This is a genomic window from Streptomyces sp. NPDC025273, assembly GCF_040638585.1.
Lineage (GTDB): Bacteria > Actinomycetota > Actinomycetes > Streptomycetales > Streptomycetaceae > Streptomyces > Streptomyces cinereorectus.
This window is the reverse complement of the sequence record NZ_JBEZYP010000016.1, coordinates 55326-112996: the sequence shown is the minus strand read 5'-3', so window position 1 is coordinate 112996 and position 57671 is coordinate 55326. Positions and strand designations below refer to the sequence as shown.

The window sequence follows — 57671 nt, the reverse complement described above, 5'->3', positions numbered from 1 at the left end:
GATCGACACGGAGCTCGCGCAGGTCGCCTGGGCCCCGCGCGTCAACGTCTCGGCCGTCACCGGCCGGCACATGGAGAAGCTGGTCCCGGCGATCGAGACCGCGATCGAGGGCTGGGAGACCCGCGTCCCGACCGGCCGGCTGAACGCCTTCCTCGGCGAGATCGTCGCCTCCCACCCGCACCCCGTGCGTGGCGGCAAGCAGCCCCGCATCCTCTTCGGTACGCAGGCCGGCATCAAGCCGCCGCGGTTCGTGCTCTTCGCCTCCGGCTTCCTGGAGCACGGCTACCGCCGCTTCGTCGAGCGCCGTCTGCGCGAGGAGTTCGGCTTCGAGGGCACGCCGCTGCACATCTCGGTCCGGGTGCGCGAGAAGCGCGGCCGCAAGAAGTAGGCACACGGCGAAGCCCCGGACTCCCCGCGCCGAGCGAGGGGTCCGGGGCTTCGCCGTGCCGTCAGCCGTCGGTGGACCCGGGCGGCAGAGCCGCGGGCCGGGCGCGCCCGGCATGCCGACCCACCCGCTGCCAGGAGCCGAGGTTCCCCGCGCGCCCGCTCTGGCTTCCCTGACTGTTCGCCGCCGTACGGCCGCTCAGCGGGGCACGGCTGCCGAGCATCCCGGTGCCGAACGTTCTGAAGCCGAGATTCTCCTCACCGCTGCGGTCCCCCGGAAGTGCCCTGAACGACCGCCGGTACTCGGAGTACAGCGCGTCGTAGATCGGGGTGGGGGACCTGCCGCCCGAGGGTTCCTGCGACGGCCGCATGGCCGGGATCGGGTTCTGCTGCTGGCGGGAAGGGTCGTATGAGTGCACGTAGGTGCCAACGACCTCACCGCCCGTCGGATGCGGGCCCGGCGGGGAAATCGCTGTTCGGCGGGTGGCACGATCAGGTCCCGGCCAGCGGCATCGACGCGGCGACCAGGAGACCGTTGACCGCGGCCTTGTCCAGCGCGTCGCGGAGCAGGTCCTCGCGCGGCTGCCGGCCGATCGAGCCCGCCGGAGCGGCGAAGACGAGCACGGTCTGCGACTTGTTCGCCGCCGCCCGCCAGCCCTCGGTGACCTGGAGCGGCTGATGGGCCTGCCACCAGGCGACCGGGTTGCCGCCGCCGGCGCCCGGCTGCAGCACGGCGTGCAGCTGGCCCATGGCGAGCAGGACCGACCAGCCGGGAAGCACGCCCGGCAGCCGGTTCAGATCGGGCGTGGGCAGGAAGCCCTGCTCCAGCAGCAGCTGGAGGAACTGGTCACCGGCGCTGCCGTCGGTGCCGGGCCGGGCGATCGGTCCGGTCGGCTCGACGACCAGGGCCGGGCGGAGGTCGTCCTCGATCAGGACGAGACCGCTGGTGATGCCGAGGACGGCCTGTTCGGGCATGAGCCCCTCCGGATTCTGTGGCTCGCTGCCGGTGATGGACCGCACGGCGCCCTGGAGCTGGTCCTCCGCGACCTGGACGACCTGCGAAGGGATGCAGCTGGCATGGGCGAAGGCGAGCACGGCGGTCTCGTCGCCCACGAACAGCACCGTGCTGGTGCGTTCCTGGCCGGAGTCGCCGGGTGTGCGGCAGGAGGTGCAGTCGTAACTGCCTGGTGCACTGTCGCCGACGAGCAGCCGGTCGGCTTCGGCATCGCCGATCTCGGCGCGTACGTCCTCGCTGACGTCGAGCATGCGCGGCACGGGTGGCTCCTCGGACTCGGTGCGTGGGCCGGGCGGTTCCCGGCTCATGAAGAGACAACGGACGATCCGGGGCCCGGGTCACGCGAGAAACGGGGGAGAAAGCGGGAGAGCCGGCGGGCCGGTACATCGGCAGAGGGTGAAGGCGATCCGGAGTCGCACACTCCGCCCATACGCCTTCCAGGTACGGGCGTTCGTTCGAATTGTCACGGCTCCGTACGACTCCTGTGCGACGTCCGTGCGCTCCCCTGACGGCGCGTAAGGTCCGTTGCTGACCAGTCGAACAGGGGAAACGACTACGTAATGCACATTTCATTCCTGCTCCACAACGCGTACGGCATCGGGGGAACGATCCGTACCACCTTCACGCTCGCCGGGACCTTGGCCGAGCAGCACGACGTCGAGATCGTCTCCGTCTTCCGGCACCGCGACACACCCGTGCTGGGCGCGCCCGGGGGCGTACGGATGAGCCATCTCGTCGACCTGCGCCGGTCGAGCGCGGACTACGACGGCGACGCGGCCGAACACGCCAGGCCCGCCGTGGTGTTCCCGCGCGGTGACACCAGGCACCGGCAGTACAGCAGACTCACCGACAGCCGGATCGCGACCCGTCTGGGCGCACTCGAGGCCGATGTCGTCGTCGGCACACGGCCGGGCCTCAACATCCACATCAGCCGGCAGGCCCGGCGGGGCCCGGTACGCATCGGCCAGGAGCACCTCACCCTGGACAGCCACAGCTACCGGCTCCGCCGGGAGATAAGGCACCGGTACGGGCTCCTCGACGCGGTCACGACCGTGACCGAGGCCGACGCGCGCGACTACCGGGCCAGGCTGCGGCTGCCCGGCGTGCGGGTGGAGGCCATCCCGAACAGTGTGCCGGAGCCCGCGGGCGAGCCCGCCGGAGGCGACGCCAAGTGGATCGTGGCCGCCGGCCGGCTGCACCGGGTCAAGCGGTACGACGTACTGGTCCGGGCCTTCGCCGAGGTCGCGGCCGCCCGGCCCGAGTGGCGGCTGCGGATCTACGGCGGCGGGGACGCGACCGGCAACGAGCGGCAGACGCTGCGCGGGCTCGTCGACACGCTCGGGCTGCGGGACCGGGTGCACCTCATGGGGTCGGTCCACCCGATGGAGGCGGAGTGGCCCAAGGGCTCCATCGCGGCCGTCACCTCCGAGCGGGAGTCGTTCGGCATGACCATCGTGGAGGCGATGCGCTGCGGGGTGCCGGTCGTGGCCACCGACTGCCCGCACGGTCCGGCCGAGATCATCGACGACGGCACGGACGGGCGGCTCGTGCCGCTGGGGGACACCCGGGCCTTCGCCGGTGCCCTGCTCGCACTGATCGACGACGACGAGCTGCGGCGCCGGATGGGGCAGGCCGCCCTGGCCTCCTCGGAGCGGTTCGACCCGGCGCCGATCGCGGAACGGCACGAGGCGCTCTTCTCGGAGCTGGCCGCCCGGGGCGGAGCCGGCCGCCGCTCGCAGAGCGCCCTGCGCACCACGCTGCACCGCTCCCGGGGCACCGTGCTGGACGGCGCGTACGCCCTGCGGTACCGGGCCGCCGACGCGATCCGGGGGAGGAGGGCGGGCTGACGGCACCGGCCTGTCAGCCGCCCGCCCGGTCCCTCCGGCGCCGCCGGACCCTCCGTGACCGGGAGGGTCCCGGATCGTTTCATTCCGGATGGTCCAGCGGTCCGGGGGCCCGGGGGCCCGTCGGCGAGGTGCGGGTGAAGGGCGCACGCGGCAGGGAGCCCGCCATAAGAAAAATAAGACCTGCATAAGGGCGCATGAATTCCGGATGAAGCGTCAGTCCGGGCGCTCTCCCGGGCGTCACGGAAAACATGTCTCACGCAATATCCCTTCCCCGGTCATTCGCCTCCGTACGGACACCTCGCGGTATTCGGTGAGCGGCCTGAAATTCCCTTTCCGTACACCCGGACCACGCGTCCGGGTGAACAGGCCCGGCGTAAACGCGTGTGGGGATGCTGTGACACAAGCGTGACCGCCGGGGTACATGGGGCTGCGCCACGGGGTGTGGTCACTCCGGCTTCCGTCACGGAGCGGGGGCGCCTAAGGGCTGTCCCGCAACTCCTGGCGGGCGCACGACGACAGCTACGGCACCTCGCCGCGTTGTCGGAACGCCCGAATACGTCCGGTAATTCGGGCGTCCCTCCGCCTTGCGATGCACCGCATCCGACGCCGCGCGCTGATCCACCAGGAATTGCGGGACAGCCCTTAGGGTGAGAGGTATGGCACCTGTACCGAGCCCTCCCGCCCAGCCGGACGACACCCCGGAGTCGTATGTCGGCCTCGACGCCGAGGCCGCCGAGAGGCAGGCCAGAGCGCGTGGCTGGAGCACGGTCCGGGCGCTCGCCCCGGGCACGGTCATCACCATGGAATTCCGTGGCGGACGGATCAACTTCGAGGTCGATGCCTCCACCGTGACCCGCTGCTGGGTCGGCTGAACCGGCCCCGACGCGGCGAAGGCCCCGACGTCCGTCGAGGCCTTCGCTGTGCCGGCTGAGCGGTCGTGCGTGCCGTCTCCGCAGGTCAGGGCGTGACCGAGCCGCCCGTTACCGGGCGGGCCGGGGTCGCGCTGCCCCTGGCGGCGCGGTCCGCGTGCGGCGGACGGCGCGAGCCCGCCGGGGTGAGCGGCGTCCGCTCCGAACGTACCGCGTGCGGGGGGTGGGCCCGTGTCCGGCCTCCCGCGTGGGCGACGGTTCCCGACGTCCCGGGTGCGGGGCTCCTGCTCCCGGCCTCCGCGGTGCCGGTGCCGCTCAGCGACTGCGGCAGCACCACCGGGGCGGGGTCGCAGGGAGCGTCGGGGACGGGCTCGCGGCGCCTGAGACGGACCCGCCAGCGCGCGCGCACCGACAGGATCCAGATCTCGGCGCGCGTGATCAGTGGCTCGAACCAGGGCAACGCCAGCATGATCAGCAGACCGGCCGCCCAGCCCAGCAGGACGTCGCTGAGCCAGTGCGTCCCGATGTAGACGGTCGTGAGCCCCACACCCAGGGAGACGAAAGCGGAAAGGGCCGACAGGTAGCGCCTGGCTCGCGGTGTGGTAGCCAGGTAGGCAAGGATTCCCCAGGTCACCACGGCATTGGCGGTGTGCCCCGAAGGAAATATATCGCCGCCGGCGAAGAGCTCCGCCGAGCCGATCTGGGTGGCGTAGTGCGGACCGAGACGCCCCAGGCCGAGCTTGACCGCACCGACCGTCACATTGAGCAGCAGCAGTGAGGTGCCCAGCGTGAGCAGGGGGCGCAGTGTGTGCTGCCGCCAGGAGCGCCAGCCGAGCCAGGAGGCGACCATCACGGCGGTGGGGCCGCGCTGGCCGAGCACGACGTAGTAGTCGAGGAAGGCGTGGAGTTCGGGCCACTGCTGGTAGGGCCGGAACAGCATGACCTTCCAGTCGAGAGCCACCAGCCAGGACGAGGCGAGCACGGCGATGACGATGGCGAGATAGAACGCCAAAGTCCCGCCGAAGAGAGCGATGCGGTGAGGACTCATCCGCGGGATCTCTATCTTCGGCGGTTCCGGCTCCCGGTCCAGACGGGCAAAGATGTCGGTACGCACGCAATGGACGTTACAGCGAGTGAGTGTGGGATCCGGCCGATCCCGCGTCTTTGTGATGACGATGTGATGTGGACTTCGTCTCAGGACGGTATCCATTCGATGCGCCACGAGAATCGGGCCGGCCTCGCCGGGCATTCGCCGGGACGGTAATTCGTAGAAATGTTTGAGCATCGATGAAATGGCCCAATGCGGTGCGGGAATGCATTCGACCGGTCATTCGGGGACGCGCGGGCCGCCTGCCGGGGGCGCGCTCCCGGGCCTGCGGGAGCAGCGGTCACCGCACTGTGCCCGACCCGTCACGGCGGGTCGGGAAGGGCCCCGCCGACGGGTCGGCAGTGGCGTACGACACACTCCAGGGCGGGCGGCCGTATGAGATGGACCACGTGTGACCACGGGGTACTCGCGTACGCTGACGGCTCACTCGCCCGTCGATGCCGGGCCTGAGGGGCCCGATCAGACGCCCCCGTAGGTCTGCCGAGCGCGAGGGACTCATTGTGGGAGGTACGTATATGACCGGGACGTCCACGGCCGTGACCCGGCTGCGCGCAGCAGCCGGTGGTGCCAACCGATGGGTCGTCCTGGTCGTCCTCTGCCTCAGCCTTCTGCTGGTCGCCCTCGACGCGACCGTGCTGCACGTGGCCGTCCCCGCCGTCACCGAGGACCTGAGGCCGAGCGCCGTCGGCTTGCTGTGGATCGTGGACGCCTACCCCCTCGTCTGTGCCTCCCTGCTGATCCTCTTCGGCACGCTCGGTGACCGGATCGGCAGACGCCGTGTCCTGCTGTTCGGCTACGCGCTCTTCGGGGTGGCCTCGGCCGTCGCGGCGACGGCCGACACCTCCGCCGTGCTGATCGCGGCCCGGGCCCTGCTCGGCGTCGGTGGCGCGATGATCATGCCGGCGACGCTCTCGATACTCCGCCAGGTCTTCCCGGACCGCCGCGAGCGCGCCCTGGCCATCGGGATATGGACCGCGGTCGCCGCCGTGGGGGCCGCCACCGGACCGGTGATCGGCGGATTCCTCGTCGAGCACTACTGGTGGGGCTCGGTCTTCCTGATCAACATCCCGCTCATGGCCGTGATCCTGCCGATCGGGCGCTGGCTGCTGCCAGAGTCCCGCGGATCCGACGACGGCCCCTGGGACGTGATCGGTGCCCTGATGGCCGCGGCCGGCGTGCTCGGTGTCGTCCTGGGGATCAAGCGCGCGGGCAGCGGGGAGGGCGTCCTGGACCTCGCCACCCTCGGCCCGCTGCTGGCCGGTGCCGCGCTGCTCGTCCTCTTCGCCCGCAGGCAGAAGCGCCGTACGCATCCGCTGATCGACATCGCGATGTTCTCGCGGCCCGCCTTCACCACCGCCGTCGGCTGCATCGTCCTTGCCATGCTGGCCCTGGTCGGCCTGGAGCTGATCGCCGTCCAGTACCTCCAGCTGGTCCTGGACCTCAGCCCGCTGGAGACCGGTCTGCGCCTCCTGCCGCTGACCTTCGCGGCGATGGCCGCCGGCGCCACGGGCTCGTACACCCTGAGGCGCATCGGGCCGCGCCGCATGGTCGGATGGGGCTTCGTGCTCACGGCGGCCTCGGTGCTCCTGCTGACCCTGATGGGACAGCACGACCGGCCCGCGCTGCTCACCGCCGGCTTCGTGCTGCTGGGCTTCGGGCTGCAGTCCACGCTGTTCGGGGCGTACGAGTCGATGCTGAGCGAGGCCCCCGCGGAACGGGCCGGCGGAGCGGCCGCGATAGGCGAGACCTCCTACCAGCTGGGCGCCGGGATGGGGATCGCGTTGCTCGGCAGTGTCATGAACGCCGCCTATGCGCCCGGCCTCTCCCGGCTCCACGAGGAGGGTGTGCCGGCCGCGGCGGGTTCGGCCGCGTCGCATTCGCTCGGTGAGGCCTACCAGGTGGCGGGGCAGCTGGGCGGCCCCATGGGTGACCTGCTGCGGAACACCGCCCGGCACGCCTTCATCAACGGTCTGCACATCACGCTGCTGGTGAGCGCGGGCCTGCTGCTGCTCGGTGCGCTGGCGGCGCTGCGGCTGCCCCGCGTCATGGACTGCTCCTCGGCCGGGGAGGCCTGTGGGGCGAAGGTCCCGGAGGCCGTGGTTCCCCACATTCCGGTGCCGCAGCGGGTGGACGCCGGGTCCCGCCCCGGGCCCCGGACGCTTCCCGCACAGGACCGGCCGAGGCGGCGGCTCCCGCTGCCCGCCCGGCGCGAACCCGCCGAGGCCACCGGCTCTGGACGGGCGGCACACTGAGCCGTAACGTCAGCACGACGCCATGACTACCACTGCTAGTTTTAGTCCCGTGCGAGCCGCCGGAGGCACTCCCATGTCCGTGAAGCCGTCGAAACTCCCGCCGTTCGACCCGGCCGATCCGCTCGGCATCGACGATCTCCTCGACCCGGAGGACCTCGCGATCCGTGACACCGTGCGGAGCTGGGCCGCCGACCGGATCCTGCCGCACATCGCCGAGTGGTACGAGAACGGCGAGCTCCCCGGCATCCGTGAGCTGGCCCGCGAACTGGGCTCCCTCGGCGCACTGGGCATGTCCCTGCAGGGATACGGCTGCGCGGGCGCGACCGCGGTCCAGTACGGCCTGGCCTGCCTGGAGCTGGAGGCCGCCGACTCCGGGATCCGCTCGCTGGTCTCCGTCCAGGGCTCCCTCGCCATGTACGCGATCCACCGTTTCGGCTCCGAGGAGCAGAAGCAGCGGTGGCTGCCGGGCATGGCGGCCGGCGAGACCATCGGCTGTTTCGGACTCACCGAGCCGGACCACGGCTCGGACCCCGCCGGGATGCGTACGCACGCCCGGCGGGACGGCGGGGACTGGATCCTCACCGGCCGCAAGATGTGGATCACCAACGGATCGGTCGCCGGGGTCGCCGTCGTCTGGGCGCAGACCGACGAGGCCGGCGGCGGCTCCGGGATCCGCGGCTTCGTCGTGCCCACGGACAGCCCCGGCTTCTCCGCACCCGAGATCCGCCACAAGTGGTCCCTGCGTGCCTCGGTCACCAGCGAGCTGGTCCTGGACGGAGTACGGCTGCCCGCCGACGCCGTCCTGCCGGGTGTCACCGGGCTGCGCGGTCCGCTCAGCTGTCTCGGCCACGCCCGCTACGGCATCGTCTGGGGAGCCATGGGCGCGGCGCGCGCCAGCTTCGAGGCGGCGGTGGACTACGCGAGGACCCGTGAGCAGTTCGGCCGGCCGATCGGTGGTTTCCAGCTCACCCAGGCCAAGCTCGCGGACATGGCCCTGGAACTGCACAAGGGCATCCTGCTCGCCCACCATCTGGGCCGCCGGATGGACGCGGGCAGGCTCCGCCCGGAGCAGGTCAGTTTCGGAAAGCTCAACAACGTGCGGGAGGCGATCGAGATCTGCCGCACCTCGCGCACGATTCTCGGCGCCAACGGGATCTCGCTGGAGTACCCGGTGATGCGCCACGCGACGAATCTGGAGTCGGTGCTCACCTACGAGGGCACCGTGGAGATGCACCAGCTGGTGCTGGGCAAGGCGCTCACCGGTCTGGACGCCTTCCGGTAGACCGGAATCGCCGAAACCGGACCTGTCCGGCGAGCGCCCCGCTCAGCTCTGGTTGAAGAAGCGGTCGGCAGGCCTGCCGGCGGCTTCTCCGGTCACCACCTGGGTGTGGGCGGGGGTCAGCAGGAAGACCCTGGTGGCCACGCGCTCGATCGAGCCGCGCAGGCCGAAGGTCAGGCCCGCGGCGAAGTCCACGACGCGCTTGGCGTCGGTGGGGTCCATGGCCGTGAGATTGACGATCACCGGAACGCCGTCCCGGAAGAGCTCGCCGATGCCGCGCGCGTCCCGGAAGCTGTCCGGGGTGACGGTGGCGATCCGGCGGCCCGTGTCCTGGGCCTTCCCGGAGGCCACCTGTACGCGGGGGTCGGTCACCCACGGCTGGTTGTTCGTGCCGGTATCGGCTTCCTCGGAGTACTCGTCGTCGTAGTACCGCTCGTCGTTGTCCTCCACGAGGCCCAGCCAGGCACTTGCCTTGCGCACCGATCCCATGGACGCCTCCTCTCACCGCGGTTCGTTCGCGTTCCGTATCTCTTTCCTGTCCCTATCGTCGTCCATGATGCGGATAGTGCGCCAAGGGGATAGTCGGCGCGCACGGGATTCGTGACGCTACTGGTGCAGAACATGTGGCGGTTCGTCAGGGTTCCTGCCGTACCGGGAGCCTTGCGGAAGGAAAATATGAGACTCCCGTCCGTATGGGTGACCTAGGGGACGGACGGGTGAACGGGTCACTCGATACGATGCACGCCGCGCGTGTGCACGAGCGCGGCGCATCAGGTGAACGGCTCCCGGGGGATCGTCGTGTTCGGAATCGTGAGGCCCTGCACCCATCGGCTGTCCGAAGGGCTCAAGGCCGAATGGATGGCCCATCTCTGCGGGCTCTGTCTCGCTCTTCGCGCGGACCACGGGCAGTTCGCCCGGGTTGTCACGAATTACGACGGTCTGATCGTCTCGGTCCTGACGGAGGCTCAGGCGGAACGCACTCCCGCGCAGCGGCGCACCGCGGGCCCTTGCCCGCTGCGCTCGATGCGGACCGCGCCGGTCGCCCGGGGCGAGGGGGCCAGGCTCGCGGCCGCCGTCTCCCTCGTGCTCGCGTCGGCCAAGGTACGCGACCACGTGGCCGACCGGGACGGGCTGTTGAAGCGCCGCCCCGTCGCAGCCGCGGCACGCAGGGTCGCCGCGGGCTGGGACAGGGCCGGCGCGCGGACCGGGGCGGAGCTCGGCTTCGACACGGCGGTCCTGGTGGACGCCGTCGACCGGCAGACCGGAATCGAGTTCCTCGCGGGGCCCGGGACCCCGCTGCTGACGGTCACCGAGCCCACCGAGACGGCGACGGCCGCGGCCTTCGCGCACACCGCCGTCCTCGCGGGCAGGCCGCAGAACGCCGGGCCGCTCGCCGAGGCCGGGCGGCTCTTCGGACGGCTCGCCCATCTGCTGGACGCCGTGGAGGACCGGGAAGCTGACGCGGCGTCGGGTTCCTGGAACCCGCTCACCGCGACCGGCACCCCGCTCACCGAGGCCCGGCGGCTCTGCGACGACGCGCTGCACGGGGTGCGCCTGGCCATGCGGGACGCGCAGTTCACCGACGGCCGGCTGGCCCACGTGCTGCTGGTGCACGAGCTGCGGCGCTCGGTGGACCGGGCCTTCGGCTCCGCCTCGTGCTCGCACCAGCACGACGGGCAGCCGTCGGACTCCTTCGGCCCGCCGCCCGGCAACCCGTACGCGCCGACGACGCCCGGCGGCCCGCCCGGGCCGCCGCTCCCGCCCGAGCCGCCCCGTAACCGGCGTGGCCTCATAGCCGGCTGCCTGGTCTGGGCCGGCCTCGCCTGCACCTGCCAGATGTGCTGTGCCAGCAGCTTCAACGACCCGTGGAGCGGTCAGGAGCGTGAAGGGCTCTGCCACAAGTGCGACTGCGGCGACTGGTGCGAGGGCTGCTGCCAGGGCTGCGACTGCTGCGGCAACTGCTGCGAAGGCTGCAACTGCGGGTGCGACTGCTGATCCGGCGTCAGGCGGCCCGGGGTCCCGCCACCCTGAGGTGGCACCTCGGGCCGGCGGAGCCGGTATGGAAAGGTTGGCCGCATGAGCACGGACGCGCAGCGGGACAGCCAGGACAGCAGGGACAGCGGGAACGCCGACGGCAGCCCCGGTGGCCGCGAATTCCAGGAGTGGCAGCGCTGGCACGAGGAGCGCGTCGTCGCGGTCGCGGCCCCGCACGGCCCGCTCTCCCTCACCGGCACCCACTGGCTCTCCGACTACCCGGACGGTCGAATTCCGGCCGTGCCGGGGACGTGGCGTAAGGACGGCGACGAGGTCGTGCTCACCGCCGGTCCCGAGGACGGGCTCACCGTCGGCGGAAGGCCACTGGCCGGAGAGGTCCGGCTGACCGCCGACCGCGGTCCGATCGACACCTCCAGGGTGGCGCGGGGCGAGCGCCGGCTGGTCCTCCTGAGCCGCGAAGGCCTCTGGGCGGTTCGGGACTTCGACCCCCGGTCACCCGCACGGCACGACTTCCGCACCATCGACGCCACCCCGTACGACGGGCGCTGGTCGCTGGAGGGCACCTTCCGCCCGTACGGCACCGGCCGGACCGTCCGGGTGGAGAACGCCGACGGGCGCGAGCGCGGGCTGGGGCTCGGCGGCGAGATCACCTTCACGCTGGACGGCACCGAGCACACGCTCCAGGTCGCGGTCGAGCCCGACGGCTCGCTCTGGGCCGTCTTCGCCGATGCCACCAGCGGGAACAGCAGCTACCGCTTCCGCTTCCTGCGGCCCGGGGTGCCCGACGAGGACGGCGGGGTGAAGGTCGACTTCAACCGTGCGCTGCTGCCGCCCTGCGCCTTCGCCGACCACTTCATCTGCCCCTTCCCGCCGCCCGGCAACACCCTCACGGTCCCCGTCGCAGCGGGGGAGCGGAACCGCGTCGACGGCTGATCCGTCCCACCCCCCGACGCACACCTGACGCACCGGCCCCGGCAGCCACAGAGCTGCCGGGGCGGTCCTGGTTTCCCGGCCCCCGAAGGCCGAAAGGCACCCTTGCGCGGCGAGTTGACGCCCCCGATACTCCCGAGCAGCGCTTGTCGGACGTACGGATCACCCGGAATTCGAACGCTTCCGGAACGCGTCCCGGAGCACTTCCCGGAACGCGCACGTGCCCCGGCTGCGCCTCACGGGTCCGGCCACTCCCAGGCGGACCCCCGATTCCCTTCGGGAGGAACGAGAAGTGAGGATCAAGCGCACCACCCCCCGCAGCGGCACAGCGAGACGCACCAGGATCGTCGCCGTCGCCGCCGGTCTCGTCGCCGTCGCCGCACTCGCCGTCCCCGCCGCCAACGCCCGAACGACCGGTACGTACGGCGCCGATCAGCTCCGTGCGGCAGGAGACGCCGTGCTCGGCGCCGACATCGCCGGCACCGCCTGGAACACCGACCCCGCGACCGGACGCCTCGTCGTCACGGTGGACAGCACCGTCTCGCAGGCGGAGATCAACGAGATCAAGGAGGCCGCGGGCGCCAACGCGGGCGCCCTGCGCATCGAGCGCACCCCCGGAACGTTCAGCAAGCTGATCTCGGGCGGTGACGCCGTCTACGCCTCCAGCTGGCGCTGCTCCCTCGGCTTCAACGTCCGCAGTGGCACCACCTACTACTTCCTGACCGCCGGTCACTGCACGGACGGCGCGGGCACCTGGTACGCGAACTCCGGGCGCACCACCGTGCTCGGCACCACGTCGGGTTCCAGCTTCCCGACCAACGACTACGGCATCGTGCGCTACACCAACACCTCCGTCACCAAGTCGGGCACCGTCGGCAGCCAGGACATCACCAGCGCGGCCGACGCCACGGTCGGCATGGCCGTCACCCGCCGCGGATCCACCACCGGCACCCACAGCGGCAGCGTCACCGGTCTCAACGCCACCGTCAACTACGGCGGAGGCGACATCGTCTACGGCATGATCCGCACCAATGTGTGCGCCGAGCCCGGGGACTCCGGCGGCCCGCTCTACTCCGGCACCCGGGCGATCGGTCTCACCTCGGGCGGCAGCGGAAACTGCAGCACGGGAGGGACGACCTTCTTCCAGCCGGTCACCGAGGCACTGAGCGCGTACGGCGTCAGCGTGTTCTGACACGGCCTGACACCCTCACACTCCCACGAGCCCCCGCCGATCCCCGGCGGGGGCTCCCTTTCGACCCGCGGCTTTTGAGAGGATGTCAGGACGGTCGGTCGCAGAGGTACACGGGGGGCGGACGCTGTGCCCGTCCGGAGGGAGGTCCCTCCGGGCCCCCGCAGACACCCAGGGGGTTCCAGGTCCGTGAATCGCATCGGAGTGACCGGTCACCGATCCATCCCCCATGAGGTCCACGCCCATGTGCTGGAGGGCATACGGGCGGCACTGTCCGGCTTCGAAGGCTCGGTGGAGGCGCTCTCCAGCCTGGCCGTCGGAGCCGACCAGCTCTTCGCCGACCTGGCACTGGCCCACGGCGCCGAACTGACGGCGGTGATCCCCAGCGGCGACTACGAGGGGGGTTTCGACGAGGGGACCGATCTCGCGCGCTACCGGATGCTCAAGGCGAGGGCCACCCGCGAGGTCCGCCTGGACTTCCCGCACTCCACCGACGAGGCCTACTACGCGGCGGGCGCCTACATCGCCGACCACTGCGACCGGTTGCTGGCCGTCTGGGACGGACGGCCGGCGCGTGGCCGGGGCGGTACCGGCGACATCGTGACGTACGCCCGTACGCTGGGCCGGCCGGTCACGGTCATCTGGCGCGACGGAGTGGAGCGCGCCTGAGCCGGTGCGCGTGCGCCCGGGCCTCAGATCCGGTGCCGGGCCAGCCAGTCCGTGTGTTCGGGGGAGACGATCCGCTCGGTCTCGAAGACGGCGGCCGCCCACTGCCGCTCCGTCAGCGTGGTCTCCATCGCGGCCTGCATGTTCTCCAGGTCCTCCTCCACCAGCGAGTGCGCGGACACCAGGGGGTGATGGCGGCGCATCTCGTTCCAGGCGAGACAGGCGGCCGCGGCGGCGGAGAACGACCCCGTGAGCGCGAAGGACCCGGCTGCGGAGAACGTCTGCAGTACGGCGAGGACCAGGGCGGGCAGCGTGAGCGCGGCAACGGTGCCGGCCCAGACGGACGCACCCCGGCGGGACACCTGCTGCCGCCTGCGGTACCAGCGCCGTTGCTCGATCAGACGGTCCCGGATGTACGTCTCCTTGCGCACGGTGAACGCCTTGCCCCGCAGTTCCCGCATGGACGCGGTGATGAGTCCGCCGCCCTCGTCCGTCATCCCTTCGCGGGGATCGTCCCACCCCACCTTCCTCAACTCCTGGAGCCCTTCCTCGAGCCGGTTGGCGAACAGGGCCTCCGGGTGAGGGGTGCCGGTGTCGAAGGGGGCGCCGTGGACCGCGTAGCGCCAGCAGTTGGACTTGATGAACTCCGCTGCGGAACGGTTGAGTTGCCAATGCGACTTTGCTTTGCGCCGGGCGGCGAGGTACGTCGTGATCAGGACACCGAGATACGCCAACGCCGCTAAGGCGTGCAGGAGTTGGGTCCGCTCGCCGACCTCTACCTGCCAGGGCAGGGCGGCGGGGACGGTGCCCAGGACGAGCAGGACCAGCTGGCTGCGGGTGGTGTTGACCGCCTCCCGCCGGCGTGCGACGGCCACGGCGTCCGTGTGGTGGAAGAGTGCGGGCAGGTCCTCGCTCCGGAAGACCATGCTCCGCAGCGGTCCGGGAATCGCCGTCATGATCACTCCTGTATTCGGTGTAATGGTCACCCGGTCGCTGGAATGGAACGGTTCCCGTCCATTTGGAGCAGTCCCGGAAATCGCTCGGGTTACAGCCGTACGCGTTGAGTTGCACACCGGGGCCATGAGGGTAAAGTCGTGCCGCCGGGCACTGCAATGGTGCAGGTCCCGGTGCTGTTTCCGTGTCCGGAACGAGCCCCCCAAGGACGGCCGTGAAGATCTACGAACCCACCCCCCGCTTCGCTGTAGCGAACAGTCGTGTACCGCTGGCGAAGATCGAAACTTCCGGCAGCGTGGCCGCCGAGAAAATGGGCCGCGTTCTCGCGACGACAACAGGTCGCCCGAAGCAGGCATCGACCTTCAACTCGGCGCTCTGAAGAATCCCCCCGTTTGCCGGCAGGACCGGCATAACCGCCCTGACCTGTCCGGTTCACTGGCTAGACTGGTGGAATGACAGGGCCCGCGGTGCCATTCCGCGAAATCGTTCTGAAGGTGCACAGCAGGTGTGATCTCGCTTGCGACCATTGCTATGTCTATGAACATGCGGATCAGAGCTGGCGAACCCGGCCCAGAACAGTCTCTGACCATGTTATTTCCCGGACGGCTCAGCGCTTGGCTGAGCATGCCAAGACACATGCACTGCCCTCCGTGTCAGTGATCCTGCACGGAGGGGAGCCTCTGCTCGCCGGCCCCGCCCGTCTGCGGAAGATCTGCGAGGAGTTCGGATCCGCCCTGTCGGGTGTCGCCGAACTGGACCTGCGGATCCATACGAACGGTCTCCAGCTCAGCCCTCGCTATCTGGACCTGTTCGACGAGTTCGACGTCAAGGTGGGCATCTCCCTCGACGGCGACCGTGCGGCCAACGACCGGCACCGCCGTTTCGCCGACGGACGCAGCAGCCACCCCCTCGTACTCAAGGCCGTCGAGCTGCTCCATCAGGAGCGCTACCGCCATCTCGATCTCGGGTTGCTGTGCACGATCGACATCGAGAACGACCCGCACGCGGTCCTGGACGCCCTGGTCGCGCTCGAACCGCCGCTCATCGACTTCCTCCTCCCGCACGCCACCTGGGACGAGCCGCCGCCCCGCCCGGACGGGTCCGGGACGGCCTACGCCGACTGGCTCCTCACCATCTACGACCGCTGGAGGGAGCGGGGCAGCCCGGTGCCCGTGCGCCTCTTCGCCTCGGTGCTGTCCACCCTGAGCGGCGGCCCGAGCCTCACTGAATCGATGGGGCTGGCGCCCACCGATCTGGTGGTGGTCGAGACCGACGGCCAGCTGGAACAGGTCGACTCGCTCAAGAGTGCCTACGAGGGCGCGGCAGCCACCGGATTCGACGTGTTCTCCCATTCCTTCGACGAGGTCGCCGCCCATCCGGGGGTTCGCGCGCGACAGCTCGGTCTGGCCGGCGTCAGCGAGACGTGCCGCCGGTGCCCCGTCGTACGTTCGTGCGGTGGGGGGTTGTACACGCACCGGTACAGCTCGGCCGACGCCTTCGACAACCCGTCCGTGTACTGCCGCGACCTGGAGGCGTTGGTGCGCGGCATCGAGGCACGCACCGAGGCGCACCCGGCGGTGACGGACCACGGCGAACTCGTCGACGCGCAGCAGGACCTGACCCGTACCCTGCTCGCCAGGCTCCACGCGGACCTGGGCGGCCGCGGCGGTGCGCGCTGGGACGAGGCCTGGGAGCTGGCGGGGGTGCTCGAGTCGTCCGAGGAGGGCGCCGCGGCGCTCGATCACGTGCTGGCGCACCCGTATACGCGGACCTGGCTGCTGGAGGCGCTGGGAGGGCTGCGTGCGGCACGGCCCGAGGCGGTGGACGAGGCGCTGCGCCTGCCGGCCTACGTGGCGGCGGCCACGGTGCGGTCGGGCCTCGCTCTGACCGCACGGGCCGGCTACCGGGACGGGCGGATCCACCTCCCCACGCTCGGTGAGCTCCGGGTCGCCGGGGAGGGCGAGCACGGAACGGTCCTGCTGAGGCCGGCCGGTGACGGGTTCGTGGCCCGGCGTGACGACGGCGGTGGCCAATGGCGGATCCCGCACGGGGCGGACAGCCCCGACTGGAGTCCGGTGCGCCACCTGGGCCGGCCTCCCTTCGCCCTCGACGACCTCGACCCGTACCGGGACTGTTTCGGCTCGCCGGCCGCGTCCCGGCTCGGACAGGCCGAGGCCGATGCATGGGAGGCCGGTCTCGCCGAGGCCTGGGCACTGCTGGAGAGGGAGGCGCCGTCGCATGCCGCGGCGGCCGCCGACACCATGACGACGCTGACCCCGCTGACCGCCGGGCAGCACGCCGAGCGGCCGCACGGATACGGGACCATCGGTCTGACGGCGACGGATGACGCGAAACGGCTGGCGCTCGAACTTCTGGGTGGTTTTCGTCGAACCACCTTGCGGGCGCTGCTCGATATCACGGACCTTTATGCGTCGGACGGGGCCTGGAACTATCGGCCGCATTGGCAGGACGGATCAGTTCCGTTTTCCCGGCTGCTGGCCGAAACCTATGAACGGGCGGCGCTCGCCGCTCTTGATCCCCGTTTCATGGACGGCGTGGAAGAGGCGCTCGACATGATGGGATCGGCGGCCGAGCCCACGGCCGGGGGAAGGTGGTTCATCACGGCTCTCAGGGAGGAAGTGTCGCGAACACAGGACAAGTGGGCCGAATAGCCTCAAGATTGCTGCGGCCCGAGAACGTGCTGGTGAATCCTGGGTATGGATGACTGAAAAGCGGTGTTGATTGACCGAACGCCATGGGGGTGGAGCAAGGTCCGCTCCGGAATGATGAATTCGCTCGCACCCCCTCCACAGTCCTGGGATGCGGGTGCTCACACAGGACGGGGGTCGTGTGCACGCATTCACGCAACAGCGAGCGGACCATCGGCCGTACTTCTTTCTGAGTTACGCGCATACACCGGGGTACGGCGGTGGATCGGACCCAGACATGTGGGTCGAACGGCTTTTCCAAGATCTCTGCGGCCATGTGATGGCCATGACCAACCTGCCCGCGGGTGCACCTGCCGGCTTCATGGACCGGGAGATGCGCTCCGGCGAGGGCTGGTCGGAACGACTGGGCGGCGTGCTGGCGAGTTGCAGGGTCTTCGTGCCGCTGTTCTCGCCGCGCTACTTCACCAGCGAGATGTGCGGCAAGGAATGGTACGCCTTCGAGCAGCGGGCCATTCACTACCGGGCGCGCTCGAATCAGCCCGCGGAGGCGATCGTCCCCGCGCTCTGGGTTCCGGTGCCGCCCAGCCAACTGCCGGGACCGGCCGAGCGGTTGCAGTTCAACCACCGAGATTTCGGGGACCGCTACGTCAGTGACGGGCTCTACGGGCTGATCAAGCTCAGGCTGTTCGCCCAGGAATACGAACGGGCCGTCTATGAACTGGCCAAACGCATTGTCAGCGTCGCCGACACCGTGCAGCTCGACTCCGGCCGGCCGCTCGACTACCGCCTCGTTCCCAGCGCGTTCGGGCCGCCGGACAGCGGTGCGGGCGTTCCCAGACCGATGCGGATCACCATCGCCGCGCCCACCCTCCATGACCTGCCCGAAGGGCGTAACCCGGCGTACTACGGCGACAATCCGCAGGAGTGGAATCCGTACCACCCCGCCGCCGCCAGGCCGCTGGCCTACGTCGCGGAAGAGCTGGTGCGTTCCCTCAACTACCAGGCCGTCATCACCTCGTTCGACGAGGATCCAGGGCAGCCGGAAGGCAAACAACCGCCCAGCACCCCGGAGATCCTCCTCGTCGACCGCTGGGCCCTCCAGGACGAGGACCGCCGGCGCAGGCTCGCCGCCTTCGACGCGGAGAACCGGCCCTGGGTGACCATGGTGGTGCCCTGGTACCGCGACGACCACCAGAGCAGAGCCGCCGAGGCCGAACTGACCGAGAAGCTCGAGCAGACGATGCCGACCAAGATGCGGCAGGGGCGCGCCTTCTGCCGCGCCGCGGCCAAGGGGGTTCCCACCATGGAGGCGTTCGGACAGGTCCTTCCCCAGGTGGTCGAGGTGGCAGCCCAGCAGTATCTGAGGCATGCCACGGTCTATCCACCCGCGGGTGGACGGCACAGTGAACGGACGCGACTGATGGGCCCCATGGGCAGCACGCAGTTCATACCCGACATGCTCGACCCTGCGACGGACGCGGAGGACGTATGACAGCCGGTCGTGACGGGCGCATCGTCACCTTCTACTCGTACAAGGGCGGTACGGGGCGCACCATGGCCCTGGCGAACACCGCCTGGATCCTGGCCGCCAACGGCAAACGGGTGCTGGCCGTCGACTGGGACCTGGAAGCCCCCGGGCTCCACCGGTTCTTCCACCCCTTCCTCGACCCGTCGACGCTCGGTGCCACCACCGGGGTGATCGACCTGATCACCGAGTACGCCTGGGCCGCGACGAACCCCGCCCAGCGGTCCGACGACTGGCACCGTGACTACGCCCGCATCCAGCCGCACGCGGTCTCGCTCAACCCCGAGGGGCTCGGCTGGGAATTCCCGCAGGGCGGCACCCTCGACTTCGTCTCGGCCGGACGCCAGAACCGTGAGTACTCCGCCACGGTCTCCACCTTCGACTGGGACAACTTCTACGACCGGCTCGGCGGCGGTCACTTCTTCGACGCCCTGCGCGACGACATGAAGGCCAACTACGACTACGTCCTCATCGACAGCCGTACGGGTCTCAGTGACATAGCCGACATCTGCACCGTCCACCTCCCGGACGTGCTCGTCGACTGTTTCACACTGAGCGACCAGTCCATCGACGGCGCGGCCTCCGTCGCCCGGCAGATCGCCGAGCGCTACACCGGCCGGCCCATCTCCATCTTCCCCGTCCCGATGCGCATCGACGAGGGCGAGAAGGAGAAGGCCGACGCCGGCCGCGCCCTGGCCAGGCTCAAGTTCGACCGACTGCCCCGCGACCTCTCCGGGGACGAACTCACCGCCTACTGGGGTGCGGTGGAGATCCCCTACCGCCCCTATTACGCGTACGAGGAGACCCTCGCCACCTTCGGCGACGAGGCGGGTCTCAGCAATTCGCTCCTGTCCGCCTTCGAACGCCTCACCGCGGTCGTGACCGAACAGGAGATCACCTCGATGCCCCCGGTGGGTGAAGAGGTACGGCTGCGCATCCGCGACGCCTTCACCCGGCGCCGGCCGGCCCTGCCCGCCGATCTCTTCCTCAGCTACGTCGCGGAGAACCGCATGTGGGCCGACTGGATCGAATCGGTCCTCACCCGCGCCGGATTCCGCGTGGTCCCGCGTGACGTCTCCGCCGAGCCCGCCTCCGTGGGCGCTTCGCACACCACGGCCGAGACGGCGGCCCGTACCGTCGTGCTGCTCTCCAGCGCCTACCTCAAGTCCCAGCGGGCCGTGGCCCTGTGGGACAGGGCGGTCTCCGACGACTCAGGCGGGGGCCGGCGACAGCTGTTGCCGCTCCGGGTCAGTGATGTGCGACTCTCCGCCTCGTACATCGACCGCAATCCGGTCGACCTGTTCCGACTGGACGAAGTGCATGCCACGTCCGCTCTGATGCGAGCCCTGGACAGGCCGGTGCAACTCGGCGACGGGGTGTCCCCCGGACCGCGGTTCCCCGGTACGGTGCCGCGGATCTGGAACGCGCCGCCCCGCAACCCCGGCTTCACCGGCCGCTCCCTGGTCCTGGAGCGGATGCGTGACCAGCTCGGCGGCGGCATGGCTGTCATGCTCCCGCAGCCGCAGGCCCTCTACGGACTCGGCGGCGTCGGCAAGACCCAGGTGGCGCTGGAATACGTGCACCGTTTCATGGCGGACTACGACCTGGTGTGGTGGATATCGTCCGAGCAGACCGACGACGTGGTGGCCAGTCTCGCCGAACTGGCCGTCCGGCTCGGAGCGCAGGGCGGAGACGACATGGCCTCCGCCTCGCAGGAGGCCGTGGACCTGCTGCGGCGCGGTGTGCCCTCGGACCGCTGGCTGCTGGTCTTCGACAACGCCGACGACCCCGAGCGGCTCAGGCGGTACTTCCCGCAGGGCGGTTCCGGCCACATCCTGGTCACGTCGAGGAACCAGGCGTGGTCCCAGCACGGAGACGCACTGCCCGTCGACGTCTTCCTCCGGGAGGAGTCGATCGAGCACCTGCAGCGACGGGCTCCTGGACTGAACGACGAGGACGCCGACCAGGTGGCCACCGCCGTCGGTGACCTGCCGCTCGCCGTGGAACAGGCCGCGGCCTGGATCGCGGAGACCGCGACCCCCATCGACACGTATCTGGAGCAGCTGGCCCGCCAGGCTCCCGAGGTCCTGGCCCTGAACCAGCCGGCCGGTTATCCGCAACCCGTCGCGGCCACCTGGAACATCTCCATCGAACGCCTCAAGGAGCGCTCACCCGCCGCCGTGCGGCTGCTCCAGCTCTGCGCCTTCTTCGCCCCTGAGCCGATCTCGGCGAATCTCCTCTACAGCAAGGAGATGATCGAGGCGCTGAAGCCGTACGACGCCTCGCTGCAGGAGAAGCTGGTCCTGGGCAGGGTCATCCGGGAGATCGGCCGTTTCGCCCTCGCCAAGGTCGATCAGGTCTCCAATTCCATCCAGGTGCACCGGCTGGTGCAGGCCGTGATCAGGGCCCAGCTCAGCGAGGAGGAGCAGCGCGAGGCCCGGCACGTCGTCCACCGGGTGCTGGCCGGTGCGCGGCCCGACGACGACGAGCCGATCGACAACCCGACGACCTGGCCGCGCTTCGCCACGATCTGGCCGCACCTCGGCCCGTCCGACGCGCGCAACTGCAAGGAACCGGAGACCCGCAGGCTCCTGATCGACCGGGTGCGTTACCTGTGGAAGCGCGGAGACGTCAGGACCGCGGGCAGGCTCGGGGACGAACTGCGCGAGACCTGGCGGAGCGTGCTGGGGGAGGAGGATCTCCAGTACCTGTATCTCTGCTTCCACATCTCCAACATCCTGCGTACGCGGGGCCGGTACGTGGAGGCGAAGGAACTCGACGAACTCACCCTCCGGCGGCAGCGGGAGGTGCTGGGACCGGAGCACCCGCACACGTTCATGACCACCAGCAGTCTGGCCATCGACCTGGGTCTGCTCGGGGACTACGGTCAGGCGATCGAGCTGGCGACCAGGGCCCATGAGGGATTCGGGCAGATCTTCCACGAACGGCACCCCCGAACACTGGCGGCGGCCAACAACCTGGCGCTCAACCTGCGGAGTGTGGGGCAGTACGCCAGGGCCCGGGAGATCGACCAGGACTGCTACGACCTGCGCTCCGAGGTCCTGGGCGCAGAACACCCGTACAGCCTTTCCTCCGCGAACGCCCTGGCCCGTGACCTGCGTGAAGTCGGGCGGTACGAGGACTCCGTCGGTCTGCTCAGCCGTACGTACGACAGTTACAAGGCCACCCTCGGCCGGACCTACCCCACCACGCTGAGCGCCGCGAAGAGTCTCGCGGTGTCCCTGCGCCGGGCGGGGCAGCTGGAGGACGCGCGCAGGCTGACGGTGGCCACGCGTGCCAGGTACCGGGCCAAGTACACCTCGGCCAATCCGGAATCACTGGCCTGCGACCTCAACATGGCGGCCGACCTGTTCGCCGCGGGGGAGGCGGCCGAGGCGCGGGATGCCGCGCAGGAGGTCGTCGACCAGTACATGAAGGTGCCGGGGGAGCAGCATCCTTACACCCTGGCCGCGCAGAACAACCTCGGTGTCTACCTCTCGGGGACGGGAGTGCCCGGGGAGGCGGAGCGGCTGCTGACGAAGGTGGTCGCCTCGATGCGCCAGGTGTTCGGGCGGGAGCATCCGAACACGCTGTTCACCGTCATGAACCTGGCCAACGCGACGGCCGAGGGGGGTGACCTCGACATAGTGCTGGAGACCGAACGGCAGTTGTCCGGCCAGCTCCGGGAGGTTCTCGGGACACACCACCCGGAGACGCTGGCCATGACGTCCAACCTCGCGGTCACGCTCGGCGCGATGGGGCGCAAGGACGAGGCGCTGCGGGTGCGGGCGGAGGCCGGTGACGAGCTGGCACGGCAGCTCGGGGACGATCATCCGCTGACCCGGACAGCGAGGGACGAGCGAAGGTTCTGGCGCGAGCTGGAGCCGATGTCGGTGTGATCCGGCGGGGGCTCCCCACCGGAGTCCCCGCCACGTCCAGCGGCCGACGTCCTCAGCAGACCGCCGCTTCCCGTTCGTCCAGCAGCCAGTTGAGAACGGACGGAAGCACGGACAGCGCGTCGAAGTGTGCCGCCGTCGGTTCCATCACGGCCGTGACGTCCGGGATCCGTCCGGCCAGCCAGCGGGTGTGGCCGACCGGGGAGAACACGTCCTTCTCGCCGTGCCACAGCATCACCGGCCCCGTGATGTCCGCGGGGTCGAACCCCCACGGCCGGCAGAACGCGATCGCGTCGTCGATCCAGCCGTACGCCGAGGTCCGGAGCCCTTCACGGTAGTTGGCGAGCAGCATCGTGCGGATGCCCGCGTCGTTGACGACGATCCGGTCGGAGTCGGTCAGCTCCCTGCGCAGGTCGTCCAGGAGCCGGACCGGGTCCTGCCGGATCTCCGCCGAGCGGCTGATGAAGGACTCCGCGAGCCCGTCGGGATCGGCCGCGGCGGTGGAGTAAGCGAGTACGTTCGACGCGGCCATCCCGTCGAACCAGTCCAGGCCCTCGGCGTCCCAGGGGGCCAGGCCGACCAGCGCGGCGGTACGGGTGACCCGGTCGGGCATCAGCGCGGCACAGGCCAGGGCGTGCGGCGCGCCGCCGGACCGGCCGACCACGGCGAAGTGCTCCAGCCCCAGCGAGTCGGCGATCGTCCGTACGTCCTCGACGACGTCCACCACCCGGCGTCCGGCCAGCCGGTCGGAACCGCCGTATCCCGGGCGGTCGTAGGCGATCAGCTGCATCTTGCGCTGGTAGAGGACCATTCCGCGTGGAGCGGGACCGAGCCGGCTGCCCGGCATTCCGTGGAGGAGGAAGACCGGTCTGCCGTGCGGATCCCCCTGACGCTCGACCATCAGATGCCGCCCGTCCGCCACCCGCACCCGACTGCGCACCCCGACTCCTCCGTCCGGTGACCCCGCCCCTTCCGGGCACCAGGTGCCCGGCGTGTGCTGTCAGTTCGATGATGGCGCATCAAAGGCGGCACCGGCACTGCTTGTCGGAAGGAACCCGTGTTCGCCCAGGGGTACCTGCACCGCATCCGGACCCGCAGCCCCAGCATCCGGACCCTGAAGGGCGAGAACAGGACAGGCGTAGACCTCACCCGCTGACCACACTCGATTGCATGCGGTGTTCGCGAACGGAACCGAAGAGGCCCGGCCTCGTCATGTGAACGGGAGGGGAGTGAAGCGTCGTTGTCGTGTGTGCGTCCTGAAGTCGGCCTTGTGTGCTTCCGGGTGCGTCGGAATAGTGGGCGGCTCCATCCTCCGTGTTCCGGGCACCCCACTTGTCCGAACGCGGCCCCACAGGAGGTCGAAGTTGAAGCACCGACGCATATCCAGGAAGCGTGCGGCCATGACGGGCTCGGCCGTCGTCGCCCTGTTCGCAACAGGAGTCACCTTCCAGACTGCGAACGCCAGCGATGGCGTTCCCCAGTCCACCGCACGGACACTGACAGCGAACGCGGCCGGAAATCTCGCCACCACCCTGGACAAGACCCTGGGCGACGACGCGGCCGGCGCGTACTACGACGCCGAGGCGAAGAACCTCGTCGTGAACGTCCTCGACGAGGCGGCCGCCGAACAGGTGCGCCGGTCGGGCGGCAAGGCCAGGGTCGTGCAGCACTCGCTCGCCGAGCTGAAGTCGGCCCGGCAGACCCTCACCGAGAAGGCGACCCTCCCCGGCACCGCCTGGGCGGTCGACCCGGTCAGCAACAAGGTGGTCGTCACCGCCGACCGCACGGTCGACGGCGCGGCCTGGGACAAGCTCGGCGCGGTGGTCAAGGGCCTCGGCTCCAAGGCCGAACTCAGGAAGTCCGCAGGGGAGTTCAAGCCCCTCATCGCGGGTGGCGACGCCATCTGGGGCGGCACCGGACGGTGCTCGCTCGGCTTCAACGTGGTCAAGGACGGCGAGCCGTACTTCCTGACGGCCGGGCACTGCACCGAGGGGATCACCAGCTGGTCCGACTCGCAGGGCGGAGCGGAGATCGGCGCCAACGAGGGCTCCAGCTTCCCGGACAACGACTACGGCCTGGTCAAGTACACGGCCGACGTGGAGCACCCCAGCGAGGTCGACCTCTACGACGGCTCCACCCAGGCGATCACCAAGGCGGGCGACGCGACCGTCGGCATGTCGGTGACCCGCAGCGGCTCCACCACCCAGGTGCACGACGGAGAGGTCACCGCGCTGGACGCCACGGTCAACTACGGCAACGGCGACATCGTCAACGGCCTCATCCAGACGACCGTCTGCGCCGAGCCGGGCGACAGTGGCGGCTCGCTCTTCTCGGGCGACACCGCCATCGGTCTGACCTCCGGCGGCAGCGGCGACTGCTCCTCGGGCGGCGAGACCTTCTTCCAGCCGGTGCCGGAGGCACTGGCGGCGTACGGGGCCGAGATCGGCTGACCTAAGGCTTCCGGCAGCCGGCGAGCCCGCCCCTTCACAGGAAGGGGCGGGCTTTCCGTCTTTCGTGCGGGTCTCCCGGCCGTGGGGGTTCGCCCTCATCGCTTTCCCGGTACGCCGGCCGGTCCGCATCACCTCGCGTGACGCGGACCGGCCCACCGTTTCCGTTCAGGAGCCCTCGTCGGCGCAACCCCCCGCGCGAGTGCCAGGAACGCCGTCCACTCGCCCCGGCCGACCCGCAACATCGGCCCGCCGCTCGTGGCTTTCGAGTCCCGTACGTAGACCGCACCGTGGCCGTCGGCCACTTCTACGCAGTCGCCGCCGCCCGATCCGCTGTAGCTGCTCTTGAACCAGCGCAGCCCGTTCACGTCTCCGCTTGCCTGCTTCACGCTCATGTCTCTCCCTCCCACCAGCCGTTCGATGAGCCCTGCAGACTCCTCGACGTTCAGTGCCTGCGATCGCAGCTTGCCATCGTTGCAGCCCTGGCGGGCCTGTACGTGGTGATGGCTGTGCGCTCCTGAGACCTGCCGTGCGGATCATCTGACAGCACCGGGTGCGGGTCGGTCAGGGGGACTGCGGCGTACACCTGTGTTTCGGGAAGAATGCACGAATACCTGTCCGACCGCCGATCAATCGGCTCGACGCCCGCGTGGAGGCCGCTGCGGTGCTGAACGTGCCATCCAGCTTGCGTAGTTCGTGGGAGGCGGCCGCGCTGCGGCTGCTGGACGACTCCTACAATTTCGCGGCCACCGGACCCCGGCTCCACGAGGACTGGGCGCACGACGTCCTCGCCGTGCTGCACCGCTCGGTTCCCGACCCTCGCGGTTGGGTGAGGCTCGACTGGGACCGTGAGAACACAGCCCGTCACACGGTGCCCGACTATCCCTTCGATCCGCCGGCTGCTTCGGAGTTCCCCAAGTGGCTGTATCCCCTGGAGGCGGAGGCGGCGGTCGCCGCGCTCGCCGTCATGACCGAGGAGTGGCAGGCCGAGTTCTCCCCGGTCCGCTCCCGCCCGGACCGGGACGCCGTCCTGGCGGACGCACGGACGCTGCTCGACCGGTACGGACCCACCGCGAGCTACTGGACCAACGCGACTGCCGCCGCCTCGGACCCGGCCCCGGACTTCGTCGCGGCGGGCCTGCAGGGAACCGAGTCCCATCTCTTCCTCACGGGGGAGTACATCAACGGTCTCGACCTGTTCGACGACCTGGGCCTGATCGCGGTGAACGACGGCGAGGTCGGCGTCTTCTGGTCCTTCGGGGCGTACTGAGCCGACCGGACGAGCGGCGGACTGTGGGCCGGCCTCTCTCCATCCGGTGGTTCGAAACGCAGCGGCATGTGCCGGGAGACGCCTTCCTGCGGCGTTCGGCAGGGACCGCTTCGACGACATCGCCCCGGCCATACGTGTTCCCGTTTCCGTTCTTGACGTCTCCGCCTTCTTCTGCGGCTGCCGGCGTGGGATCCGTGTGCGCCAGAGGTCCCAGCCTCCTGGCGCACACGGGGCGACGGCGTGACCGTCAGATCCAAGGCCTGCCGTCGGCCTGGGGCGATGGTCAGGCCGCCGGGGTCAGCCCCTCGGTGGTCGCCTTGGCCGGTGCGACGCCGAAGATGTCCACGGCCTTGTAGTAGGTCCATGCCGTGGTGTTGCACGCCTCCAGCTGGCTGCCGGAGTAGGCGGCGCACACACGCTTGAGGTCCGCGTAGAACGCCGAGTCGATGCGGGACTTGTTCGCGGAGAACAGGCCGACGGCCTTGTAGTTGCGGTAGCCGAAGTCGTGGCGGGCGCAGGCCTTCTGGAAGGGGAAGCCGAACGGGTTGTCGGGGGAGGTGCTGCAGTAGTCCGTCGTCCAGTTGAAGCCGTACGCGGCCCAGGCGCCCTGGTTGTTGCGGGCAGTGTTCCAGGCGCTGTAGCTGGAGTAGCTCGTCTGGGTCCAAGAGCTGAGGACCTGCAGCTTGTCCGACGGTACCGCCGAGGCGGACGTGGCGGGTATCAGGGCGAGCGGGAGCGACAGAGCGACTGCGGCGAGGGGGACGGTGAAGCGGCGACGCATGAGCAACCTCCGGAGGATGAAAGGGGGTTGTGCCGGTCGTACTCCTCGCCGGTCTCGCGAGGCCGCTCCAGAATGAGGCCATGTACCTGCCATGCCCAGGGCTTCGTCAGGTAGCTGCCAAAGGCTCGGTCGCGCGTCAGGGTGGCGGGCCCGTTTCACTACCGGCTCGCGCGAGAGGGCGGAGCGGCCGGGGCGGCCGTCCCCTGTCCGGCCACCGTCCACCACCGGCCGCCGCCGCCCGGCCGCCGTTACCGTCCCTCCGACTCCAGGTGGTACGTCGTGTCGACCCGGAAGCCGTTCGTGGCACTCGCCCTGATCTCCAGCACGTACTGGCCGGGCAGCAGCGGCGCCATGCCGCCCCGGACGCCCACGCTTAGCGCTGGATCAGCCCCGTCCGGAACGGGACGGTGAGCTCCCGCAGTGGCAGCGGAATGCCATGGCGCGAGGCCGTGGCTTCTGCCGCCCCCCATGGACAAGGGGCCCTCGAATACGACCTGGGGTGCTGCATGTTGAGCATCGGGAAGAAGACCGGCCGGTCCGAGGGGATCGCGCAGCGCCGTTCCACCCGGCCGCCGTAGATGCCGGCCAGAAACCCGGAGGTGGTGCGGCTGGTTCACGGCCGCGTGCTCACCCGTCGGGTCCTCGACCGGGCTCCGGCCCTCGGGTGCGGACAAGGCCCACTTCCACCACCGGCCGGCGATTCGGGGCGCACGGCAGCCACTCGTCGAATGGGTGTCAGCCGCCCGCCCCCACCGTGGGAGCGGGCGGATTTACCACGGTTACTCGGCGGGTGGAGGCGACGGCTTGACCACGGGATTCTTCGCCAGTGGGTCGTTCTCGCAGCCGAGGGCTTCGGTGGCTCTGCGGGTCATGAGGTAGAGGAAGGTGATCTGCTGGTCGATCGTCTTCTGCTGGACCTCGGTCCCCATGAGCAGGGTGTTGGAGGCTTCTCCCTGGAGCAGGATCTGCTTCGACGTCTCCTTGTCAGCGCCTGGCAGTACGCACTCGACCCTGAGGTGGGAGCTGATGTCGTTGGCTTCCCCTACGGCGCCGTTCACGTCGTAGTGGCTGAGCGGGCCCGGAAGTTTGTTCCTGCCGCTCGCATCCGGAGTCCGCGGGACCCAGGAGAACTCGATGCGCAGCCTCTTGGTGCTGACGGTGTCCCGCGGGGCGAACGAACACGTGGCCTGAGGCAGTGTCGGCTTGTCCTCCTGTAGTCGTTCCCGCATACCTTCGACCAGGTCCGACGTCTCCGCGAAGACGGTGGACTTGAGCTCGTCCGCCTTGAGCACATCGCGCACCGCTTTCCCTTCGGAGGAGGAAGCGGGCACGTCGCAGAACCGCGCCTCGGGTGCGGCCTCGGGACCTGTCGTGCACGCGGATGCGGCGAGCGAGAGAAGGACCAATGCGGTAAGAGCCAAGCGCCCGTCGGACCGGTTTGAGGTCCGGACCTCAGAGGTGTGCTGCTGCTGCACCCCTGCCGATGGAGTATCCATTGGCCGCATCGTCCTTCGCCTCGTTGAACGGCCCGTCATCACTGATTCCCCTCTGCTCGCCCCATGTGTCGATCAGGCGATTGGTTCCGTCCATACCCCGGCCGTAGTTCTCACTGGAATCCTGCTTGCCCTGTTGCTCGGCCTCCTCGACGACATCCTTGGTCCAGTCGTACTTGATCGAATCGATCAACGCGCCACCTGCGGTGCCCACAATGGGGATCTCGCCTATGAGGCCGTTGGCCCCGATGGCCGAGTATTCGGCGGTGTCCTCCGCCCATTCGACCTTGTCGTCCTCCTTGTCCTGGTAGACATCGGCCCCAATGCCATTGATGGCCCCCATCGCCGTACCGATCTGATGTGTGCGGTGGTTCCAGTCCGAACTGGCTCCGTGTTTGCTGTCGCCCTTGAAATCCTCTGCATCGGCCAGCACCTCGGCCGAGTAGGCGCGTTCCGCTTCGTACAGCAGCGAATACGATGGTGCGTCGTCCGAGATGCCCCGCATGACCCGGATGAGGCTTCCCTGGCCTACCGCGATGTGTGCCTTGTCGCCGGATCCGTGAATGGAGTCGCTTCCGGCGATGCCTCCGTAGTCCGATTCCTGACCGCCGAGAATGATGTGCGTGTCGGAGACGTAGTCCGCCATGGCCCTGGCCATCGGCTGCTGCAGGTTCTTCAGGTCCTCGGGGAACTCGTCCCCGCCCATCTCGCTGTCCAGGTAGCGGATGGTGTTGTGCATGACGCGGGCCTGGCCCTCGGTGTGCGGACCCGCCTCGCCCAGCTTCTCTCCCGGTCCGTGCCCGGTGGCGGCCGCCTGGATGGCCGCTCCCAGCCCCGTGGCCTTGCCGGTGTCCTCGACGTCGATGACCGCGCCGGGTCCGGAGAAGTACTCGTCGGGCCATTCCTTGCGGTCCGTCAGCAGGTACTTCAGGTGGTCGTTCTTGTTTCCCCCGGCCTCCGGGTCGAGGAAATAGGTGGCCGCGTCCGGGTCCTTGCTCATGATGCCGAGGATGCCGTCCAGCGGGTCGTTCGCCAGGGTGGGGCGTTGGGCGTCGACGTGGTGCAGCCAGACGTTCGGGTTCTTCTTCTCGGCGTCGATGATGTCGTCCGCGACGTCGTTGAGGAACTGCTTCCCGTACCCGTTGCCGTGCTGCATGAGGGTGACCGCGGTCTGGTAACCGTTCACCGGCCGCAGGTTGTCCCCGATGTTGTCCGTACCGGCGTCCTTGAGCCCCTCGACGAAGGGCTTGTACGCGTAGCCGGCCGGATCCTTCGTGCCGGAGGCCACGGTGTTGGCGAGGCTGGTGCTGATCGAGTCGTAGAGCTTCTTGTCTTCCTTCGAGACGCCTCGCTCGTTGGCCGCCAGTTCCATCTTGTCGGCCAGGTCCAAGGTGCCCTTCGCGCCGAGGCCGTCGATATACGCCTCGCCGAAATGCTTGTCCTTGGCGTTCTCGTTCATGATGTCCCGGTAGTGCTTCAGCTCCTTCTCGGAAGCATTGCCGGAACGGACCTTCTCCGTGAGGTTGAGCGCCTCGACGGCCTCCACGTCGTTGACCGGCTTCGCGTTGAACCCGAAGAGCCCCGACTTGTCGGCCCCCGATGCCTGCAGCAGAGCGACCTTGATGTCGTGATCGTATTCGGTCACGACCTTGACCGCGTCGGCGATCTTCTGGGTGTAGGAACGCTCCACGTCCGGGAGATCCGGGTCGTGCTGGATGCTGTACTTCGTCTTCGCGTCGACCTTGCTGAAGTCATAGCTCGCGACGCCCTGGGCCGAGATCTTCATCCCGGCCTTCTCGGCCTCCGCCACTGCGGACCTGACCCGGGCGATCAGCTCGGTGAGCTGGCCGTGGGCGTCGCGAAGGAGCGACTCCATGGCTTTCGCCTCTTTTTGTGCGGCGTCGTACTCGCTGCGCGTCAGAGCGAAGTTCGTGGAGGAGACGGAGGCGCTCTCCCCCGTCCAGAGCTGCCCCTTGGAAATGCTCTGTACGTCGTCCTCGTACAGGTCCTCGAGCGTCTTGAACTTGCCCGCCATCGTCTTCCAGCCGTCCGCCGCGGTGGTGAGCGCGGACAGCTTCGTCTGCGTGATCTCTTCGTACGTCGGCACCGGTTCCCCCTAGATACCCGACACCTTGGACTTCACCGGGGCGAAACCCGCCTCGGTTTCCAAGTCGTTGTTGCTGAACATGATCGCCGTGTTGCGGAGTGCCGCCTTCTCCCGGCCGAGGCGCCCCATCAGCCGCTTGACCTGCTCGTCCCAGTGCTCGTGTGCCTTCTTGAGCCCGGAGGCCGTTTCCCAGCCCTTGAACTCGGTGATGGCGGCGCGGACGGATTCGTCGGCGGCGTCGGCGGCGGTCCTGGTGCCGGGCTCGATGTTGTTCTCGATGCTGTTCGCCGCCTTCTTCTTCTTGGCGGGCGTGGTCGCCAGGTCCGGCGACTGGCTGCTGCCCAGCAAGGGCGGCTGCCCCGTGGGCCCCTGGTCGCCCGGGAGCTGATTCAGCCGCATCCGCGTCGAGTGGCGCTCGGCCACCTCGTCCTTCCGCTGCGCCCACTCCTGCTCGAACGACATGGGTCCCCCCTTGCTGGCTTCGCCGATTGCAGAAGCGATCACTCTATCGAGTGGCTCACGTCCTGAGGTGCAGAGGTATTGCACCTGTAACCGGGTCCACTTGGGCACGTACGCGCGTTCATGTCCTTTCGCGGATCACGTGCGGCGGAGGCCATGGGTGTGGCGTGTGCGAAGCATGAAGAGTGAGGAGGCCGCGCGGGGGTGAAGGGGTGAGCGGGACCGGTCGAAAAGGCTCATCGCCGCCTGCTCACGTCCTCGCAGGCGGCGGGGAGCCGGGTGTGCCCCTTGTCGTGGAAACCGTCGTTCACACGGACGGATAGTCGATGTTGACGATCTGTTCCGCCCGGAACTCCGTACGCCGTGGGTCCGACCCCACCGGGGCGAGCATCAGGCGGGCAGACAGCGGTTTCACCCACCGGGCCGACAGTGCTGCCATATCCCTGATCATGGCGACGACCTCGTGCTCCGGGGTCGAACCGGGCAAGGGGATCGTGTCCAGTCCGGCACCGCAGACCGACGAGTACGCGAGCACGGAGTCGGCGTTGATCCGCCCCTCCTGCCAGGCGCGTGCGAGCACCCTGTCCTCGAGCACCGGGAGCATGAGGCCCCCGTATCCGACGGTGGGCTGACTGACCGACCGAACGCCGGCGGTGACCGCGGCGCAGGTCGCGAGCATTCCGTGAGCACCGAAGCGGATACCGCCGACATGTTCCAGGAACTCTCCGATACTCGCATCCGGCGCGCAGGCCGGCGACGGATCGAAACCGTTGAACAGCAGGTCGCGTCGCTCGCACGACGGCCTCAGCAAACCTTCGAACACGTCCAGCTGAGCCTGCAGGCACCTCCTGGTCAGCCGTGTCGTCTCCGCGAGGTCACGGGGCCGGTCCGCCCGGGCGTGGGCGAGCAGCGTGCCGGCCGACTGCAGCCCCACGCTCACCCCCGCGGGGCCGCCGTCACTGAAGGACCCCGGAAACAGGGGTGCGCCGGCGCCCAGATTGGCGATCGCCGCGAACCGGAAGTTGGCATCACCGTCACGGCTCGCCAGCTCCCGGATCACGGCCGCGCTGAAGTCGACCGCGGATACGTCCACGTCGCTGCCGTCAGCGACCACGACGGACAGGAACAACGACGGGTGTTCGGTCAGCACCTCCGCGATCCCGGCGGGCTCGAGCTCCACGAGCGCGGCAGGCCGCAACGCGCTCAGAGAAGCGCTGCCCACCCCCGCCCGACGGCAGCCTTCGACGAGGTCAGCGGCCCGCGTGGAGAGCTGCTCGTGGTTCACCGGCTCGTCGAGTGCCGGGCTGGAAAGGCGGACCGTCTGCACGTCGAACCCGGCGCGCGTGATCTCCTCACCGATCTCCAGCACCTTCCCGCCGTACTCGCCGACGCCGCCCACATCGACCCGTCCGTCCTGGAACACCTCGTCAGGAAGGCAGAGGGTCACCGCCCGTACGGGCGGGGCGGGTGTCATGTCCGTCATGTGCTCAGCACCACCGGAAGCTCGTTCAGGCCCCAGGTGAAGTTCGATCCGTTGTACCGGGGTTCGCCCTCGAGCGTCATGGATCCCACCATGCCGCGCAGTATCCGGAGGTACGCGGTGGTCTCCAGTCGTGCCAGACGGCTTCCCAGACACATGTGGCGACCCGCGCCGAAGCTCACATGCCGGTTTCCGGTCCGACCGACATCGAACGTGTCCGGGTCGTCGAATATCTCTTCATCCCGATTGGCCGAGCCGATCCACGTCACGACGCGCTGGCCGGACTCGATCTCGACGTCGCCGACCCGGACGGCCTCCGTGGCGGTCCGCATCACGTGCATCCCGGGCACCGACCAGCGCAGCCCTTCCTCGGTGGCGACGCTCGGGTCGACCTCCCCTTCGACGACCCGGCGCCACTGGTCGGGGTGTTCCACCAGCTGAAGGGTGAGCGCGGCCAGTGTGTACCGGGTCGTTTCGTTCCCACCGGCCAGGATCCCGCTGAAATTGAAGACCAGTTCCTCATCGGTCAGCTGCGGGGTGTCGCCGGTCCGCGTGGTGAGCCTGTTGATGAAGCCGTTCGCAGCGGTTCTGCGGTTTTCGCCCACCATGTCGTAGAAGTACCTGAAAATTTCGCTGTTCGCCATGACGCGACGGACTTCCGAGGGCGATTCAAACGCCTCGGTGGTCTTCTCCCCGATCCACGCCCAGTCCGAACGGGGTAGCTCCATGATCGCGCAGATGACATCGGTCGGGATGCGCTCGAGGTGCTTGATCAGGTCCGGTTGCGGATTCCGGACGGCCGCTGCCACGACGTCGGCGACCACCTTCTCCACGTACTCTTCGGCTCGGGCGAGAACCTCGTTCGAGAACGGTTGGATGAGCACGCGCTTCATCCGGGTGTGATCGGGCGGGTCCGAAACGATCAGCATCTTGTTCGCGACGGCATCGACGGCGCGGTCGGTCGAACCGAGGCGCATGCCCTTCGTCGAACTCATCCGCGTACTGTCCCTGTGGACGGACACCACGTCGTGGTACTTCGTCACACTCCAGAACCCCTCCGGCTCGCCGGCGGGGTGTTGCCAGGACACGGGTTCATTGGCTCGATACCAGGCGAAGACGTCGTAGAATCCGGTTCCCTCGAACAGACCTGGCTCGAACAGGTCCGGGGGCGTCTGCTGCTTCACCCGTGCACCACCTGACGGCGAGCGGTCTCGGCGACGTCGGAGAGAATCCCGATCAGGACGTCCTGGTCCATGAACGCGTGATGGTCTGCGCTGATCACCTGATGTCCTTGGTAGTGGGTCGACCTGTCACGCCATCCGGACATCTGCGCGGTCGTGGCGACGTCGTCACGGCTTCCCGACACCGACCGTAGCGATGTGCTCGTCAGCGGTGTGGACGGGACTTGGTATCCGGCCATGAGACGCACGTCCGAGCGCAGCGTCGCGAGGGCGTAGCGGGCGGTCCCGGAGTCGCGGACGGAGGGATGCAGCAGAGCCGTCAACTCCGCCGACGGCGGGTCCGCCGCGGGAAAGGATCTCCAGTACTCAGGCGACCGGGCCGCGGCCACCACGAGTGAACGCGGCCCCGCGCCCTCGGGTTCGAGTTTCCTCGCGACCTCGTAGGCGATGAGCGCGCCAAGGCTGACACCGAGGAGGACCAGCGGCCGGTGAAGCGCGGGATCGCGCAGTTCGGCGCCGATGCGGGCGACCACCTCGGACAGGCTGTTCGCCGGGGAGTCGTTCAACCGGTCCTCGCGCCCCGGCATCTGCACCCCCAGCAGGTTCAGCCCGGAAGGGAGCGCCGATGCGGTCGAACGCAGACGCAGACAGCCCGCACCCGCCTGCGGGAACACCACCACTGTCGCGAAGGCGCTCCGGTCGGCCGGGGTGAAGGATCGCAGATAGGTCATGCCGGCCTCGCTTCCTCGATCCGGTCGGCCAGCGCTCGGGGCGTGCCGGTCGTGAGGACGTCGGTGATCGAAACGGGCGCCTCGAGCCGCGTCTCTATCCGAGAGGCCAGTTGAGCCGCGATCACCGAATGTCCGCCGATGGCGAAGAAGTCGGAGTCCTCGGCGACGCTGTGCCCGAACACGTCGTTCCACGCCGCGAGAACGCTGTCCAGGACATGCCTCTCGCGGTCGGCCCGGACGGGGGCTGGGACGACGCATTCCAGGGCGCCGGACAGTTCGGCCTCGCCGAGCGCTGCCACCTCGCGGCGCGAGACCTTACCGGTCGGCTCGAGTGGCACGTCGGTGACTCGATGCATGAAGGTCGGACACAACTGTCGCGGCAACCGCGAGGCGAATGCGGAGGTGAGCCTCTTTCTCAGGCCATCGTCCAGAGAGGTGCCGGATGCCGTCTGGAGGCCGATCGCGAGGGTGAACGGATCACCTCGTACATAGGCCACCGCACTCTCGATGCCCGGCACCTCCCAGGCGATGCTCTCGATCTCCTCGAGTTCCACCCGGAAACCACCGATCTTGACCTGGTTGTCGGCTCTGCCGAGGAAACTCAACTGGCCGTCGTCACCCAGCACTCCGAGATCGCCTGTCCGGAAACAGCGGGCTCCGTCCAGGGTGACGAACCGATCCGCGTCCGGCCCGCTCGTGCCGATGTATCCGAGTGCGACTCCGGTGCCACCGATCAGAACCTCGCCGGGGACGCCGGAGGGGACCTCGTTCAGGTCGGCATCGACGACGGTGACCGTGTAGCCGGACATCGGGCGGCCGATCGTGCGGGGGTCCTCCCGGCGAGCGGTGTCGGACATGGTCGCGGCGATGGTCGTCTCGGTCGGCCCGTACACGTTGATGACTCGGTCGGCGATGTCCTGGAGGGTGGCGACGAGGGAGTCCGGGCAGCGCTCTCCCGCCACGACGGCGACCTCGGCCTCCGGCAGTTTCTCGATCGAGGCGTAGAGCGAGGGGGTCATGCACAGGTTGTCGATCTCCTGCGCCACCAGGGTCTTCTCGACGTTCCCGAGTGCGGTGTCGATCGCCACGCAGGTCACGCCGTTGACGAAAGGAGTGAGTACCGACCACAGCCAGCCGTCGAAACCCGGGGAGACGACCGACGCGGCTCGACTGCCCGTCCGGTATCCGAGCGATTCGGCATTGGCCAGAAAATTCTCCAGGCCCGCGAAGCCGACGCGAACACCCTTCGGGCGACCGGTGGTTCCCGAGGTGTAGACGACGTAGGCCTCCGAACCGGGCTCGTACGAGGCCCACTTGTCGTCGCCACGCCCTACGAGTGGGCGGCCGGCGGCCGCGGTCCCGGAGCCGGACGCCCCGATCACCACAGGACCCAGATCTGCGGCATCCGGTTCGGACGACACGAGTGCCGAGCAAGCGGAATCCCGCGTTATCCAACGCAGACGTTCGACCGGGTGCCGTTCGTCGAGCAGCACCGCCGACGATCCGTTCTTCCAGATCGCCAGCAGACTGCTGAGCGCGTAACGCGACCGGCCCGCCATGACGGCGACTCGATCACCCGCCCCGATGCCGGCCTGCTCGAGCCGGCCGGCCAGGGTCCGCGTCGAAGTGGCGATTTCCTTCCAGGTCAGCCCGCGGCCGTCGATTCCTATCGACCCGACCCGGTCGGGATACTCGTATTCCCAGCGTTCCAGCACCTGCTTCGTGCTTGATATATGAGGAATGGCTGGAGTGTTGGACGAAACGGATCTGCTCATGAAATCTCCCCCTCGGTTCATCAAGAAGATCCTGGCATGCCGAGAGGCCGCTGCTCGGGCGCAGGATTGATCGTACTTCTCCGCACGGGTTCACCGGCATGCCGGAGAGCGGGGTGAGGCCGGCAGTGCGGTTCGGCATGCCGACCGCGTCACCTCGGCTTGGTGGCCCACAGTATGACATTCGTGCCGAAGAATTTCTTACGCCATCCGATGTCCTGAAAGCCGAGTCCATTCAGAATTCCGGCGATGTGCTGGGGGGATTCGAATGCGAGCGTGCTGGATTCCAGATAGGTATACGATGCCCGGTCCCGGGCCACGATCTGCCCGAGCAGCGGCACGCATACGCGCATGCCCCACTCCATGACCGGCTTCACCAGACCGCTCGGGGGGCATGTCTCGAGAATCACGACGCGCCCGCCGGGCTTGAGGACCCGGTATTGCTCGCGCAGCACTCCGTCCAGATCCGCGACGTTCCTGAGGAGATAGCCCTCGGTGATCCCGTCGAAGGAATCGTTCCCGAACGGCAGGCGCGCCGCATCCGCGTGCAGCCAGCGGACCGAGTCCGCCCCGGACTTGGTCAGTGCCCGACGCAGCATCTCCTCCGAGAAGTCGACGCCGGTCACGGTGGCGGCGGGGTACCTCCGGGCCGCCTCCAAGGCGATCGCGCCTGTTCCGGTGGCCAAGTCCAGGAGGTGTCCGTCGGCGGTCGGTGCGACACGTGCGGCCACATCGCGACACCATTGCGCATGACGGCCCAGCGTCATGACGAAGTTCATCCGATCGTAGTACCCGGCGATCCTCTGGAAGATCCCATGCACTTCAGAGCCTTTGCCGTGAGGCATGCGGTCACCCGTCAACTCTCCGACCTCCTCCAGGAACGCCTGCTGCTTCTGCCGATTCGGACCGTGCGAGATGGCGACTCGCCCGGGAGTCCATTCCGAACACGTCCGTCCCGACCATGACCGTGACGGCGAGGAGCCCGATCACGGCTGATCCCACCGACGGTTGCACCGCGAAGAGCAGAATGCCGAGGAACACGACGGAAACGTACATGTCCCGTTGGCCGACCCGGTTGTATTCCAACTGAGTTCGGGCCCGGACCATGGCTGCCATGTTACCCACGGCCGGCAGCACCATGAGGGCCGCCCACATCAGGCGATCGGGCATGCCGGTCGCGAGGACGAGCACCGGGAACGAGGCATAGACCAGTGTGGTCGCCGCCGCAGCAGCCCAAGCGGCCGAGCGCTGCGACGACATGAGCGCCGGAATCGTCCTGAGACCGGCCTCCTTGTCTCCCGCGTAGTCGGGAACATTCTTCATGATTCCCTTCGCGAAGTACCAGCAGAAAAGGAACGCCCCGAGAACGACCGGGTAGGAGGAGTCGTATTGCGGAATCTCCCACCATGAGTCGGCGAGAAGCGCGCCGGCGATGTACGGTTCCGTGACGGCCATCGCGAACACCGCCATGCCCGTGATCGGACGGCCCTTCAGCCGGTATTTCCGCGAGGAGTATCCGAGTACCAGAAAAACGCTGAACACCCAGATGATCGTCTGGGCCAACGATATCGCCAGCGACAGCAGGAGCATGACGCCCAGGCCCGCGTACACGATCTTCTGGAGCAGCGCTTCACCAGCTGTCTCGACCAGCTTCAAGCGCCCCGGTACGTTCCTTCCGTCCTCCACGAGGTCCGTCACGGCGTTGTGGGCATTGGCGGCCAGTGGAGCCAGCACATGAAAAGCGATGCCGAGCAGCACCGTGAAGTCGAAGCGGTGATCCGCGACGGCCAGGCCTACGCAGTATGAGAGGGGGCTGACGAGAAGGGTACGAGGACGCACGAGTTCGACCGTCGCGTTGAAACGTGCCGCGCGGCGCATAGGGTCAACCTCTCTCATGATGTGGCGCGTTGCCGGAATGTCGAAGCCTGTACCGGCTTCAGATTCTTGTGAGGGTCAGTTCGAAGCCGTCACGGGGTCGCAGAGTGATGAGGGCCCTGGGTTCGGGCCCCGCGGAGTCTCGCAGCGATATCTCGAACTTGTCGAGCACGTTCTCCACGAGCATGCTGATTTCCATCATGGCAAACCCTTTGCCGATGCACATGTGAGCACCTGCGCCGAAAGGAAGGTACGTCCCTTTCCCGGGGGTGCCGTTCGCGAACCGTTCCGGAATGAATTCGTCCGGCTTTTCCCAGACTGTCGGATCTCTGTGGATGGCCGCGACATTGAGCATGACGAACGATCCCTCGGGAACCTCGGCCGAACCGATGAGTGCGTCTTTATTCGCCTGGCGTGGAATGGTCGGGGACGGTGGGAACAGCCGCATGCTCTCATTGATGGCGCATTCCAGGACCGTGCCGCTCCGGGGCCCTTTTCCGGAAGTCGATGCGGGAGAACGTATCTCCTGCCGGATCTGCCGCTGAACCTCTGGGTAGCACGCAAGAAGGTAAAGAATCCACGTCAGCGCACTGGCCGTGGTCTCATATCCGGCCAAGATTGTGGTGAGGATTTCATCCCGGATCTCGCGATCGGTCAACGGCTCGGCGGCATCGCCGACTCCGGCAGACAGCAGAATGTCCAGGAGGTCGCCGTGCTGTTCGCCGGTGCGCCGTCGTTCATCGATGAGCCCGTGAACGAGATCGTCGAGACCTCGCAGAGTGGACGTGAAATGGCGATGTCTCCGGGTCGGTACGCCCACGGGCAGGGAGAAGGGCTTCCGGATGCGGCGCTCGACGAAGTCGAGCAGGAACGAGGCCGTGGCCGGGGTGACGATGTCGGAAACGGTGTCGCCGGATCGGCTGAACATGCACGTCGAAACACTGTCGAGGGTGAAGGAGAGCATTTCTTCGTACACGTTCAGGACGGTTCGGTCGTGATGTTCCCAGCGCCTCGTGCATTCGGCGGCCACGCTGGCGAGCTTCTGCCGCATCCCGGCAATGCTGGGGCGGCTGTACATGGGCTGGAGAGCCCTTCGCCGCTGCAGCCAGTCTTCGTGGTCCGGGTTGCTGACCAAACCGTCCCCGAGCACCGCCCTCAGAGGGTTCTTGGCGTCCGGCTTTCCGAAGGTGTGAATGTCGGAGAGAACAACATCCGCCGCAGCGCTGCGATGCACGAAAAGCATGCTCTTGGGGCCGACCTTGAAATGCGACACATCGCTGCCGGACGAAGCGGCGTATTGGATGGCGTTCAGCAGGTCCGATCGCAGTCGCAGAAGATCTCCGAGCACCGGAACGCGTACGCGTGGAGCTTTCGGCGAGGCGAGAACGCCGCTGTCGTGCCGTATGTCCCTCGTGGGCAATGCGGTCCTGACCGTTCCTGCCATCCCCGGTTCCTTTGATCAGCCGACATGCCGTTGAGAGTGCTGGATATCGAGTACGCCGGGCAAACGGATTACCGCCTGAGACAAGGCATGACAAGACGCCCCGACGCTACAAGGCGCTCCTCCCAACAGGCCGTGTGGACCGGCAACTTGACAGGAAGTGGCCACTCGGGCCGGAGGGCGGTCGGCACCGACATCCGAGTCCGGGGCATCGGCCGCACGACTGGTGGCGACCGCGAGGCCGAGGCCGTCTCGCCCGCCCGCTGCCCATGGCCGTGCGCCACGCGGCTCCACACCTCCCGTCGCGGGGGCGGATCCGGACGCCCGGGTGTTCCGCCACGCCTCCGGCGTCAGCTTCGTCACGGTCGAGGACGCGGTCGCCGTCCGGCTCACGCTCGGGGTGGCTGGGGCGGGATTCTCACACGTGGCCACCTTGTCGGGGGCCCTGGTGCGTGGCGGGGACGCGCCGCAGCGGGCCGCCGAGCACATCGTGGAGTCGCGGCGCCGAGGAGCGCTCCGGCCGCTCCCAGGGTGAGGGTCCCCCTCAGGCGTGCTTCGACCCGCCGTCCCCTGCCGCCGCTTCCGTCGCCTCGTCCGGCCGCCGTCGCATCGCGGTCAGCAGGGTGACGGTGGTGCCGACGGCCGCCCAGGCGGAGAGCACCAGCAGGGGGCCGGTGACCGCGTTGCCCTTGAAGTAGGCGATCGAACGGGCCGTCCAGGTGCCCGCGCCCGGCGGCAGCGCGGGGCCGATCGCCCGCCAGAAGTCCGGCAGCATCGGGAGCGGGAAGGCGCCGCCGGCGCTCGGGTTGCCCGCGATCACGATGATCAGGACGGCCAGGCCGATACCGATGACGCCGGTGAGCGCCTGCAGGGCGAGCGTGATCATGCCGACTGCGAAGACGACCAGGGTGCCCAGCCCCGTCAGTGCCCACACACTGCCCGGGAGCGCGCCCAGGACCGGCCCGACGATGACCGCGCCACCGGCCCCGCCCGCGATCGAGTACAGCGCCATGACACCGGTCCGGATCAGTGCGCGCTGCCGGTCGGCGGGCCTGGCGCCCGCGCTGATGGCCAGGATCGAGGCGCAGAGGTAGCCGCCGACGCACCAGCCCACGACCAGGTAGAACGACGAGAGGCCGTCGAAGTCCTGCGCGGAGGCCGGGGCCACGTCCACGGCTCGCACCGTGCGCCGCTGGGACGCCTCCGTCCTCGTGATGATCCGGGTCAGGGAGTCGGCCAGGGCGGTGCCGCCGCCGGAGGCGACGAGCAGGGTGTCGGTGGTTCCCCCGGAGCTGACGATCAGGGCGCCGTCGAGGTCACGGTTCAGGACCTGCTCGCGGGCCTCGGCCGCGCTGCCGACCGCGCGCGGGTCCAGTGGACCGCCGGGGAGATCTCCCAGCCGGGTCACGAGCTGTGCGGACACCTGCCGCGGGGCCACGACCCCGAAGGGGACGTCGGTCGGGTAAGGCCTGTGCAGCGCCCCGACGTAGGACGCGATGAACAGCAGCTGCAGTCCGAGCACGCCGATGACGAGCAGGGCGGCCCGTGGGGTGACGGCGTTCCTCACTTCGCGGGCGAAAGTCATGCCCCCACGGTCCGGGCGGGACGCCCTTCACGCAGGCCGGACGGGGCCGATTGGCGGAGGTGAGGGGCGGTGGGCCGGCCCGGCTCCGGTTATCGTACGAACGTTCGAAACTTGGTCTATGGTGGAGAGCGAGGGGGTGGCGAGTACAGATCGGTCCAGGAGGTGCGGATGCCAGGCTTCACGCATCTGCGTACCGTTTCCGGGTTCTCCCTGCGGTACGGGGCCTCGCACCCGGAGCGGCTGGCCGAGCGTGCCGTCGAGCGGGGGATGGACGCCCTCGCGCTGACCGACCGCGACACCCTCGCCGGTGCGGTCCGCTTCGCCCGGGCCTGCGAGAAGGCCGGGATCCGCCCGCTCTTCGGGGTGGAGCTCGCGGTGGCGCGGCGTACGGGAGCGGGAGGGCCCACGCACCGGCTGCGCGCACCGGTGCGCGGCGGTGCCTTCGTCGATGAATCCGCACCCCGGGTCACCTTCCTCGCGCGGGACGGCGCACGGGGCTGGGCCGAGCTCTGCCGACTGGTCACCACGGCCCACGCCGCTCCTCCCGGTCAAGGCCGGCCCCCGGTCACCGCCGCTGCCGGCGATCCGGGGCAGCCCCTGCTCGACCGGTCCGCCCTGCCCGCCGACGGGCTCACCGTGCTGCTCGGCCCCGCCTCCGAGGTCGGCGCGGCGCTGGCCGCCGGCCGCCCCGACCGGGCCGCCGCGCTGCTCGCCCCCTGGCGGGAGATCTACGGCGACGACCTGCGCCTCGAAGCCGTCCACCACGGCCGTGAGGGCACCGGCCCCGGATCGCTGCGGCTCGCCGCCCGTACCGTCGGCTTCGCCGCCGAGCAGGGGGTGCGCGCCGTACTGACCAACGCCGTGCGGTACGCCGACCCCGGGCAGGGGCCGGTCGCCGATGTGCTCGACTCGGCCCGCAGGCTCGTCCCCGTCGACCCGCGCCGCTCCCCCCTCGACACCGGGGAGCGCTGGCTCAAGGACGCCCGCGCGATGCGGGAGACCGCCGAGCGGATCACCTCCGCCGCGGGGCTCGGAAGGGACGCGGGGGAGCGGCTGCTCGCGGAGACCCGGCGCACCGCCGACGCCTGCCGCGTCGACCCGGCGGACGACCTGGGCCTGGGCAGCGTCCACTTCCCCGAACCGCATCTCGTCGGCGCGGCCCACCGCACCGCCCAGCGGGTACTGGCCTCCCGCGCCGCCGCCGGCATGGTGCTGCGCGGTCTCGACGGCAGGCGTGCCTACTGGGAGCGGATGCACCACGAGCTGGACATCATCGCCCACCACGGCTTCGCCTCGTACTTCCTGACGGTCGCTCGGGTGGTGGACGACGTGAAGGAGATGGGCATACGGGTGGCCGCGCGCGGATCCGGCGCGGGATCCCTGGTCAACCACCTCCTGGGGATCGCCCACGCCGACCCGGTCGAACACGGCCTGCTCATGGAACGCTTCCTGTCCGAGCGACGCTTCGTGCTGCCCGACATCGACATCGACGTGGAGTCGGCCCGCCGCCTCGACGTCTACCGCGCGATCATCGGGCGCTTCGGTGCCGAGCGGGTCGCGACCGTCTCCATGCCCGAGACCTACCGGGTGCGCCACGCCATCCGGGACGTCGGCGCCGCGCTCTCCATGGACCCGGCCGAGACCGACCGGCTCGCCAAGGCCTTCCCGCACATCCGGGCCAGGGACGCCCGTGCCGCGATGGAGGAGCTGCCCGAACTGCGCGAGGTGGCCGGGCGCAAGGAGGAGTACGGCCGGCTCTGGGACCTGGTGGAGGCACTGGACGCCCTGCCGCGCGGCATCGCCATGCACCCGTGCGGGGTACTCCTCTCGGACGACTCCCTGCTGCGGCGTACGCCCGTGATGCCCACCAGCGGCGAGGGCTTCCCGATGGCGCAGTTCGACAAGGACGACGTGGAGCACCTCGGGCTGCTCAAACTCGATGTGCTCGGCGTACGGATGCAGTCGGCGATGGCACACGCGGTCACCGAGCTGAAGCGGGCCTCGGGGCAGGAGCTCGACCTGGACGCCGTACCGCCGGGCGACCCGGAGACGTACCGGCTGATCAGGAGCACCGAGACGCTGGGCTGCTTCCAGATCGAGTCGCCGGGCCAGCGCGACCTGGTCGGCCGGCTCCAGCCCGCCACCTTCCACGACCTGGTCGTCGACATCTCGCTGTTCCGCCCCGGGCCCGTCGCCGCCGACATGGTGCGGCCGTTCATCGAGGCCAGGCACGGACGGGCACCCGTCCGCTACCCGCACCCCGACCTGGAGGGGCCGCTGCGCGACACCTACGGGGTGGTCGTCTTCCACGAACAGATCATCGAGATGGTGGACATCATGACCGGCTGCGGCCGTGGTGAGGCCGACCGCGTGCGGCGCGGGCTCTCCGACCCCGAGTCGCAGGGCCGGATCAGGATCTGGTTCGCCCGGCGGGCCGCGGAGAGGGGGTACGACACCGACGTGATCGCCCGGACCTGGGAGATCGTCGAGGCATTCGGCAGCTACGGGTTCTGCAAGGCGCACGCGGTCGCCTTCGCCGTACCGACGTACCAGTCGGCATGGCTCAAGGCACACCACCCGGCGGCCTTCTACGCCGGGCTGCTCACCCACGACCCCGGGATGTACCCGAAGCGGCTGCTGCTCGCGGACGCGCGGCGGCGCGGGGTGCCGGTGCTGCCGCTGGACGTGAACCGGTCGGCGGCGGCCCATCGGATCGAACTGGTGTCTGATGATGGGGTGTGGGGGCTACGGCTGGCCCTCTCGGACGTCCATGGGATCAGCGAGGCCGAGGTCGCCCGGATCGAGGCCGGGCAGCCCTACTCCTCGCTGCTCGACTTCTGGCAGCGGGCCAGGCCGGGAAGGCCCGCCGCGGAACGGCTGGCCCAGGTCGGTGCGCTGGACGCCTTCGGCGCCAACCGCCGGGACCTGCTGTTGCACCTGTCCGAACTCCACCGCGCCCAGCGCGGCTCCGGGGCCAGGGGGAACGGTGCACAGCTCCCGCTCGGTGACGGGCGGCGGACCGGCACCATCGGCCTGCCCGACCTCAACGAAGCCGAACGCCTCAGCGCCGAGCTCGGCGTCCTCAGCATGGATGTGTCCCATCATCTGATGGACGATCACCACGCCTTCCTGGAGGAGCTGGGCGCGGTCTCGGCCAAGCGGCTGCGGGAGGCCGGGCACGGCGAGACCGTGCTGGTCGCGGGCGCCAAGGCGGCCACCCAGACCCCGCCGGTCCGCTCCGGGCGACGGGTCATCTTCACCACTCTGGACGACGGTACGGGCCTGGTCGACCTGGCCTTCTTCGACGACAGCCACGCCGCCTGCGCCCATACCGTCTTCCACTCCTGGCTGCTGCTGGTGCGCGGAGTCGTCCAGCGGCGCGGCCCGCGCAGCATGAGCGTGGTGGGGGCGGCGGCCTGGAATCTGGCGGAACTGGCGGAGCTGCGGCGGACCGGCGGACTCGACGCGGTCGCGGCCCGGCTGGCGGAGGTGCCCGCTCCCGGTGAGGAGGAGGCCTCCGGCGACGGCCGCCGGATCCAGCTGCCGACCGGCTACGAGATGAACCCCTGGTCCGACCTCCGGCCCGCCGGGGAAGGGGCGCCCACCGGAAGGAAACTGTGGCACCGGAGCCCGGGGAGCGCGGGATGAGCGACGAACAGCCGGCCGTCCTGTGCCTGCGCTTTTGCCGGATCGGCGGCGGCCCGCCGGACAGTGCCGCCTACGAGGGCCTGCTCGCACTCCTCGGCGCGTTCACCCCGGTCGTCGAGGCCGCGCCGCCCGACGGCGCGCTCGCCGATGTCGGCGGTGCGCTGCGCTACTTCGGGCAGGACACGACGGGGCTGGCCTCGGTGATCCGGGTCCGCGCACTCGCCCTGCACGGCGTGGACTGTGCGATCGGGGCGGCGGAGAATCCCATGCTGGCCCGGATGGCCGCGCGGCGGGCGGCGCCCGGGACGACCTTCGTGGTGCCCGCCGGCGGGGCCGCGGGATTCCTCGCGGCCCAACCCGCCGCCGCGCTGGACGGTGTGGGGACGGCGACCGCGCGCACCCTGTGCGGATACGGGCTCGACTCCGTCGGCCGGATCGCCGCCGCACCGCTCGCCACGCTGCAGCGGATCACCGGGGTACGGACCGGGCGCGACCTGTGGGAACGGGCGAACGGTGTCGACCGCACGAAGGTCCTGCCGAACGCCGCCGCCCGCTCGGCCGCCGCCGAACACTCCTTCCCCCGCGACGAGCTGGACCCGGAGCAGCACCGCCGCGCGCTCCTCTCGCTCACCGAGGAACTGGGGGCGAGACTGCGCGGTGAGGGGCAGGTGTGCCGTTCGCTCGCGGTCTCGGTGCGGTACGCGGGCCGGACCGGCTACGAGACGCTGACCCGCAGCCGTACGCTCCAGGAGCCCACCGCCCACTCGGCGGCGCTCACCTCGCTCGCGTACCGGATCCAGGACTCGTTCGGACTGCAGCGGGCGCGGGTGCGGGGGATCGCGCTGCGGGCGGAGGGACTGCACGACGCGGAACGCGCCTCCCGCCAGCTCACCTTCGACCCGGTGGACGAGCGGGCGCGGCGGATCGAGGCGGTCTCCGACACGCTGCGGGCCCGGTTCGGTCCGCAGGCCGTGAAGCCGGGGAGGCTCGCGGCCTGACGGCCGTCCCAGTTTTTACCGACGCGTAACTTCCCGCGCGACCTTACCGGCGCGTAATTTGGCATGAGCACACAAAACTGCCGCTCGCGGAACGGCGGCACACGGAACCACCGCGCACAGGACCACCCCGCACCGAGACATCAGCACATTCGACTTGTGGTCCGGACCACAGGGCGCACCCACATCGCAACTCCCTTGAGCCGCAAGGAGACCACACGATGCTGCCCTGGACCCGTGCCTCACGCACCCCACGCACTCGCCGCACGCTCGCCGCACTGCTCCTCGCCGTCGCCGCACTCGCCACCCCCACGGCGACCGCGGCCGCGGCCACCCCCACCGTGGAAGCCACCGCGTCGTCCCGCGGCTGGAACGACTACTCCTGCAAGCCCTCCGCGGCCCACCCGCGCCCGGTCGTCCTGGTCCACGGAACCTTCGGGAACTCGATCGACAACTGGCTCGTCCTCGCGCCGTACCTCGTCAACCGGGGCTACTGCGTCTTCTCGCTCGACTACGGTCAGCTCCCCGGCGTGCCCCTCTTCAACGGCCTGGGACCGATCGACAAGTCGGCCGAACAGCTCGACGCGTTCGTCGACAAGGTGCTCGGTGCCACCGGAACCACGAAGGCGGACATCGTCGGCCACTCCCAGGGCGGCATGATGCCCCACTACTACCTGAAGTTCCTCGGCGGCGCCGACAAGGTGAACGCGCTGATCGGGATCGCCCCCGACAACCACGGCACGACGCTCCTGGGCCTCACCGGGCTGCTGCCGTACTTCCCCGGCATCGGGGACCTCCTCACGACGAACACCCCCGGCCTCGCCGACCAGATCGCCGGATCCCCCTTCATGACCAAGCTCAACGCGGGCGGGGACACCGTTCCCGGGGTCCGCTACACCGTCATCGCGACCCGGTACGACGAGGTCGTCACCCCGTACCGCACGCAGTACCTGGACGGACCGAACGTACGCAACGTCCTGCTCCAGGACCTGTGCCCGGTCGACCTGTCCGAGCACGTGGCGATCGGGACCATCGACCGGATCGCCTTCCACGAGGTCGAGAACGCCCTCGACCCGGCGCACGCCACCCCGACCACCTGCGCCTCGGTGATCGGCTGAGACGTGCCGGGTCCCCTGCGCGGAGCGACGCACAGGGGACCCGGCCGCGGTGAACGTGCAGGGCCGGCCGGCCGTCAGGACACCGCCCGGTAGCGACGCTCCGGCCGCCCCGTCCCCCCGTACCGCAGCGAGACCTCGGCCCGTCCCGTCCCCGCGAAGTACTCGAGGTAGCGGCGGGCGCTGACGCGGGACAGGGCGCCCGCCTCCGCGCACTCGGAGGCCGACAGACCGGCCGGGTGGTCGCGCAGGATGCGCTCCACCAGGCCGGCGGTGCGGGCGGCGAGGCCCTTGGGGAGTTCGCGTGAGCCAGGGGGGCGGGTGCCGAAGATGCGGTCCACGTCCTCCTGGCGGGCCTCCTGACGGGCCTCGTCGAGCGCGTCCAGACGGTTGCGCAGCGAGGCCACGTGCTGCAGCTGCTCCTCCAGCGCCGAGCGGTGGAACGGCTTGATCAGATAGTGCAGGGCACCGGCGCGCAGCGCCGCCCTGACCACCCCCGCGTCACGCGCCGCCGTGATGAACAGCGCGTCCGCGCTGCGGGTGTCCCCGTCCCGCTCCTCCGCCGCGCGCAGCTCCCGCAGCACGGCGATGCCGTCCATGTCGGGCAGAAAGATGTCGAGCAGGACCAGATCGGGGCGCAGCCGACGGGCCGCGCGCAGGGCGTCGGCACCGCTGTGTGCCACGCCGACGACCGTGAAACCGTCCATCGCGGACACATAGCGGCTGTGCAGCTTCGCGACCATGAAGTCGTCGTCCACCACCAGCACTTTCGTCACGCCGACACGGTAGGTCGCGACCGCAACGACCACAACGTCCATTGATTCCGGAACGGAGACAGCCGGTCGGCGCGCGGGCAGCATGTGGGCCACCTCACACCCGTCCACGCATGGCCGAAAGGTGGCACCCGGTGCGATTGCGCACTCCACTCGCCCTGTTCGGGGCGGCGCTGCTGGTGGTCGTGGGACCACCGCTGCTCTCCGCGGGCAGCGACTCCGACACCGGCACGCAGATCCCCGGACTACGCTTCATGGTCCCCAACACACCCGGCGGCGGGTACGACATCACGGCGCGCACCGCCGCGAAGAACGCCGAGGACGCCGGGCTCACCCACAGCATCGAGGTCTTCAACCTGCCCGGCGCGGGCGGCACCGTCGGGGTGACCCGGCTGGCCGGCGAACACGGCAACGGCAAGCTCGCCATGTCCATGGGCCTCGGGGTCGTGGGCGCCGTCCACACCAACAAGTCGCCCAAGACCCTTGCCGACACGACCCCGATCGCCCGGCTCACCGAGGAGCAGGACATCGTCGTCGTCGCCAAGGACTCCCCGTACAGAACCATCGACCAGCTGCTCACCGCCTGGAAGAAGGACCCGGGCCGCATCCCCGTCGGCGGTGGCTCCGCGCCCGGCGGGCCCGACCATCTGGCCCCCATGCTGATGGCGAAGGCCGCCGGCATCGCCCCCGGAGAGGTCAACTACATCCCCTTCGACGGCGGCGGCGAACTGCTCGCGTCCATCCTCGGGAACAAGGTCGGCTTCGGCGTCTCCGGCGTCGGCGAGTACCTGGACCAGATCCGGGCCGGGGAGCTGCGACTGCTCGCCGTCACCGGTCCGAAGCGGGTCCCGGGTCTCGACGCGCCCACCCTCCGCGAGGCCGGGCTGGACACCGACTTCACCAACTGGCGCGGCATCGTCGCCCCGCCGGGCCTCTCCGACGCCGAACGGGACAAGCTCGTCTCACTGGTGCGGGGGCTGCACGCCTCGAAGCAGTGGCAGGACTCCATGAAGAGGAACGGCTGGGACGACGCGTTCCTCACCGGTGACGCCTTCGGCGACTTCCTGGAGGACCAGGACCACCGGGTCGCCACGGTGCTGAAGGAGCTGGGACTGTGACCGCGCCCGCTCCCGCCCGCTCCTGGCTGCGCGAGCACTCCGAACTCGGCGTCTGCGTCCTGCTGTTCGTCCTGGGCGCCCTGGTCCTCACCGACGCCCTCACGATGGACGTGGACCTCACCCAGCGCGGGCCCGTCGGCCCGAGGACCGTCCCGGTCGCCGTCGGGACCGGGCTGCTCGTCGTCGCCGTGCTCCTCGCCGTCGACGTGCTGCGCGGCGGCCGTGGCGAAGCGGAAGCGGGCGAGGACGTCGACCTCGCCGAACCGGCCGACCGGCGGACCGTCGCCCTGCTCACCGGGGTCTTCCTCGCCTTCGCCGTCCTCATCGGCCCGCTCGGCTTCCCCGTCTCCGGCGCACTGCTCTTCTGGGGCTGCGCGTACGCGCTCGGCAGCCGTCACCTCGACCGTGACCCGCTCATCGCGGCGGGCCTCTCGCTCGCCACCTACTTCGTCTTCGACCGCCTGCTCGGGGTTCCCCTCCCCGGCGGCCCGCTGATGGGGGTGCTCTGACCGATGGATTCCCTCAACTCCCTCATCGACGGCTTCGGCACGGCACTCACACCCGTCAATCTGCTCTGGGCCGCGCTCGGCGTCCTGCTCGGCACGGCGATCGGGGTGCTCCCCGGCATCGGGCCGGCCATGGCCGTCGCGCTGCTGCTGCCGGTGACGTACGGACTCGAACCGACCGGGGCCTTCATCATGTTCGCCGGGATCTACTACGGGGCGATGTTCGGCGGCTCCACCACGTCCATCCTCCTCAACACCCCGGGGGAGAGCGCGGCCGTGGTCGCCGCGATCGAGGGCAACCCGATGGCGAAGGCCGGACGTGGCGCGCAGGCCCTGGCCGCCGCGGCCATCGGCCACTTCGCCGGCGGCATGATCGGCACGATCCTGCTGGTCGTCCTCGCCCCCACCGTCGCCTCGCTCGCCGTCGGCATCGGTGCCCCGGACTACTTCGCGATCATGGTGCTGGCCTTCATCGCCGTCACCTCCGTCCTCGGCTCCTCACGGATCCGCGGCCTCGCCTCGCTCCTCATCGGGCTCACCATCGGCCTCGTCGGCCTGGACGGGATGACCGGCCAGCAGCGCCTGACCTTCGGCTCGCTCCAACTGGCCGACGGCATCGACGTGGTGATCGTCGCGGTCGGGCTCTTCGCCATCGGTGAGGCCCTGTGGGTCGCCGCCCATCTGCGCCGCTCCACCGGTGAGCCGATCCCCGTCGGCCGCCCCTGGCTCGACAGGGCGGACGTCCGCCGCACCTGGAAGTCCTGGCTGCGCGGGCCGTTCATCGGCTTCCCGTTCGGTGCCGTGCCCGCGGGCGGCGCGGAGATCCCCACGTTCCTCTCGTACGTCACCGAGAAGCGGCTCTCCAAGCACCGCGACGAGTTCGGCAAGGGTGCCATCGAGGGCGTCGCCGGCCCGGAGTCGGCGGCCTCGGCCTCCGCCGCGGGGACCCTCGTCTCCATGCTCACCCTCGGGCTGCCCACGACCGCCGTCGCCGCCGTGATGCTGGCGGCCTTCCAGCAGTACGGAATCCAGCCGGGCCCGCTCCTGTTCGAGCGCGAACCCGAACTGGTCTGGGGCCTGATCGCCTCGCTCTTCGTCGGCATGGTGCTGCTCCTCGCGCTCAACCTGCCCCTGGCACCGCTGTGGGCGAAGCTGCTGCGGATCCCGCGCCCCTACCTCTACGCGGGCATCCTGTTCTTCGCCGCCGTCGGCGCGTACGCGGTCGGCGGGGAGGCCGTCGACCTGGTGATCCTGCTGGTCATCGGGCTGATCGGCTTCGGGATGCGGCGGTACGGGCTGCCGGTGCTTCCGGCGGTCATCGCCGTCATCCTCGGCCCGGCCGCCGAACAGCAGCTGCGCCGCGCCCTGCAGATCAGCGACGGCAGTGTGACGGGTCTGGTCGACACCCCGTTCTCCGTGACGGTGTACGCGATCGTCCTGCTGATCCTGGCCTGGCCGCTGGTGAGGAAGCTGGTGGTGCGCCACAGGTCCTGACGGATTGTCGGTGGCGGCTGAGAGGATCGTTCCCATGACCACGACCGACTGGGACGCCGCCGCCGACTCGTTCGACGAGGAGCCCGACCACGGGCTCCTCGACCCCGTCGTCCGCGACGCCTGGGCGCGGCGGATGGAGACGTGGCTGCCCGCGGCGTGCTCCGAGGTCCTCGACCTCGGGTGCGGCACGGGCAGCCTGGCGCTGCTGGTCGCCGGCCAGGGCCACCGGGTCACCGCCGTCGACCGGTCGCCGCGCATGGCCGAGCGGGCGCGGGCCAAGCTCGCCGGGACGGGCGCCGAGGTGCTCGTCGGCGACGCGGACCACCCGCCCGTCGGGACACGGCGGTTCGACGTGATCCTGGCCCGGCACGTGGTGTGGCTGCTCCCCGACCCGGTGGCCGCCCTGCGCGGCTGGTTCGGCCTGCTGAAGCCCGGCGGGCGGCTGGTGCTGATCGAAGGGGTGTGGGGCGGGGTCGGACTGTCCGCGGCCCGCCTCACCGGGCTGCTCACCCCGCACACGGAGCGCATCCACCACGAGCCGCTCTCCGGCGACCCCCGGCTCTGGGGCAGGGAGGTCGACGACGAGCGGTACGCCCTGGTGGCCCGCGCCGAGCCGGCCCACCGGCACGCGGAGGTGGTCGACGTCCACCTGCTGCTGCGCCGGGGCACCGACGTGCTGCTCGGCCGCCGGGCGGGCACCGGATACGCGGACGGGCTGCTCCACGCACCCTCCGGCCATGTGGAGGACGGCGAGGACGTCCGGGAGGCGATGATCCGGGAGGCCGCCGAGGAGACCGGCGTCGTGCTGGACCCGGACGAGCTCCGGGTAGCCCTGGTCATGCAGCACCGGGGGCCCGGCGGCAGCCCCAGGACGGGCTGGTTCTTCGAGGCGGCGTACGACCCGCAGCGCCCGCCCCGCAACGCCGAGCCGGAGAAGTGCTCCGAGCTCGGCTGGTTCCCGCTGCACGCGCTCCCGGACGACATCGTGGCGTACTGCCGTGCGGGACTCGACGGCTACCGCGCGGGGGAGCGCTTCCTGCTCCACTGGCACGAGGACGGCGACCCGGTCGCCCACGCACCGGACGGGATACGGCGTGCCGTCCCGTTGCCGGTGGCCGCGGCCCCCACCGGCGGGGTGCACCACATCGAGCTGTGGGTGCCCGATCTCGCGGAGGCCGAGTCGGACTGGGGCTGGCTGCTGGGCGAGCTGGGCCATGTCCCGTACCAGCGCTGGGCGCGGGGCCGCAGCTGGCGGCGCGGTGACAGCTATGTGGTGGTCGAACAGTCACCGGACCTGACCGGCGCCACACACGACAGGCGGCTCCCCGGCGTCAACCACCTGGCGTTCCACGTCCGGGACCACGAGACGCTCGACGCGCTGGTGCACCGCGCCCCCGAGCACGGCTGGCGGCTGCTCCTGACCGGCCGGCGTCCGTACACCGGCGGCAGCGGGCCCCACGCGGTGTACCTGGAGAACGCGGCGGGGTACGAGGTGGAGCTGGTCGTGCCCTAACGGAGGAGGTCCGCCAGGCCCCCTGTGCGGGCCAGGTGTTCCAGCTCGTCCAGGGCCCGTACGGCCGCCTGTGCCGCCACCGGGTCCCGGCCGGCCAGGCCGCTCTCCTCGAACTCGTCCTCGTCCAGCCGCAGCACGGACGAGCCGTCCGCCGACACCCACAGGTCGAGATCCAGGTCCTCGACCAGGAGTTCGGAGTTTCGCAGGACGGCGGGCCGGGTGATGTCGCAGTACCAGCCCTTGAGCTCCCCGCCGCCGGTGCGGACCTCCTTCACCGCGTACCACCGGTCGCGCCAGTAGTGCTCGGTGAAGACATCGCCCGGCTCGAACCGTACGAAGCCGAAGTCCCGGGTGTGCGGCGCGGCCCAGGGGGCCCGGACCGTGACGCGGGTGCCGTCCTCGTGGACGAGGCCGGCCGGGTACCGGATCTTGGTGCTGCCCGCCTTGACCAGGGTGACGAACAGCGCGCTCTCAGGCGAGACGGTGGACATGCCGTACCTCCGTCGCACAGATCGTGTAGCCGAACCAGTGGTTGATCGCCAGCATCGGACCGTTCCCCGCGTCGTTGCCGGTGTAGGCGTCCGTGTATCCGGCGGCCCGCGCCCGGTGCAGCGAGTCGTTCTTCGCGAGCTTGGCCAGACCCCGGCCCCGGAAGGCGCGCCGCGTACCGGTCATGCCCGACGAGTAGCGGGTCAGACCGTCGGTCTCGGCCACGCTGAACGCCGCCACGTGCCCCTCCACCACCACGACCGAGGTGAGCCCGTGGTCGAACCCGGGCCTGCCCCAGGTCGTCCTCAGCCAGTCCTCGTAGTCGGCCAGTTCGGACGGGGTGTCGCTCGGCTCGTCCGAGGTCGTCTCGGCGTCCGCCTCGAACAGCGGGCGCGGATCGCCCTCGAAGTCGGCCGCGGTGAGCAACTCCACGCCGGCCGGAACCTCCTGGAGCGGCGGCAGCGTGCACTTCGTCAGATCCAGATGGAGGAAGTGGGCCGTACGGCTCGCCACATAGCCGCGCCTCTCGGCGAACGCGCGGTGGGCCGGCCCGTCGAGCACCCAGGTGTGGACGGCGACCGCGCCGACGCCGGCCAGATACTCCTCGGCGGTCCGCACCAGGAGCGAGCCCGCCCCGCGCCCCACCTTGTCCGGATGGGTGTAGGGATTGCAGAACCCCTGGCCCGGTTCCGGGGTCTCGTAGGCGATGCCGACCTGGGCGGTGCCGATCACCTCGCCGTCCTCCTCCGCGACCAGCAGCCGGAACCGCTTGTCGGGATGTGCGTCGGCCAGGTCACGCCGCACCTGCTCCGGGGTCGTCACCATGCAGGGCAGCGCGGCACGGCGCACCCGTACCCAGGCCTCCGCGTCGGAGGGCAGGAAGTCACGCACGATCACCGTCATGAGCCGGACGGTACGCGGGCGACCCGGCCGGTCGCCTCCGAATTTCCGGCGGTGGGGGAGAATCGGCCCGTGACCCTGAAGATCGCCATTGATCCGGACTCCGCCACGGCTCCGTACGAGCAGCTGCGCACCCAGCTCTCCGAACAGGCCCGCTCCGGCGCCCTGCCCGTAGGCCACCGGCTCCCGACGGTACGCGGCCTCGCCGAGGACCTGGGCCTCGCCGCCAACACCGTCGCCAAGGCCTACCGGGCGCTGGAGGCCGACGGGGTCATCGAGACCCGCGGCCGCAACGGCACGTTCGTCGCCGCCGCGGGCGACGCGGCCGCGCGCAGGGCGGCCACGGCCGCCCAGGCGTACGCAGGGGAGGCCAGGCGCCTCGGCCTGTCCAGGGCCGAAGCCCTCTCCCTGGCCGAGGACGCGGTGCGGGCGGCCTACGAGGGCTAGCAAGGCCCCCGGGACGAACGGGTTGTGGCGCTCAGCGGGTGCTCAGGTGCTCAGAGGTACAGCCCCGCGTCCGCCCCCGCGTCCTGCTTCGGCACGGACGCGGGACCGTTGCCCCGCCGCAGCGCGTACAGCTCGGCGAGCGTCGCGCCCTCGCGGCCGAGCCCTTCCTCCGTGCCCAGCCAGGACACCGACTCGGCGCGGGTCAGTGAACCCACCTCGATCCGGGCCAGACAACGGCCGGGGCGCACGACCGCCGGGTGCAGCCGCTCCAGGTCCTCGTTGGTCGTCACCCCCACCAGTACGTTGCGGCCCTGGCCCAGCAGACCGTCCGTCAGGTTCAGCAGCCGGGACAGCGCCTGGCCGGCCGTGTGCCTGGCCTCGCCGCGGATCAGCTCGTCGCAGTCCTCCAGGAGCAGCAGCCGCCACCGGCCCTTCGCCGATCCGTCGTCCTCGCCGATGGCGATGTCCATCAGATAGCCGACGTCGTTGAAGAGCCGCTCCGGGTCCAGCACGCAGTCGACCTGGCACCAGTCCCGCCACGACCGGGCGAGGGTGCGCAGCGCGGAGGTCTTGCCGGTGCCGGGAGGGCCGTGCAGCAGGAGCAGCCGGCCGGCGATGTCGTCCGGGGTGACCTTCATCAGCCGGTCCAGGGCACCGGCCACCGGAGCCGTGTAGTTGGCGCGGACCTCGTCCCACGCACCGGCGGCGATCTGCCGGGTGGTGCGGTGCGGCCCCCGGCGCGGGGAGACGTACCAGAAGCCCATCGTCACGTTGTCGGGCTGCGGCTCCGGTTCGTCCCGGGCGCCGTCCGTGGCCTCGGCCAGCACCTTCTCGGCCAGCTCGGAGGTGGTGGCGGTGACCGTGACGTCGGCGCCCCTGTTCCACCGCGAGATCAGCAGCGTCCATCCGTCGCCCTCGGCGAGCGTGGCACTGCGGTCGTCGTCACGGGCGGCCCGCAGCACCCTGGCCGCCGCCGGCAGCAGGGTCGCCCCCGACCGCACACGGTCGAGGGAGGAACTGTGCGAGTACGGCTGCTCGCCCGTCGCGAAGCGGCCCAGGAACAGCGCGTCCACGACGTCGGACGGCGAATCGCTGTCGTCGACATTGAGCCGGATCGGCAGGGCGGACTCGGGGTTGGCAGACATGGCGCCCATGATCCGTCACGGCGGCACCCCGCGCACCCAGGTTTCACGAGCCCGCGCGTGCCGCCCCTGCGGCTCGCGCGGCCCGGCCGGAAGTGCCCGCGCCCCTGTCCGGACCGGCCCCGCCTCATGCGTGCGGATCCGCGTCGGTGACCTCGCCCCCGGGGCGCCGAATGCCCGACTCCTACGTGACGGACCGTCAGGAATGTTGCAGGCAGGTCCTTCTGGAAGATTCTTGGCATGGACACTTCCGGAATTGCCGGTGGGGCTGCTACCACGGAGTAGGCAGAGATCCTGCCCAAGGAGGTTCCATGAAAATGTCCAGACTCGTGGCGTTCTCGTCCTCTCTGCTCCTCGGTACCGTTCTCGCCCTGACGGGTGCGGGCGTCGCCAACGCCGAGGAATCCGTACAGGCGGTCGACTACGTGGCGCTCGGCGACTCGTACTCCTCCGGTGTCGGAGCCGGCAGCTACGACAGTGCCAGCGGCGACTGCAAGCGCAGCACCCGGGCCTACCCCGCCCTCTGGGCCGCGGCCAACGCGCCCGCCTCGTTCGCCTTCACCGCGTGCTCGGGAGCCAGGACCGGCGATGTCACGACCGGTCAGCTCGGCCCGCTCAGCTCCTCCACCGACCTCGTCTCGATCTCCATCGGCGGCAACGACGCGGGCTTCGCCGATGTCATGACCACCTGTGTCCTGCAGTCCGAGGCCACCTGCCTGAGCCGGATCGCCACCGCCCGCGGCTACGTCGACTCGACCCTCCCCGGCAAGCTGGACTCGGTGTACGGGGCGATCAGTGCCAAGGCACCCGCCGCCCACGTCGTCGTCCTCGGATACCCCCGCTTCTACAAGCTCGGCGGCAGCTGCCTCGCCGGACTGAGCGAGAAGGAACGCTCCGCCATCAACGACGCGTCCGACTACCTCAACGCGGCCACCGCCAAGCGGGCCGCCGACCACGGCTTCACCTTCGGCGACGTCACCCCCGCCTTCACCGGGCACGAGATCTGCTCGGGCAGCGCCTGGCTGCACAGCGTGAACTGGCTCAACATCGGCGAGTCCTACCATCCCACCGCGGCCGGACAGTCGGGCGGCTACCTCCCCGTCCTCGACGCGAAGGCCTGATCGCACCCGCGCACGCACCGCCCGCACGCGTACAGCCCGCGTCCGTACCGCGCAGCCGTCCGCGGGGGAGGGGGCCCCGTCGCCCGGGGTCTCCTCCCGTACGCCGGGCATCCGGCCGTCGCCCGGCACGGTGCGCACGGTGGTCCTCCGTCAGCGGCGGCGCGCGGTGCGGACGGATCCACGCCATGTCGGCACAGCCCGGCCCGGAACCGGCCGCGTTCGGTAACGGCACGTCAACCTCCGTGCACGTGTGGGCAATCCTGGGCCGGGATACACGAGTTCCGTCGCGGGACGATAGGGTTGACCTGCCCGGGCCGGGTGCCCTCGTACGGGTGGGGAGTGACATGGAACAGATAACGATGCGCAGCAGGCCGCGCGTGCCTGCCATCACGTGTGGGAGCAGTGCGACCAGTTCGCGCCTCGACCGCCATCTCGCGGTGCTGGGCGGCCCTGCCGTTCCGCAGCGCGAGTCCGCGGAAGCGACGCTGCTGATGCTCGAGCTGACCTCGCGCGACGTCGCGCACACCCGCAGGAGCAGGAGCGCGCGTGTCTCGCTCTTCGCGCCGCTGCGGCGACTGCGACGCTCGCTCCTCGGCAGCCGCCACTGATCCCACGGCCCGTCACGACCGGTCCGGCCCACCGCTCGGGGCCGAATCCGAGATCACTCCGTCCCGGCGCAGTGCTGCCGTCTGTTCGTCCGTCATCCCCAGGGCCCGCAGCGTTGCGCCGGTGTGTTCACCCAGCGCCGGTACGGCACCCATCGGCGTCTGCGCCCCGCCCGGCAGCGTGATCGGGGGCAGCAGTGCCCGCAGCGGACCCACCGACGAGTCCACCTCCCGCCACCGGTCCCGTGCGGCCAACTGGGGATGGGCCGCCACATCGGCGACCGTGTTCAGCCGGGCGCAGGCGATTCCCGCCGCCTCCAGCCGGGCCAGCGCCTCCTCGCCGGTCAGTCCGGCGAGCGCCTCGCCCACCACGGCGTCGGTCCGCTCCCGGTTCGCCGTCCGTGCCGTGTTCGTCGCGAAGTCCGGATCGTCGGCCAGCCCGGGCAGCTCCAGCACCCGCTCCGTGAGCCGACGCCACTCCCGGTCGTTCTGCACGGAGAGCAGCAGCTGTTCTCCGTCCGCGGTGCGGTACGCGTCGTACGGGGCGATGACCGCGTGCGCGAGTCCCGTGCGTACCGGGGTCCCCCCTCCGTGCATCCCGTGGT

50 protein-coding genes (2 of these 50 cut by a window edge) are annotated in these 57671 nt (G+C 70.0%); 25 read left to right on the top strand and 25 right to left on the bottom strand.

The window, feature by feature from the left end:
• On the top strand, positions 1–388 hold the 3' portion of the coding sequence (gene der / locus AB0F38_RS24415) for a ribosome biogenesis GTPase Der (RefSeq protein WP_361897182.1). The gene continues 1082 nt to the left of window position 1, outside the view; 388 of the gene's 1470 nt are visible here — the last part of the coding sequence; its start codon lies beyond the left edge, outside the window; it ends in the stop codon at positions 386–388.
• Between the two features lie 61 nt (positions 389–449).
• Here the strand turns inward: der and AB0F38_RS24410 are convergent, their stop codons facing one another.
• Positions 450–755, bottom strand: coding sequence for a hypothetical protein (locus tag AB0F38_RS24410; RefSeq protein WP_361897179.1), 306 nt, complete (start codon positions 753–755; stop codon positions 450–452).
• A 121-nt stretch (positions 756–876) separates the two neighbouring features.
• The gene (locus AB0F38_RS24405) at positions 877–1659 is read right to left on the bottom strand and encodes a hypothetical protein (protein ID WP_361897176.1); all 783 of its coding nucleotides are present in this window, start codon (positions 1657–1659) and stop codon (positions 877–879) included.
• 300 nt (positions 1660–1959) lie between these two features.
• Between AB0F38_RS24405 and AB0F38_RS24400 the strand changes: the two genes are divergently transcribed.
• Positions 1960–3246, top strand: a complete 1287-nt coding sequence (locus AB0F38_RS24400) for a glycosyltransferase family 4 protein (protein WP_361897173.1) — start codon at positions 1960–1962, stop codon at positions 3244–3246.
• 656 nt (positions 3247–3902) lie between these two features.
• Positions 3903–4118 (top strand): I78 family peptidase inhibitor, encoded by a 216-nt coding sequence (locus AB0F38_RS24395; RefSeq protein ID WP_361897171.1) that lies wholly within the window; start codon positions 3903–3905, stop codon positions 4116–4118.
• Positions 4119–4203: 85 nt separating this feature from the next.
• Here the strand turns inward: AB0F38_RS24395 and AB0F38_RS24390 are convergent, their stop codons facing one another.
• The gene (locus AB0F38_RS24390) at positions 4204–5229 is read right to left on the bottom strand and encodes a phosphatase PAP2 family protein (protein ID WP_361897168.1); all 1026 of its coding nucleotides are present in this window, start codon (positions 5227–5229) and stop codon (positions 4204–4206) included.
• A gap of 509 nt (positions 5230–5738) precedes the next feature.
• Here AB0F38_RS24390 and AB0F38_RS24385 point away from each other — a divergent pair.
• Both AB0F38_RS24385 and AB0F38_RS24380 read left to right on the top strand, forming a co-directional pair.
• Positions 5739–7475, top strand: coding sequence for an MFS transporter (locus AB0F38_RS24385; RefSeq protein ID WP_361897165.1), 1737 nt, complete (start codon positions 5739–5741; stop codon positions 7473–7475).
• A 73-nt stretch (positions 7476–7548) separates the two neighbouring features.
• The gene (locus AB0F38_RS24380) at positions 7549–8757 is read left to right on the top strand and encodes an acyl-CoA dehydrogenase family protein (RefSeq protein ID WP_361897162.1); all 1209 of its coding nucleotides are present in this window, start codon (positions 7549–7551) and stop codon (positions 8755–8757) included.
• Between the two features lie 42 nt (positions 8758–8799).
• Here the strand turns inward: AB0F38_RS24380 and AB0F38_RS24375 are convergent, their stop codons facing one another.
• Positions 8800–9243 (bottom strand): cell division protein SepF, encoded by a 444-nt coding sequence (locus AB0F38_RS24375; protein WP_361897160.1) that lies wholly within the window; start codon positions 9241–9243, stop codon positions 8800–8802.
• Between the two features lie 309 nt (positions 9244–9552).
• On the opposite strand from AB0F38_RS24375, the gene AB0F38_RS24370 reads away from it, so the two are divergent.
• From AB0F38_RS24370 to AB0F38_RS24355, 4 genes are all read left to right on the top strand, one after another.
• Positions 9553–10749, top strand: coding sequence for a DUF5685 family protein (locus AB0F38_RS24370; RefSeq protein WP_361897157.1), 1197 nt, complete (start codon positions 9553–9555; stop codon positions 10747–10749).
• 81 nt (positions 10750–10830) lie between these two features.
• On the top strand, positions 10831–11682 hold the full coding sequence (locus tag AB0F38_RS24365; protein ID WP_361897154.1) for a DUF1684 domain-containing protein: 852 nt from the start codon (positions 10831–10833) through the stop codon (positions 11680–11682).
• 289 nt (positions 11683–11971) lie between these two features.
• The gene (locus tag AB0F38_RS24360; protein ID WP_361897152.1) at positions 11972–12871 is read left to right on the top strand and encodes a S1 family peptidase; all 900 of its coding nucleotides are present in this window, start codon (positions 11972–11974) and stop codon (positions 12869–12871) included.
• A 186-nt stretch (positions 12872–13057) separates the two neighbouring features.
• The gene (locus AB0F38_RS24355) at positions 13058–13537 is read left to right on the top strand and encodes a hypothetical protein (RefSeq protein WP_361897149.1); all 480 of its coding nucleotides are present in this window, start codon (positions 13058–13060) and stop codon (positions 13535–13537) included.
• Positions 13538–13560: 23 nt separating this feature from the next.
• Here AB0F38_RS24355 and AB0F38_RS24350 read toward each other — a convergent pair whose 3' ends face one another.
• On the bottom strand, positions 13561–14490 hold the full coding sequence (locus tag AB0F38_RS24350; RefSeq protein ID WP_361897147.1) for a DUF4231 domain-containing protein: 930 nt from the start codon (positions 14488–14490) through the stop codon (positions 13561–13563).
• A 212-nt stretch (positions 14491–14702) separates the two neighbouring features.
• On the opposite strand from AB0F38_RS24350, the gene fxsA reads away from it, so the two are divergent.
• The 4 genes from fxsA to fxsT all read left to right on the top strand — a co-directional run bounded on the left by fxsA (position 14703) and on the right by fxsT (position 22581).
• Positions 14703–14867 (top strand): FxSxx-COOH cyclophane-containing RiPP peptide, encoded by a 165-nt coding sequence (fxsA, locus tag AB0F38_RS24345; protein WP_361897144.1) that lies wholly within the window; start codon positions 14703–14705, stop codon positions 14865–14867.
• 73 nt (positions 14868–14940) lie between these two features.
• Entirely contained in the window at positions 14941–17160 is a 2220-nt protein-coding gene (gene fxsB, locus AB0F38_RS24340) for a radical SAM/SPASM protein FxsB, inactivated metallohydrolase extension form (protein ID WP_361897142.1), read from the top strand.
• Between the two features lie 148 nt (positions 17161–17308).
• On the top strand, positions 17309–18649 hold the full coding sequence (fsxC, locus tag AB0F38_RS24335; protein WP_361897139.1) for an FxsC protein: 1341 nt from the start codon (positions 17309–17311) through the stop codon (positions 18647–18649).
• Entirely contained in the window at positions 18646–22581 is a 3936-nt protein-coding gene (gene fxsT / locus AB0F38_RS24330; protein WP_361897136.1) for an FxSxx-COOH system tetratricopeptide repeat protein, read from the top strand. Before fsxC ends, fxsT begins: the two co-directional genes overlap by 4 nt.
• 52 nt (positions 22582–22633) lie before the next feature.
• Here fxsT and AB0F38_RS24325 read toward each other — a convergent pair whose 3' ends face one another.
• A complete protein-coding gene (locus AB0F38_RS24325) occupies positions 22634–23518 on the bottom strand; it encodes an alpha/beta fold hydrolase (protein WP_361897133.1) in 885 nt (294 codons plus the stop codon).
• Positions 23519–23942: 424 nt separating this feature from the next.
• On the opposite strand from AB0F38_RS24325, the gene AB0F38_RS24320 reads away from it, so the two are divergent.
• Complete coding sequence (locus AB0F38_RS24320; RefSeq protein ID WP_361897130.1) at positions 23943–25028, top strand: S1 family peptidase; 1086 nt, start codon at positions 23943–23945, stop codon at positions 25026–25028.
• 128 nt (positions 25029–25156) lie between these two features.
• Here AB0F38_RS24320 and AB0F38_RS24315 read toward each other — a convergent pair whose 3' ends face one another.
• Positions 25157–25420 carry a DUF397 domain-containing protein gene (locus AB0F38_RS24315; RefSeq protein WP_361897127.1) on the bottom strand — a complete coding sequence of 88 codons (264 nt, stop codon included), beginning with the start codon at positions 25418–25420 and terminating at the stop codon, positions 25157–25159.
• A 278-nt stretch (positions 25421–25698) separates the two neighbouring features.
• On the opposite strand from AB0F38_RS24315, the gene AB0F38_RS24310 reads away from it, so the two are divergent.
• Positions 25699–26295: a hypothetical protein gene (locus AB0F38_RS24310; protein ID WP_361897124.1), complete on the top strand. Its 597-nt coding sequence runs from the start codon at positions 25699–25701 to the stop codon at positions 26293–26295.
• A 283-nt stretch (positions 26296–26578) separates the two neighbouring features.
• On the opposite strand, the gene AB0F38_RS24305 is transcribed toward AB0F38_RS24310, so the two are convergent.
• From AB0F38_RS24305 to AB0F38_RS24245, 13 genes are all read right to left on the bottom strand, one after another.
• Positions 26579–27076, bottom strand: coding sequence for a phospholipase (locus tag AB0F38_RS24305; protein ID WP_361897121.1), 498 nt, complete (start codon positions 27074–27076; stop codon positions 26579–26581).
• Positions 27077–27324: 248 nt separating this feature from the next.
• Positions 27325–27447 (bottom strand): hypothetical protein, encoded by a 123-nt coding sequence (locus tag AB0F38_RS24300; RefSeq protein ID WP_361897118.1) that lies wholly within the window; start codon positions 27445–27447, stop codon positions 27325–27327.
• Positions 27448–27855: 408 nt separating this feature from the next.
• Positions 27856–28377, bottom strand: coding sequence for a hypothetical protein (locus AB0F38_RS24295; protein WP_361897115.1), 522 nt, complete (start codon positions 28375–28377; stop codon positions 27856–27858).
• A 151-nt stretch (positions 28378–28528) separates the two neighbouring features.
• A complete protein-coding gene (locus tag AB0F38_RS24290; RefSeq protein WP_361897112.1) occupies positions 28529–30676 on the bottom strand; it encodes a DUF6571 family protein in 2148 nt (715 codons plus the stop codon).
• A 9-nt stretch (positions 30677–30685) separates the two neighbouring features.
• On the bottom strand, positions 30686–31138 hold the full coding sequence (locus tag AB0F38_RS24285) for a hypothetical protein (protein WP_361897109.1): 453 nt from the start codon (positions 31136–31138) through the stop codon (positions 30686–30688).
• A gap of 304 nt (positions 31139–31442) precedes the next feature.
• Positions 31443–32618 (bottom strand): DUF711 family protein, encoded by a 1176-nt coding sequence (locus AB0F38_RS24280; RefSeq protein WP_361897106.1) that lies wholly within the window; start codon positions 32616–32618, stop codon positions 31443–31445.
• On the bottom strand, positions 32615–33799 hold the full coding sequence (locus tag AB0F38_RS24275) for a cytochrome P450 (protein ID WP_361897103.1): 1185 nt from the start codon (positions 33797–33799) through the stop codon (positions 32615–32617). Before AB0F38_RS24275 ends, AB0F38_RS24280 begins: the two co-directional genes overlap by 4 nt.
• Positions 33796–34527 (bottom strand): thioesterase domain-containing protein, encoded by a 732-nt coding sequence (locus tag AB0F38_RS24270; protein WP_361897100.1) that lies wholly within the window; start codon positions 34525–34527, stop codon positions 33796–33798. Before AB0F38_RS24270 ends, AB0F38_RS24275 begins: the two co-directional genes overlap by 4 nt.
• Complete coding sequence (locus AB0F38_RS24265; protein ID WP_361897097.1) at positions 34524–36302, bottom strand: AMP-binding protein; 1779 nt, start codon at positions 36300–36302, stop codon at positions 34524–34526. The genes AB0F38_RS24270 and AB0F38_RS24265 overlap by 4 nt, the downstream gene beginning before the upstream one ends.
• 149 nt (positions 36303–36451) lie before the next feature.
• Entirely contained in the window at positions 36452–37144 is a 693-nt protein-coding gene (locus AB0F38_RS24260; RefSeq protein WP_361897094.1) for a ubiquinone/menaquinone biosynthesis methyltransferase, read from the bottom strand.
• Positions 37145–37148: 4 nt separating this feature from the next.
• Positions 37149–38177, bottom strand: a complete 1029-nt coding sequence (locus tag AB0F38_RS24255) for a UbiA family prenyltransferase (protein ID WP_361897091.1) — start codon at positions 38175–38177, stop codon at positions 37149–37151.
• Positions 38178–38235: 58 nt separating this feature from the next.
• Complete coding sequence (locus AB0F38_RS24250) at positions 38236–39618, bottom strand: cytochrome P450 (protein ID WP_361897088.1); 1383 nt, start codon at positions 39616–39618, stop codon at positions 38236–38238.
• A gap of 541 nt (positions 39619–40159) precedes the next feature.
• On the bottom strand, positions 40160–41200 hold the full coding sequence (locus tag AB0F38_RS24245; protein ID WP_361897085.1) for a DUF3533 domain-containing protein: 1041 nt from the start codon (positions 41198–41200) through the stop codon (positions 40160–40162).
• Between the two features lie 168 nt (positions 41201–41368).
• On the opposite strand from AB0F38_RS24245, the gene AB0F38_RS24240 reads away from it, so the two are divergent.
• From AB0F38_RS24240 to AB0F38_RS24230, 3 genes are all read left to right on the top strand, one after another.
• On the top strand, positions 41369–44848 hold the full coding sequence (locus tag AB0F38_RS24240; RefSeq protein ID WP_361897082.1) for a DNA polymerase III subunit alpha: 3480 nt from the start codon (positions 41369–41371) through the stop codon (positions 44846–44848).
• Positions 44845–45846: a hypothetical protein gene (locus AB0F38_RS24235; protein ID WP_361897079.1), complete on the top strand. Its 1002-nt coding sequence runs from the start codon at positions 44845–44847 to the stop codon at positions 45844–45846. The genes AB0F38_RS24240 and AB0F38_RS24235 overlap by 4 nt, the downstream gene beginning before the upstream one ends.
• Before the next feature lie 218 nt (positions 45847–46064).
• On the top strand, positions 46065–46961 hold the full coding sequence (locus AB0F38_RS24230; protein ID WP_361897077.1) for an alpha/beta fold hydrolase: 897 nt from the start codon (positions 46065–46067) through the stop codon (positions 46959–46961).
• A gap of 74 nt (positions 46962–47035) precedes the next feature.
• On the opposite strand, the gene AB0F38_RS24225 is transcribed toward AB0F38_RS24230, so the two are convergent.
• Positions 47036–47734 carry a response regulator gene (locus tag AB0F38_RS24225; RefSeq protein ID WP_361897074.1) on the bottom strand — a complete coding sequence of 233 codons (699 nt, stop codon included), beginning with the start codon at positions 47732–47734 and terminating at the stop codon, positions 47036–47038.
• A 131-nt stretch (positions 47735–47865) separates the two neighbouring features.
• Between AB0F38_RS24225 and AB0F38_RS24220 the strand changes: the two genes are divergently transcribed.
• The 4 genes from AB0F38_RS24220 to AB0F38_RS24205 are packed head-to-tail and all read left to right on the top strand — an operon-like array spanning position 47866 to position 52362.
• The gene (locus AB0F38_RS24220) at positions 47866–48849 is read left to right on the top strand and encodes a tripartite tricarboxylate transporter substrate-binding protein (protein WP_361897071.1); all 984 of its coding nucleotides are present in this window, start codon (positions 47866–47868) and stop codon (positions 48847–48849) included.
• Positions 48846–49358: a tripartite tricarboxylate transporter TctB family protein gene (locus tag AB0F38_RS24215; protein ID WP_361897068.1), complete on the top strand. Its 513-nt coding sequence runs from the start codon at positions 48846–48848 to the stop codon at positions 49356–49358. The genes AB0F38_RS24220 and AB0F38_RS24215 overlap by 4 nt, the downstream gene beginning before the upstream one ends.
• Positions 49359–49361: 3 nt before the next feature.
• Complete coding sequence (locus AB0F38_RS24210) at positions 49362–50849, top strand: tripartite tricarboxylate transporter permease (RefSeq protein WP_361897065.1); 1488 nt, start codon at positions 49362–49364, stop codon at positions 50847–50849.
• 34 nt (positions 50850–50883) lie between these two features.
• Positions 50884–52362: a trifunctional class I SAM-dependent methyltransferase/NUDIX hydrolase/VOC family protein gene (locus AB0F38_RS24205; RefSeq protein WP_361897062.1), complete on the top strand. Its 1479-nt coding sequence runs from the start codon at positions 50884–50886 to the stop codon at positions 52360–52362.
• On the opposite strand, the gene AB0F38_RS24200 is transcribed toward AB0F38_RS24205, so the two are convergent.
• Together AB0F38_RS24200 and AB0F38_RS24195 are read right to left on the bottom strand one after the other, a co-directional pair.
• Positions 52359–52853, bottom strand: coding sequence for a DUF402 domain-containing protein (locus AB0F38_RS24200; RefSeq protein ID WP_361897059.1), 495 nt, complete (start codon positions 52851–52853; stop codon positions 52359–52361). The two genes, AB0F38_RS24205 and AB0F38_RS24200, sit on opposite strands and share 4 nt — an antisense overlap.
• On the bottom strand, positions 52834–53754 hold the full coding sequence (locus AB0F38_RS24195; protein ID WP_361897056.1) for a GNAT family N-acetyltransferase: 921 nt from the start codon (positions 53752–53754) through the stop codon (positions 52834–52836). Before AB0F38_RS24195 ends, AB0F38_RS24200 begins: the two co-directional genes overlap by 20 nt.
• Before the next feature lie 69 nt (positions 53755–53823).
• On the opposite strand from AB0F38_RS24195, the gene AB0F38_RS24190 reads away from it, so the two are divergent.
• A complete protein-coding gene (locus tag AB0F38_RS24190) occupies positions 53824–54198 on the top strand; it encodes a GntR family transcriptional regulator (RefSeq protein WP_361897053.1) in 375 nt (124 codons plus the stop codon).
• A 50-nt stretch (positions 54199–54248) separates the two neighbouring features.
• Here AB0F38_RS24190 and AB0F38_RS24185 read toward each other — a convergent pair whose 3' ends face one another.
• A complete protein-coding gene (locus AB0F38_RS24185; RefSeq protein WP_361897050.1) occupies positions 54249–55352 on the bottom strand; it encodes a DUF5925 domain-containing protein in 1104 nt (367 codons plus the stop codon).
• Between the two features lie 299 nt (positions 55353–55651).
• Between AB0F38_RS24185 and AB0F38_RS24180 the strand changes: the two genes are divergently transcribed.
• Positions 55652–56461 carry an SGNH/GDSL hydrolase family protein gene (locus AB0F38_RS24180; protein WP_361897047.1) on the top strand — a complete coding sequence of 270 codons (810 nt, stop codon included), beginning with the start codon at positions 55652–55654 and terminating at the stop codon, positions 56459–56461.
• Positions 56462–56805: 344 nt separating this feature from the next.
• Positions 56806–57069: a hypothetical protein gene (locus tag AB0F38_RS24175; protein WP_361897044.1), complete on the top strand. Its 264-nt coding sequence runs from the start codon at positions 56806–56808 to the stop codon at positions 57067–57069.
• 12 nt (positions 57070–57081) lie between these two features.
• On the opposite strand, the gene AB0F38_RS24170 is transcribed toward AB0F38_RS24175, so the two are convergent.
• Positions 57082–57671: the 3' portion of a CaiB/BaiF CoA-transferase family protein gene (locus AB0F38_RS24170; RefSeq protein ID WP_361897041.1), read on the bottom strand. It continues 643 nt past the right edge of the window; only the last 590 of its 1233 coding nucleotides appear in the window; its start codon lies beyond the right edge, outside the window; it ends in the stop codon at positions 57082–57084.

Excerpts from the sequence above, each read along its gene's own strand:
- AB0F38_RS24410 (WP_361897179.1), bottom strand. The coding sequence starts at position 755 with ATGCGGCCGTCGCAGGAACCCTCGGGCGGCAGGTCCCCCACCCCGATC.
- AB0F38_RS24400 (WP_361897173.1), top strand. The coding sequence starts at position 1,960 with ATGCACATTTCATTCCTGCTCCACAACGCGTACGGCATCGGGGGAACG.
- AB0F38_RS24395 (WP_361897171.1), top strand. The coding sequence starts at position 3,903 with ATGGCACCTGTACCGAGCCCTCCCGCCCAGCCGGACGACACCCCGGAG.
- AB0F38_RS24385 (WP_361897165.1), top strand. The coding sequence starts at position 5,739 with ATGACCGGGACGTCCACGGCCGTGACCCGGCTGCGCGCAGCAGCCGGT.
- AB0F38_RS24380 (WP_361897162.1), top strand. The coding sequence starts at position 7,549 with ATGTCCGTGAAGCCGTCGAAACTCCCGCCGTTCGACCCGGCCGATCCG.
- AB0F38_RS24375 (WP_361897160.1), bottom strand. The coding sequence starts at position 9,243 with ATGGGATCGGTGCGCAAGGCAAGTGCCTGGCTGGGCCTCGTGGAGGAC.
- AB0F38_RS24365 (WP_361897154.1), top strand. The coding sequence starts at position 10,831 with ATGAGCACGGACGCGCAGCGGGACAGCCAGGACAGCAGGGACAGCGGG.
- AB0F38_RS24350 (WP_361897147.1), bottom strand. The coding sequence starts at position 14,490 with ATGACGGCGATTCCCGGACCGCTGCGGAGCATGGTCTTCCGGAGCGAG.
- fxsB (WP_361897142.1), top strand. The coding sequence starts at position 14,941 with ATGACAGGGCCCGCGGTGCCATTCCGCGAAATCGTTCTGAAGGTGCAC.
- fsxC (WP_361897139.1), top strand. The coding sequence starts at position 17,309 with ATGCGGGTGCTCACACAGGACGGGGGTCGTGTGCACGCATTCACGCAA.
- fxsT (WP_361897136.1), top strand. The coding sequence starts at position 18,646 with ATGACAGCCGGTCGTGACGGGCGCATCGTCACCTTCTACTCGTACAAG.
- AB0F38_RS24315 (WP_361897127.1), bottom strand. The coding sequence starts at position 25,420 with ATGAGCGTGAAGCAGGCAAGCGGAGACGTGAACGGGCTGCGCTGGTTC.
- AB0F38_RS24305 (WP_361897121.1), bottom strand. The coding sequence starts at position 27,076 with ATGCGTCGCCGCTTCACCGTCCCCCTCGCCGCAGTCGCTCTGTCGCTC.
- AB0F38_RS24285 (WP_361897109.1), bottom strand. The coding sequence starts at position 31,138 with ATGTCGTTCGAGCAGGAGTGGGCGCAGCGGAAGGACGAGGTGGCCGAG.
- AB0F38_RS24280 (WP_361897106.1), bottom strand. The coding sequence starts at position 32,618 with ATGACGGACATGACACCCGCCCCGCCCGTACGGGCGGTGACCCTCTGC.
- AB0F38_RS24270 (WP_361897100.1), bottom strand. The coding sequence starts at position 34,527 with ATGACCTATCTGCGATCCTTCACCCCGGCCGACCGGAGCGCCTTCGCG.
- AB0F38_RS24265 (WP_361897097.1), bottom strand. The coding sequence starts at position 36,302 with ATGAGCAGATCCGTTTCGTCCAACACTCCAGCCATTCCTCATATATCA.
- AB0F38_RS24260 (WP_361897094.1), bottom strand. The coding sequence starts at position 37,144 with ATGCCTCACGGCAAAGGCTCTGAAGTGCATGGGATCTTCCAGAGGATC.
- AB0F38_RS24255 (WP_361897091.1), bottom strand. The coding sequence starts at position 38,177 with ATGCGCCGCGCGGCACGTTTCAACGCGACGGTCGAACTCGTGCGTCCT.
- AB0F38_RS24250 (WP_361897088.1), bottom strand. The coding sequence starts at position 39,618 with ATGGCAGGAACGGTCAGGACCGCATTGCCCACGAGGGACATACGGCAC.
- AB0F38_RS24245 (WP_361897085.1), bottom strand. The coding sequence starts at position 41,200 with ATGACTTTCGCCCGCGAAGTGAGGAACGCCGTCACCCCACGGGCCGCC.
- AB0F38_RS24240 (WP_361897082.1), top strand. The coding sequence starts at position 41,369 with ATGCCAGGCTTCACGCATCTGCGTACCGTTTCCGGGTTCTCCCTGCGG.
- AB0F38_RS24235 (WP_361897079.1), top strand. The coding sequence starts at position 44,845 with ATGAGCGACGAACAGCCGGCCGTCCTGTGCCTGCGCTTTTGCCGGATC.
- AB0F38_RS24230 (WP_361897077.1), top strand. The coding sequence starts at position 46,065 with ATGCTGCCCTGGACCCGTGCCTCACGCACCCCACGCACTCGCCGCACG.
- AB0F38_RS24210 (WP_361897065.1), top strand. The coding sequence starts at position 49,362 with ATGGATTCCCTCAACTCCCTCATCGACGGCTTCGGCACGGCACTCACA.
- AB0F38_RS24205 (WP_361897062.1), top strand. The coding sequence starts at position 50,884 with ATGACCACGACCGACTGGGACGCCGCCGCCGACTCGTTCGACGAGGAG.
- AB0F38_RS24200 (WP_361897059.1), bottom strand. The coding sequence starts at position 52,853 with ATGTCCACCGTCTCGCCTGAGAGCGCGCTGTTCGTCACCCTGGTCAAG.
- AB0F38_RS24195 (WP_361897056.1), bottom strand. The coding sequence starts at position 53,754 with ATGACGGTGATCGTGCGTGACTTCCTGCCCTCCGACGCGGAGGCCTGG.
- AB0F38_RS24185 (WP_361897050.1), bottom strand. The coding sequence starts at position 55,352 with ATGGGCGCCATGTCTGCCAACCCCGAGTCCGCCCTGCCGATCCGGCTC.
- AB0F38_RS24180 (WP_361897047.1), top strand. The coding sequence starts at position 55,652 with ATGAAAATGTCCAGACTCGTGGCGTTCTCGTCCTCTCTGCTCCTCGGT.
- AB0F38_RS24175 (WP_361897044.1), top strand. The coding sequence starts at position 56,806 with ATGGAACAGATAACGATGCGCAGCAGGCCGCGCGTGCCTGCCATCACG.